Origin of the sequence: Roseovarius amoyensis, from assembly GCF_003260265.1 — a bacterium.
Classification (GTDB): domain Bacteria; phylum Pseudomonadota; class Alphaproteobacteria; order Rhodobacterales; family Rhodobacteraceae; genus Roseovarius; species Roseovarius amoyensis.
Genome location: NZ_QITQ01000002.1, coordinates 110,158 through 163,551 on the forward strand (window position 1 = coordinate 110,158; position 53,394 = coordinate 163,551).

At 61.3% G+C, this 53,394-nt stretch carries 71 protein-coding genes and 1 tRNA gene (1 of these 72 only partly in view); 35 read left to right on the plus strand and 37 right to left on the minus strand.

All coding sequences use genetic code 11. The features are described from left to right. Nucleotides 1-186: 186 nt before the first annotated feature. The 20 genes from DL899_RS02455 to DL899_RS02555 form a co-directional block, all read right to left on the minus strand. Complete coding sequence (locus DL899_RS02455; RefSeq protein WP_111732186.1) at nt 187-486, minus strand: hypothetical protein; 300 nt, start codon at nt 484-486, stop codon at nt 187-189. Continuing rightward, nucleotides 483-680, minus strand: a complete 198-nt coding sequence (locus DL899_RS02460) for a hypothetical protein (protein WP_162685467.1) — start codon at nt 678-680, stop codon at nt 483-485. Before DL899_RS02460 ends, DL899_RS02455 begins: the two co-directional genes overlap by 4 nt. 168 nt (nt 681-848) lie before the next feature. Beyond that, on the minus strand, nt 849-1,598 hold the full coding sequence (locus DL899_RS02465) for a glycoside hydrolase family 108 protein (protein ID WP_111732188.1): 750 nt from the start codon (nt 1,596-1,598) through the stop codon (nt 849-851). A gap of 298 nt (nt 1,599-1,896) precedes the next feature. Then, the gene (locus tag DL899_RS02475) at nt 1,897-4,857 is read right to left on the minus strand and encodes a hypothetical protein (protein ID WP_111732190.1); all 2,961 of its coding nucleotides are present in this window, start codon (nt 4,855-4,857) and stop codon (nt 1,897-1,899) included. Between the two features lie 39 nt (nt 4,858-4,896). Next, nucleotides 4,897-7,491, minus strand: a complete 2,595-nt coding sequence (locus DL899_RS02480) for a hypothetical protein (RefSeq protein ID WP_111732191.1) — start codon at nt 7,489-7,491, stop codon at nt 4,897-4,899. Beyond that, the gene (locus DL899_RS02485) at nt 7,488-9,437 is read right to left on the minus strand and encodes a hypothetical protein (RefSeq protein WP_111732192.1); all 1,950 of its coding nucleotides are present in this window, start codon (nt 9,435-9,437) and stop codon (nt 7,488-7,490) included. The genes DL899_RS02480 and DL899_RS02485 overlap by 4 nt, the downstream gene beginning before the upstream one ends. 1 nt (nt 9,438) lies before the next feature. Continuing rightward, nucleotides 9,439-12,669, minus strand: a complete 3,231-nt coding sequence (locus DL899_RS02490; protein WP_111732193.1) for a hypothetical protein — start codon at nt 12,667-12,669, stop codon at nt 9,439-9,441. Nucleotides 12,670-12,675: 6 nt separating this feature from the next. Next, nucleotides 12,676-13,041 carry a hypothetical protein gene (locus DL899_RS02495; RefSeq protein ID WP_111732194.1) on the minus strand — a complete coding sequence of 122 codons (366 nt, stop codon included), beginning with the start codon at nt 13,039-13,041 and terminating at the stop codon, nt 12,676-12,678. A gap of 50 nt (nt 13,042-13,091) precedes the next feature. Next, entirely contained in the window at nt 13,092-15,278 is a 2,187-nt protein-coding gene (locus tag DL899_RS02500) for a phage tail protein (protein WP_162685469.1), read from the minus strand. 34 nt (nt 15,279-15,312) lie between these two features. Beyond that, the gene (locus DL899_RS02505; protein ID WP_111732196.1) at nt 15,313-15,906 is read right to left on the minus strand and encodes a phage connector family protein; all 594 of its coding nucleotides are present in this window, start codon (nt 15,904-15,906) and stop codon (nt 15,313-15,315) included. A gap of 113 nt (nt 15,907-16,019) precedes the next feature. Further along, entirely contained in the window at nt 16,020-16,355 is a 336-nt protein-coding gene (locus DL899_RS02510; RefSeq protein WP_111732197.1) for a hypothetical protein, read from the minus strand. Next, nucleotides 16,355-16,789, minus strand: a complete 435-nt coding sequence (locus DL899_RS02515; RefSeq protein WP_162685470.1) for a hypothetical protein — start codon at nt 16,787-16,789, stop codon at nt 16,355-16,357. The genes DL899_RS02510 and DL899_RS02515 overlap by 1 nt, the downstream gene beginning before the upstream one ends. 12 nt (nt 16,790-16,801) lie before the next feature. Then, nucleotides 16,802-17,767, minus strand: a complete 966-nt coding sequence (locus DL899_RS02520; protein WP_111732199.1) for a major capsid protein — start codon at nt 17,765-17,767, stop codon at nt 16,802-16,804. Nucleotides 17,768-17,770: 3 nt separating this feature from the next. Continuing rightward, a complete protein-coding gene (locus tag DL899_RS02525; protein ID WP_162685471.1) occupies nt 17,771-18,553 on the minus strand; it encodes a hypothetical protein in 783 nt (260 codons plus the stop codon). After that, entirely contained in the window at nt 18,483-18,845 is a 363-nt protein-coding gene (locus DL899_RS02530) for a hypothetical protein (RefSeq protein WP_111732201.1), read from the minus strand. Before DL899_RS02530 ends, DL899_RS02525 begins: the two co-directional genes overlap by 71 nt. Then, on the minus strand, nt 18,814-20,322 hold the full coding sequence (locus DL899_RS02535) for a portal protein (RefSeq protein WP_111732202.1): 1,509 nt from the start codon (nt 20,320-20,322) through the stop codon (nt 18,814-18,816). The genes DL899_RS02530 and DL899_RS02535 overlap by 32 nt, the downstream gene beginning before the upstream one ends. Before the next feature lie 96 nt (nt 20,323-20,418). After that, entirely contained in the window at nt 20,419-20,880 is a 462-nt protein-coding gene (locus DL899_RS02540; RefSeq protein ID WP_111732203.1) for a hypothetical protein, read from the minus strand. Next, nucleotides 20,877-22,415, minus strand: a complete 1,539-nt coding sequence (locus tag DL899_RS02545) for a histidinol dehydrogenase (RefSeq protein WP_162685472.1) — start codon at nt 22,413-22,415, stop codon at nt 20,877-20,879. The genes DL899_RS02540 and DL899_RS02545 overlap by 4 nt, the downstream gene beginning before the upstream one ends. Continuing rightward, nucleotides 22,415-22,672: a hypothetical protein gene (locus DL899_RS02550; protein ID WP_162685473.1), complete on the minus strand. Its 258-nt coding sequence runs from the start codon at nt 22,670-22,672 to the stop codon at nt 22,415-22,417. Before DL899_RS02550 ends, DL899_RS02545 begins: the two co-directional genes overlap by 1 nt. A gap of 372 nt (nt 22,673-23,044) precedes the next feature. Continuing rightward, nucleotides 23,045-23,422 (minus strand): hypothetical protein, encoded by a 378-nt coding sequence (locus tag DL899_RS02555; protein ID WP_162685474.1) that lies wholly within the window; start codon nt 23,420-23,422, stop codon nt 23,045-23,047. 328 nt (nt 23,423-23,750) lie between these two features. Between DL899_RS02555 and DL899_RS02560 the strand changes: the two genes are divergently transcribed. The 4 genes from DL899_RS02560 to DL899_RS02575 all read left to right on the plus strand — a co-directional run bounded on the left by DL899_RS02560 (nt 23,751) and on the right by DL899_RS02575 (nt 24,947). Next, nucleotides 23,751-23,936 carry a hypothetical protein gene (locus tag DL899_RS02560; protein WP_111732207.1) on the plus strand — a complete coding sequence of 62 codons (186 nt, stop codon included), beginning with the start codon at nt 23,751-23,753 and terminating at the stop codon, nt 23,934-23,936. A 97-nt stretch (nt 23,937-24,033) separates the two neighbouring features. Next, nucleotides 24,034-24,219 (plus strand): hypothetical protein, encoded by a 186-nt coding sequence (locus DL899_RS02565; protein WP_111732208.1) that lies wholly within the window; start codon nt 24,034-24,036, stop codon nt 24,217-24,219. A 69-nt stretch (nt 24,220-24,288) separates the two neighbouring features. Further along, the gene (locus DL899_RS02570) at nt 24,289-24,474 is read left to right on the plus strand and encodes a hypothetical protein (RefSeq protein ID WP_111732209.1); all 186 of its coding nucleotides are present in this window, start codon (nt 24,289-24,291) and stop codon (nt 24,472-24,474) included. A 185-nt stretch (nt 24,475-24,659) separates the two neighbouring features. Further along, nucleotides 24,660-24,947 (plus strand): hypothetical protein, encoded by a 288-nt coding sequence (locus tag DL899_RS02575; protein ID WP_111732210.1) that lies wholly within the window; start codon nt 24,660-24,662, stop codon nt 24,945-24,947. Here DL899_RS02575 and DL899_RS02580 read toward each other — a convergent pair. Genes DL899_RS02580 through DL899_RS02625 form a run of 12 tightly spaced genes read right to left on the minus strand, consistent with a single transcriptional unit; the run spans nt 24,916 to nt 30,505 of the window. After that, nucleotides 24,916-25,371 carry a helix-turn-helix domain-containing protein gene (locus tag DL899_RS02580; protein WP_162685475.1) on the minus strand — a complete coding sequence of 152 codons (456 nt, stop codon included), beginning with the start codon at nt 25,369-25,371 and terminating at the stop codon, nt 24,916-24,918. The genes DL899_RS02575 and DL899_RS02580 overlap by 32 nt on opposite strands. Before the next feature lie 44 nt (nt 25,372-25,415). After that, a complete protein-coding gene (locus DL899_RS02585; protein ID WP_111732212.1) occupies nt 25,416-25,616 on the minus strand; it encodes a hypothetical protein in 201 nt (66 codons plus the stop codon). Next, nucleotides 25,606-25,971, minus strand: coding sequence for a hypothetical protein (locus DL899_RS02590; RefSeq protein ID WP_111732213.1), 366 nt, complete (start codon nt 25,969-25,971; stop codon nt 25,606-25,608). The genes DL899_RS02585 and DL899_RS02590 overlap by 11 nt, the downstream gene beginning before the upstream one ends. Next, on the minus strand, nt 25,964-26,122 hold the full coding sequence (locus DL899_RS19285) for a hypothetical protein (protein ID WP_162685476.1): 159 nt from the start codon (nt 26,120-26,122) through the stop codon (nt 25,964-25,966). Before DL899_RS19285 ends, DL899_RS02590 begins: the two co-directional genes overlap by 8 nt. After that, nucleotides 26,119-26,454, minus strand: a complete 336-nt coding sequence (locus tag DL899_RS02595) for a TSCPD domain-containing protein (RefSeq protein WP_162685477.1) — start codon at nt 26,452-26,454, stop codon at nt 26,119-26,121. Before DL899_RS02595 ends, DL899_RS19285 begins: the two co-directional genes overlap by 4 nt. After that, nucleotides 26,451-27,032: a DNA cytosine methyltransferase gene (locus tag DL899_RS02600; RefSeq protein ID WP_111732215.1), complete on the minus strand. Its 582-nt coding sequence runs from the start codon at nt 27,030-27,032 to the stop codon at nt 26,451-26,453. Before DL899_RS02600 ends, DL899_RS02595 begins: the two co-directional genes overlap by 4 nt. Before the next feature lie 14 nt (nt 27,033-27,046). Then, complete coding sequence (locus DL899_RS02605) at nt 27,047-28,420, minus strand: DnaB-like helicase C-terminal domain-containing protein (protein WP_111732216.1); 1,374 nt, start codon at nt 28,418-28,420, stop codon at nt 27,047-27,049. Beyond that, entirely contained in the window at nt 28,417-28,686 is a 270-nt protein-coding gene (locus tag DL899_RS02610) for a hypothetical protein (RefSeq protein ID WP_111732217.1), read from the minus strand. Before DL899_RS02610 ends, DL899_RS02605 begins: the two co-directional genes overlap by 4 nt. Further along, nucleotides 28,679-29,506 (minus strand): helix-turn-helix domain-containing protein, encoded by an 828-nt coding sequence (locus DL899_RS19290; protein ID WP_162685478.1) that lies wholly within the window; start codon nt 29,504-29,506, stop codon nt 28,679-28,681. Before DL899_RS19290 ends, DL899_RS02610 begins: the two co-directional genes overlap by 8 nt. Beyond that, a complete protein-coding gene (locus tag DL899_RS19295) occupies nt 29,503-29,676 on the minus strand; it encodes a hypothetical protein (RefSeq protein WP_162685479.1) in 174 nt (57 codons plus the stop codon). Before DL899_RS19295 ends, DL899_RS19290 begins: the two co-directional genes overlap by 4 nt. Beyond that, complete coding sequence (locus DL899_RS02620) at nt 29,673-30,194, minus strand: hypothetical protein (RefSeq protein WP_111732219.1); 522 nt, start codon at nt 30,192-30,194, stop codon at nt 29,673-29,675. The genes DL899_RS19295 and DL899_RS02620 overlap by 4 nt, the downstream gene beginning before the upstream one ends. Further along, complete coding sequence (locus tag DL899_RS02625) at nt 30,191-30,505, minus strand: hypothetical protein (protein WP_111732220.1); 315 nt, start codon at nt 30,503-30,505, stop codon at nt 30,191-30,193. The genes DL899_RS02620 and DL899_RS02625 overlap by 4 nt, the downstream gene beginning before the upstream one ends. Before the next feature lie 196 nt (nt 30,506-30,701). Between DL899_RS02625 and DL899_RS02630 the strand changes: the two genes are divergently transcribed. Beyond that, on the plus strand, nt 30,702-30,893 hold the full coding sequence (locus DL899_RS02630) for a hypothetical protein (RefSeq protein ID WP_111732221.1): 192 nt from the start codon (nt 30,702-30,704) through the stop codon (nt 30,891-30,893). An 83-nt stretch (nt 30,894-30,976) separates the two neighbouring features. Here the strand turns inward: DL899_RS02630 and DL899_RS02635 are convergent, their stop codons facing one another. Then, on the minus strand, nt 30,977-31,252 hold the full coding sequence (locus DL899_RS02635; RefSeq protein WP_111732222.1) for a phage regulatory CII family protein: 276 nt from the start codon (nt 31,250-31,252) through the stop codon (nt 30,977-30,979). A 29-nt stretch (nt 31,253-31,281) separates the two neighbouring features. Here DL899_RS02635 and DL899_RS02640 point away from each other — a divergent pair, with 29 nt between their 5' ends. The 21 genes from DL899_RS02640 (at nt 31,282) to DL899_RS02735 (ending at nt 42,208) form a co-directional block, all read left to right on the plus strand. Next, a complete protein-coding gene (locus tag DL899_RS02640) occupies nt 31,282-31,656 on the plus strand; it encodes a helix-turn-helix domain-containing protein (protein ID WP_239494573.1) in 375 nt (124 codons plus the stop codon). 277 nt (nt 31,657-31,933) lie between these two features. After that, entirely contained in the window at nt 31,934-32,254 is a 321-nt protein-coding gene (locus DL899_RS02645; protein ID WP_111732223.1) for a hypothetical protein, read from the plus strand. Between the two features lie 82 nt (nt 32,255-32,336). Further along, nucleotides 32,337-32,600, plus strand: coding sequence for a hypothetical protein (locus DL899_RS02650; RefSeq protein ID WP_162685480.1), 264 nt, complete (start codon nt 32,337-32,339; stop codon nt 32,598-32,600). Further along, nucleotides 32,600-33,733: a hypothetical protein gene (locus DL899_RS02655; RefSeq protein WP_111732225.1), complete on the plus strand. Its 1,134-nt coding sequence runs from the start codon at nt 32,600-32,602 to the stop codon at nt 33,731-33,733. Before DL899_RS02650 ends, DL899_RS02655 begins: the two co-directional genes overlap by 1 nt. 106 nt (nt 33,734-33,839) lie before the next feature. Beyond that, nucleotides 33,840-34,160, plus strand: a complete 321-nt coding sequence (locus tag DL899_RS02660) for a hypothetical protein (RefSeq protein ID WP_162685481.1) — start codon at nt 33,840-33,842, stop codon at nt 34,158-34,160. After that, nucleotides 34,160-34,345 carry a hypothetical protein gene (locus DL899_RS19300; protein ID WP_162685482.1) on the plus strand — a complete coding sequence of 62 codons (186 nt, stop codon included), beginning with the start codon at nt 34,160-34,162 and terminating at the stop codon, nt 34,343-34,345. Before DL899_RS02660 ends, DL899_RS19300 begins: the two co-directional genes overlap by 1 nt. Continuing rightward, nucleotides 34,342-34,779, plus strand: a complete 438-nt coding sequence (locus DL899_RS19305; protein WP_162685483.1) for a hypothetical protein — start codon at nt 34,342-34,344, stop codon at nt 34,777-34,779. The genes DL899_RS19300 and DL899_RS19305 overlap by 4 nt, the downstream gene beginning before the upstream one ends. 84 nt (nt 34,780-34,863) lie before the next feature. Further along, complete coding sequence (locus DL899_RS02670; protein WP_162685484.1) at nt 34,864-35,871, plus strand: PD-(D/E)XK nuclease-like domain-containing protein; 1,008 nt, start codon at nt 34,864-34,866, stop codon at nt 35,869-35,871. A 4-nt stretch (nt 35,872-35,875) separates the two neighbouring features. Next, nucleotides 35,876-36,859, plus strand: a complete 984-nt coding sequence (locus DL899_RS02675) for a ribosome modulation factor (protein WP_111732229.1) — start codon at nt 35,876-35,878, stop codon at nt 36,857-36,859. Beyond that, a complete protein-coding gene (locus DL899_RS02680) occupies nt 36,856-37,050 on the plus strand; it encodes a hypothetical protein (protein ID WP_111732230.1) in 195 nt (64 codons plus the stop codon). Before DL899_RS02675 ends, DL899_RS02680 begins: the two co-directional genes overlap by 4 nt. Continuing rightward, nucleotides 37,050-37,265 carry a hypothetical protein gene (locus tag DL899_RS02685; protein WP_111732231.1) on the plus strand — a complete coding sequence of 72 codons (216 nt, stop codon included), beginning with the start codon at nt 37,050-37,052 and terminating at the stop codon, nt 37,263-37,265. Before DL899_RS02680 ends, DL899_RS02685 begins: the two co-directional genes overlap by 1 nt. Continuing rightward, nucleotides 37,262-37,510 (plus strand): hypothetical protein, encoded by a 249-nt coding sequence (locus DL899_RS19310; protein ID WP_162685485.1) that lies wholly within the window; start codon nt 37,262-37,264, stop codon nt 37,508-37,510. Before DL899_RS02685 ends, DL899_RS19310 begins: the two co-directional genes overlap by 4 nt. Further along, entirely contained in the window at nt 37,507-37,869 is a 363-nt protein-coding gene (locus DL899_RS02690) for a nuclease domain-containing protein (RefSeq protein WP_162685486.1), read from the plus strand. The genes DL899_RS19310 and DL899_RS02690 overlap by 4 nt, the downstream gene beginning before the upstream one ends. Before the next feature lie 14 nt (nt 37,870-37,883). Then, nucleotides 37,884-38,135: a hypothetical protein gene (locus tag DL899_RS02695; RefSeq protein WP_111732233.1), complete on the plus strand. Its 252-nt coding sequence runs from the start codon at nt 37,884-37,886 to the stop codon at nt 38,133-38,135. Between the two features lie 109 nt (nt 38,136-38,244). Next, nucleotides 38,245-38,433: a hypothetical protein gene (locus tag DL899_RS02700; protein WP_111732234.1), complete on the plus strand. Its 189-nt coding sequence runs from the start codon at nt 38,245-38,247 to the stop codon at nt 38,431-38,433. Between the two features lie 453 nt (nt 38,434-38,886). Next, nucleotides 38,887-39,300, plus strand: coding sequence for a hypothetical protein (locus tag DL899_RS02710; RefSeq protein WP_111732236.1), 414 nt, complete (start codon nt 38,887-38,889; stop codon nt 39,298-39,300). After that, entirely contained in the window at nt 39,297-39,704 is a 408-nt protein-coding gene (locus tag DL899_RS02715) for a hypothetical protein (protein ID WP_111732237.1), read from the plus strand. Before DL899_RS02710 ends, DL899_RS02715 begins: the two co-directional genes overlap by 4 nt. After that, nucleotides 39,701-40,165, plus strand: a complete 465-nt coding sequence (locus DL899_RS02720; protein ID WP_111732238.1) for a hypothetical protein — start codon at nt 39,701-39,703, stop codon at nt 40,163-40,165. Before DL899_RS02715 ends, DL899_RS02720 begins: the two co-directional genes overlap by 4 nt. A gap of 166 nt (nt 40,166-40,331) precedes the next feature. Continuing rightward, the gene (locus DL899_RS02725; protein ID WP_162685487.1) at nt 40,332-40,748 is read left to right on the plus strand and encodes a hypothetical protein; all 417 of its coding nucleotides are present in this window, start codon (nt 40,332-40,334) and stop codon (nt 40,746-40,748) included. Nucleotides 40,749-40,773: 25 nt separating this feature from the next. Continuing rightward, complete coding sequence (locus DL899_RS02730; RefSeq protein ID WP_162685488.1) at nt 40,774-41,037, plus strand: hypothetical protein; 264 nt, start codon at nt 40,774-40,776, stop codon at nt 41,035-41,037. A gap of 193 nt (nt 41,038-41,230) precedes the next feature. After that, the gene (locus DL899_RS02735; protein WP_111732241.1) at nt 41,231-42,208 is read left to right on the plus strand and encodes a site-specific integrase; all 978 of its coding nucleotides are present in this window, start codon (nt 41,231-41,233) and stop codon (nt 42,206-42,208) included. A 532-nt stretch (nt 42,209-42,740) separates the two neighbouring features. Here the strand turns inward: DL899_RS02735 and DL899_RS02745 are convergent. Beyond that, nucleotides 42,741-42,816: transfer RNA gene (locus tag DL899_RS02745), tRNA-Lys, on the minus strand. 131 nt (nt 42,817-42,947) lie between these two features. Here DL899_RS02745 and dapF point away from each other — a divergent pair. The 3 genes from dapF to DL899_RS02760 all read left to right on the plus strand — a co-directional run bounded on the left by dapF (nt 42,948) and on the right by DL899_RS02760 (nt 45,999). Continuing rightward, on the plus strand, nt 42,948-43,787 hold the full coding sequence (dapF, locus tag DL899_RS02750) for a diaminopimelate epimerase (protein ID WP_111732243.1): 840 nt from the start codon (nt 42,948-42,950) through the stop codon (nt 43,785-43,787). Beyond that, a complete protein-coding gene (mtaB, locus tag DL899_RS02755; RefSeq protein ID WP_111732244.1) occupies nt 43,784-45,040 on the plus strand; it encodes a tRNA (N(6)-L-threonylcarbamoyladenosine(37)-C(2))-methylthiotransferase MtaB in 1,257 nt (418 codons plus the stop codon). Before dapF ends, mtaB begins: the two co-directional genes overlap by 4 nt. Nucleotides 45,041-45,597: 557 nt before the next feature. Then, nucleotides 45,598-45,999: a hypothetical protein gene (locus DL899_RS02760; protein WP_162685489.1), complete on the plus strand. Its 402-nt coding sequence runs from the start codon at nt 45,598-45,600 to the stop codon at nt 45,997-45,999. Nucleotides 46,000-46,027: 28 nt separating this feature from the next. Here DL899_RS02760 and DL899_RS02765 read toward each other — a convergent pair whose 3' ends face one another. Beyond that, nucleotides 46,028-46,714, minus strand: coding sequence for an outer membrane protein (locus DL899_RS02765; protein ID WP_111732246.1), 687 nt, complete (start codon nt 46,712-46,714; stop codon nt 46,028-46,030). 232 nt (nt 46,715-46,946) lie between these two features. Here DL899_RS02765 and petA point away from each other — a divergent pair, with 232 nt between their 5' ends. The 3 genes from petA to DL899_RS02780 are packed head-to-tail and all read left to right on the plus strand — an operon-like array spanning nt 46,947 to nt 49,662. Continuing rightward, nucleotides 46,947-47,522 carry a ubiquinol-cytochrome c reductase iron-sulfur subunit gene (gene petA, locus DL899_RS02770; RefSeq protein WP_111732575.1) on the plus strand — a complete coding sequence of 192 codons (576 nt, stop codon included), beginning with the start codon at nt 46,947-46,949 and terminating at the stop codon, nt 47,520-47,522. Nucleotides 47,523-47,534: 12 nt separating this feature from the next. Beyond that, nucleotides 47,535-48,857: a cytochrome b gene (petB, locus tag DL899_RS02775; RefSeq protein ID WP_111732247.1), complete on the plus strand. Its 1,323-nt coding sequence runs from the start codon at nt 47,535-47,537 to the stop codon at nt 48,855-48,857. A 16-nt stretch (nt 48,858-48,873) separates the two neighbouring features. Beyond that, entirely contained in the window at nt 48,874-49,662 is a 789-nt protein-coding gene (locus DL899_RS02780; protein WP_111732248.1) for a cytochrome c1, read from the plus strand. A 149-nt stretch (nt 49,663-49,811) separates the two neighbouring features. Here the strand turns inward: DL899_RS02780 and DL899_RS02785 are convergent, their stop codons facing one another. Together DL899_RS02785 and mutY are read right to left on the minus strand one after the other, a co-directional pair. Beyond that, a complete protein-coding gene (locus tag DL899_RS02785) occupies nt 49,812-50,951 on the minus strand; it encodes an alkane 1-monooxygenase (protein WP_111732249.1) in 1,140 nt (379 codons plus the stop codon). 3 nt (nt 50,952-50,954) lie between these two features. Beyond that, complete coding sequence (mutY, locus tag DL899_RS02790; RefSeq protein ID WP_111732250.1) at nt 50,955-52,040, minus strand: A/G-specific adenine glycosylase; 1,086 nt, start codon at nt 52,038-52,040, stop codon at nt 50,955-50,957. Nucleotides 52,041-52,123: 83 nt separating this feature from the next. On the opposite strand from mutY, the gene DL899_RS02795 reads away from it, so the two are divergent. The 3 genes in view from DL899_RS02795 to DL899_RS02805 are tightly spaced (at most 15 nt apart) and all read left to right on the plus strand, a layout consistent with a single transcriptional unit that may run on beyond the window. Then, nucleotides 52,124-52,633 carry a DUF721 domain-containing protein gene (locus DL899_RS02795; protein ID WP_111732251.1) on the plus strand — a complete coding sequence of 170 codons (510 nt, stop codon included), beginning with the start codon at nt 52,124-52,126 and terminating at the stop codon, nt 52,631-52,633. A gap of 15 nt (nt 52,634-52,648) precedes the next feature. After that, nucleotides 52,649-53,335, plus strand: a complete 687-nt coding sequence (locus DL899_RS02800) for a DsbA family protein (protein ID WP_111732252.1) — start codon at nt 52,649-52,651, stop codon at nt 53,333-53,335. After that, a protein-coding gene (locus tag DL899_RS02805) for a CaiB/BaiF CoA transferase family protein (RefSeq protein ID WP_111732253.1) crosses the window boundary here: on the plus strand, nt 53,332-53,394 show its 5' end (the start). 1,053 nt of this gene lie beyond the right edge of the window; only the first 63 of its 1,116 coding nucleotides appear in the window; it begins with the start codon at nt 53,332-53,334; the stop codon falls past the right edge of the window. Before DL899_RS02800 ends, DL899_RS02805 begins: the two co-directional genes overlap by 4 nt.

Genomic DNA, 53,394 nt, shown 5'->3' on the forward strand with positions numbered 1-53,394 from the left:
TCTCCTTTGGGTGCCAATGTGGCACGCTTCCCTTCCCCGGTGTATTCACAAGAAGGCCCCGCCGGTGGACTAGACCGACGGGGCGACAGGGATTGACGCCCGGAAGCGCCTAAATGGAGCCCTTTCTCTTGCTGTTGTAATGACGGGTATGCGACCCGCCGCGCATCCCCTTGCGGGATTTCTGCCCTACAAATTGGGCGGATTTTTGGGTGGACCGTAGGTTTGCCAGTACTGCCCGGCGGCGAGGATGCAGGCCATGCCGTCGGGCGTGATCAGCATCAGGGTCCAGGTGCCCGTTTCATCATTCACCCATACCTCGGCAACCATGTCGCTGTTGATCAGGCCGCCATGCTGCCGGGACTCGCCATAGTTATCTGCCAACACCTGCCCGGTGGTTTCCATCGGCATGAGACGGCACGGCACCATTGTCGTTTGCGCCGCCGCAGCCGTCCCGAGCATCGCCAGGAAGATCGCCAGAAGTTTCATCGTCCGCACCCCGCGTCCAGTTTCTTGAGCAGCCGCGCCCCCGTCACCACCGACTTGTCGCCGCCGTCCTCGGCCAGCGCCTCTGCATGATCCGTCCGGTCGGCTCGGGTGCCGTCACAGATCGCTTCTGCGTCCACGCTCAGACAGCCAGCGACGGGCAGCAGCAGGGTCATCGCCAAGATCATCCGCATCATCCATCCGTCTCCGTGTGTCCTGGTATCCCTTGAGCGCCTTTCCGGCCTCGACCTGCCCGCGCTTGGACCACCCCAAAAGGACGGCCCCGGCCAGCAGGGCAACAGCCGCGCCGACCATCGCCGCCCACCGCCCGATGCGTGTTCCGGCCAGCCATGCGAAGATGCCGGTCATTTCCGCCCCTTCACCAGCCACCAGACGCCCGCCAGAGCCGCGATAACCAGCACGGCGGCGATAGCGTACTGCACCGGCCCGTTGCCGCTCAGAAGCGCCCCGGAACTGCCTACAGCGCCCGAAATAGCCGCCATTGCGCGGGGGTCCGTCAGCACGTCCTTTGCCGTGGCTTTGGCGCTTTCCTTGCCCTCGGCCTTAGGCTGCGGTGCGACAGTCGTTTCCGGCACGTCAGCATCTGCCGCCCATGCCAGCGATTGCACGCGCACTTCGTTCACCCGGCGCGACCATCCCTTGCCGAACGTGCCCCACGTCTTGAGGCGCTTCATGAATGCCAGCCGCTTGTTGCAATAGGTGCCGATCACCGATAGCCAGTCAGCCCCAATAGCCGCCGCGACGGTCTCTGAGCCGATCACGCCATCCACCGGCACGCCAAGGCACTCTTGCAGCCATCGTGCCGCACGCCCCGGCCCGCTGTTCACGGCGGCATCGAACACGCAATAGGCCACACCCGGCGGCAGGTCATCGGCCCGAACGGTGTTCCAGTACTGCCCGCGATAGATGGCCTCCACCTCGGCATCGGTGATGTTGCGCACCGATTGCGTGGGCAGGCCGCGACGGCGACGGTCAGCGTCATAGGTGCGCTGCGTAATGCCCTTCATGGTCGCCCCGCCAGGATCGGCGGGATGGTTTGAGTATCCGCCCTCGTGAACCCTCAGCAGCGCGAATGCGCGGGGGAATCTATCCATTGCGATTTTCCCTTTCAAATCTGGCGCGGTCCAGTTCAAGCCTGTCACGCTCAATCCGCCTCAATTCCCGCTTGTGGTGCCAGCTAAGAACGACGCCCGCCACGGCGCAGCCCGCGCCTATCCAACCCAGCAGGGATTGCCCGGAAAGCCAGCCGAGGATTGCCCCGGATGACCCACCCCAAAGGCCGGTGTTGGCGATGAATGAGACGGCCCGCGCGGGGGCGGAAATGTGATCTACGGCGGTCATTTTTCTATATCCAGCGCGCCATCACCGGGGCGCATATCGTGGTTGCTTTTGTCACAGCGAATCTAACGGTGCCAAAGCTCCGCGATATGCGCTGTAATACTCAAGACCCTCAATTCCTGTCATCGTCAGATCGACCGCACCAGTCTTAATATCCGGGTCAATCGGGCGATAGGTCATTGGGTCGATCACGTCGGTAATTGCTCCCTGCTTGTCGATGCCGTCTGCCTCCCAGCCGGGCGGATAATACACCTGCACGTCTGTGAGAATAGCACCGGTCTGCAATTCGGAACAAAGTGTGATTTGGTTATCCATATCGCCCGCGCTGGTAGTAAGTTTTTGGAATCGCAGGGGGGGGTCTTCCTCGTATATCCACGCATTACCGTCAAATATATCCGTTGGTATGGTCGTGTCGATCCTTTTCAAGTTTACATAACTAAGATTGTTTGAAATAGGATTGGTAATTCTTATTCCGCTGTCGATAATGAGATTATTAAATACCTTATTCAATACGCCATGGCTCAATCCGGCAGGTGAGTTAAATGATGCAATATTTTTATAGAACATTGGTACATTAGTATCATCCCCACTTATCAATGTATTGTTTGTGAACGCCCAAGGAAACAGCCAATCACTCGGGCCGGAATTTGCACCATGAGTGCTGATGACTGGCCTGTGCAACCGCCCGGCCTCATTTTTTGTGACAAGATCGAACCCCGTCTCATCGGGCTCTGGAATGGGGGGCACACGTGTAGAGTTGCGGCCCCGACGATTAAGCATGACACGTGTGCTGTTAGTGTCAAAGATGCAGTGGTGAATGTTCGGGAAGTCGCTACCGTAGTCAGTCGTGCTGCCAGTCCCGACACGTGACGGACCTGCTCCCTTGCAGATAATGTGGTGGATGTGCAGACGCTGTGAGCGATGCCCGATCTGAAAAGCATCATCCCAAATATTGAGGTATTGACCAGCGTGCGCCCACATAGCATTTTCGCGCGCTTGGCCTGTCAGCCCTTCTACAAGTGTCTTGTCTACCGGCCCGCCAATCTCAATATCTGGTCGAAAAATTACATGACCGTCAAAGAAGTTGCGGATTTTGAATTTACCACAGATGCGCCCGCCCCCATCAATATCCGCAATAGGGATTGCTTGGCATCTGTTCTGCACAAGAACCTCATCGCCGTTCTTAATATCGCCCCACGCAATATTAGTACCAGTTTCGTGCAGGTTGCCGTCAATGTCGAAGTGATCACCTCCAATCGTCCAGTTATTGCCAACCGGGTAGATCCCGATGTACGGGCAGCGGTTCGATTTCAGGTCCAGAATGCGGCAGTAGTCGCCATTTAATTTGATTAGAGTATAGAACCCGTCTATCTGCGTTCCAACCCAATCAATCCAATCTCCATCAATATTAAGACATATCTGCCCTTGTCGAAACAGCGCAAGGTCCGCAGCATCCGGATCGAGAGAAACTGGATGAACAGGGTCGTCACCGTATTCATCCCCCGAAAAAAATGGGTTCTCTGTGGCAATGTATGGCGGGTCCAACCTGATGCGAACTTCGCCGGTGCTTAACGCACAAACTGCAGGGCCAGTGTAGTAGTCACCGCTATCCGCATAAATTGATGTTGTGGCTTGGAATTTTGACGTATTATCGACCCTATACGATCCTAGTGGATACCATTTACCGTCAACGCGGTAAGACCCGCCGACCCACTGGCCTGACAGCCCGGTCAGCGTATTGGTTTCATAGACATTTCTACCAGACTCGGCGATTGGATTTGTCAAGCTGGCCCATGTCAACGGATCGTCAAAGACTGCTTTTTCTCCGGGGTAGTCGGTGAATGTCACCGGATTGCCAGGTTCCCCTCCGAACGTCGCGCTGCCCACGCGAAAGCCATCCCATCGGCCACCTGCAAGGCTATGCGCAGACGGCTTGTATGTTCCCCCTCTGAGATAGACGGTGTGGCCGGGAAGGATCACACCAGAGCCGCCAGTGAAAGCATGTTCAGGGCTGAACGGATCAGAGATTGAACCGGAGCCAGCAGTCGCGCCGGTCACCGTAGGGTCAACAAACCAAGCTAGACCAAGATCGAAAGTTTCATTTACAATCGCCTGTAGCGCCGCCTCAGCACCGTCTTGCGCGGTTTCAGCCGCCTCTTGCGCCGTCTCCGCAGCTTCCGCTGCATCGGCCACGGACGCGATCATGACCTCAAATATCACACCGCCGCTGCCGGTGTAGTCGTAGTCACCGCCGGACGTGACGCGCTTCACCACCATGCCGGTGTCGGTCACTGTAACCAACTCACCAACCGCAAGGTCGGTGGGAATTATATCGGAAAGGTCTGCGAAGGTATCGACGCGCGCAGAGGCGTAAAGCTCGGCCCTATCCGCACTGACAGAAGCACTCGATGCGGACGTGGCCGCCTTGGCCGCGTGGTGCAGGGCCGAGTACTGGCCGCTCTCGACCTCAACATCTTCCGCTGCCTCTGCCCACAACGCCGCCTTGTCGCGCGCCGCCTGGGCGACGGCGGCATATCCTTGCGCCATCTCAACTTCATCAGCCGTCGGCCCGTTCTGGAATACGCCGTCCTTGAACATGGGAACGGCGCCGTCCTCGAAATCGACGGGCGGTTGCGCGGTGGTGGTGCGAAGGGAGTTTGCCGCCTTGCCGACCGTCTCAACCAGCGTTGCCCACACCCGCGCCAGTTCCGCGTTCGCCTTGTCCGTCAGACGGGGCTCCGTTGGCCCGTAGTCGGTTTCCCGCTCCGGAACCATCGACCCCTCGATCCAGAGAATATCGCCGTTGCTCAGAGATGCATCGAAAGTGATCGTGGCGGCATCGTCATGGCCGCTGTCAAGATCGGCGGTAAGGGTCCAATCCTCGCGCTTTTCGCCGTTCACATAGACGGTCAGGGCGTCGGACTCGAACAGCCGGAAGCCGACATTGAACGGGCCGGCGGTATCCGATCCGAGCGTCGAGGCGGTGAAGCGGGGTGTTGATGCGACGGTAGCCATGCCGGGAATATCGCCGAGACGATACCCGCGCCCTATGCACTACTGCCCGCCGATGATCGCCCCGAGGTTCGGCGCCCGTTCAGGCAGGGTGCTGCCAATGGGCCAGAAGGCATCGTTGCCGGTGTTTCTCTTGCGGGCGGCGGCGGCCTTGCGCAGCGTTTTCTGCGCTTCCGGGTCGATGATCTTGTGCAGTTCGTCGAAGATCAGCCGTTGCACGGCGGGACCGGCCAGAGGGGTATCGGCCAGAGGGGTATTCCGCCGTAGGATGCGGATCACGTCCTTCTGCCAGCGCGGGTCTTTGCCTTCCATCACTTCCGACAGGTTGCCGTAGGTGAGGGACCACAGATCTTGCGTGAGGTTCACGCCAGGGCCGGCAAGATAGCTGGAAAAGCCGCCGCCATAGCGCATCTCGCCCGCCTGCATGATGTCACCGATCGGGCCAAGGCCGCCGCCGCGCAGCATAGCCTTCCACCAGAAAGCCGGGTTTTCCACCGGGTTCACGTTCGACGGATCGTTGCCGCTCAGAACGTCCAGCGTCACCTGCGCCACGGCCCCGAGCGCCGTCATCCCCCCCACCAGATAGGCGCCATGCGTGGCCCGCGATTTCATGTCCGGGGCAAAATGCAACAGCCTGATCTGGTTGATCGTGAACGCACCGACGAAGCTCTTGAACATGCCGGCGGATTTCATGACCTCGTAGACGAAGGTGCCCGGCACCATGCCGTAGGCGGTCGGATCGAAGATCGCTCGCGCCTGCAAGCGGTTCGTCGGCACGGCCCGTTCCTGCCATTCCTCCACGAAGCCCTGGAACTTCATGAAGATGTCCATCGCCTCTCGGCGGGGCAGATCGGTATTGGCAAGCCAGTGATGCGGGTTCAGGAAATCGGCCGCCGGGACCGCCTCGCCGTTGACCGGCGACCATACTTCCAGATCGCCCGTCTCAAGCCCCTGTGCCTCCAACGGATCGGCTATCTTGCGATAGAGCGGATCGTTGCGGTCGAGTTTACGGCCCTGCGCCCCGGCGGTGTATTTCGGCCCGTTCCTGAATTTCTCCCAATCCTCGGCCCGGATGCCGTAGTCGTCGAGCGCCCGGCGGAAATCCGGGTCGATGCTGTCGAAGCCGTTCTTCGCTTCCCGCGCGAATTTCCCCCAAAATTCGAGGTTCAGAGCGAACCGAAGGTTGTCGGTGTGCTGGGATAGCCCCTGCACCTTCATCGCCATAGACGACAGTGTTTCCGCCCATTCCGCGCCGGGAACGTCATGGTGGAACCGGGCGACCGCGCCGCCGGCATCCGACAGCGTGGACATGGCCCAGCGGTGCTGCATCGCCATTTCCGTTGTCATCCGGCCCTCGGCAATCATCGCTTTCAGGTTCTGCGCGTAGGCCGAGAAGATGTTGCCCTTGTTAAGCCCGGCGGCATTGGCCGTCAGAAACGCCGAACTGAAATCCGAGATCGACGGGACAATGGCCCGGTCCAGCATCCCCGCCGTCATCACATGGCGCACCGTGGACATGAGCGAGGCAATCACTTCCCGGTCCTGCGGCGCCATGCCCGGCCCTCGGAACACCTTCGCCATGCCCTTGGCCCATCCGTCCCATACCGTGTTCACCAGTTCGGAACGGCCCTCGGCTTTCGCTCTCTCGCGCGCAACGTCAATCTCGAACTGGATGCCCTTTTCCATGTCGGCACCGAAGGTTCGCAGCGCCGCAATGTCGTCGGCCATCGCGTTCAGGTGGCCCATCAGCGTCTTGAAGAAATCACCGTCACCGAAATCCTTGTTATATTCCATCCACTTATCGGCGCTGGCGAATTTCAGGACACGCGCCTCGGCCCGCCGTGAGACAAGCGATCGGCGACCCTGACCCGCCTTGCCGAACACGATGTTGTCCCAAATCTCACCCAGGAACCGTTCAAGCGTTTCCCGCGGCGGCTTGGTTTCTCCGACCTGAAACGGGCGGCCCGTGGCGTAGTTCTCAACGCCGGTCCAGTCGATCATGCCGTCATCAAGAAGCCGGTTCACCCATGCCTTCTTGCCTGCCCGGCGCAGAGCCGACGGATTGTGCCGGTGCGGCACGTCGTAGTTTTCCAGCTTGCGGATGACGCCGCCGGCCTCGTTGAAGAACAACCGCAGTTCCTCGACCACGCTGCGAATGGAATCGGCCATCGCGTTCGCCGCCGCGTCGTCTACCTTCTCACCGGACAGGGCCCGCACGATGTTTATCTGTTCGGCGGGCTTCGTCATCTTGTTCAGAAGGTTCTGATGGTGGTCGCGCAGATAGTTTGTGAGGCGGTTGCGGGCGTATTGCAGCAGGCCGCGGCTTTCCATTTCCATCCGCTCGACGCTGGTTGCCGCCGACTTGTGCGGCTTGGCATGATCCGCCACCCGCTTTTGGATCGACTGCCGCACCTGCGCCTCGGCCAGCGCCCGGTGCAGATCGTCGCCCGACTTGCGCTTGAAGTACTCCTTCACGTCGGCGCCGGCCATTTCCTCGGCCGACCGGCGGGAATAGCCCTGGCGTTCATAGGCGGCGGCCTGTTCCTCCCAAATCCGCTGCGCCTCCTTGCCGTGGGCCTTGGACGCGGAAACCTCGGGATCGTCCATCGCGTCCTGAATGCAGTCCTTGAAACTCATGCCCGCCTCCCGCAAAGCTGAATGATCTCGGCAAATTCAACGCCGTCCTCGGCATAGCGCAGAAGGTCAGAGGCCGTGCGAACGTGGGTGCCGTCCTCCATCACCATGTCGATCTCGAAATCGCCGTCGCGCTCGATCTGCGCCCGCATGTCGTCAAGCGCCGCCAAGTTCGCATCAACCGCCTCTCGGGCGGCCGGGTCGGAAAACCGTTCTACGCTTGGGGCCGCTTCGACCGTGCGGCTTTCAGGGCTTCGGCCGTCGCCTTCACCTTCTGCGCGGTCTCGCGCTGCCGGTCTGTCAGGTTCTCGCCCAGGCGCCGGTCGAGGTGCTGGATCAGGGCGTCCAGCCTCGTCGTCGAAGATCGGGATGTTGTCAAATTCCGGTTCATCGGCCAACCTCGGGGAAACGTCGTTCTCGACAGCCTGTATCAGTGCCCTTTCTACCGCAGAATCCGCATCACCGCCACTATCTCGCAGAATGCGCGCGGCGGCTGTGCGGATTTCGTCATCCAGCTTCATGCCGGCCTCACGCTCGAAGCGGTTGATTCCGCTGCGAACAAAGGCGTCTGGATCGGTGCTTGCATCAATGGCGGCCTTGCTGGCGACGAAGTTCCCGTCCTCCATGAAGCCGTCGATGTTGCGCGTCGAAGCAAGCCCTTCGAGTTCACCCATGCGGGCGGCAACCTCTGGTGATACCGGGGTTTTGCCGCGCCCCGACAGTTCGTCGACCATCGCGCTCAGCAGGGCGTCGGGCTCGAAATAGCCGCTGCTTTGATCGACGGGCAGGACGAATTGCAGATCGCCGTACTCGGATGCCACCAGGTTGTCGAAGTCGGACAGGCCATTCTTGTTGTCGAACAGGAACGGGTGCGTGCGCGGCGTGATGCCGGCGTTTGCCAATTCCTGCGCGGCGGGCGTGCGGACCCGTTCGCCGTTCCGCATCATCGTGCTTTTGATCTTCGGCATCGACTGCACCAGCGGGTACTTGCGCCGCATCTCTGGGAAGTCGCGCTCGATCTCGGCCATCCGCTGATCGACTTCCGCCTCTACCGTGCGGGCAAGGGCATCTTCGGCATCTTCGAACGGCACGGCATCCCGGACTTCTTCCGGTGCTTCCCTACGGGCATCCTCGATCGCCTTGCGGAAGAAATCCGTGTCGCCTTGGACCAGCGCATCTTCTGCCGCATCGACGGCGGCCTGCGCCTCGATAGGGCCGGGCACAAGGTTCCGATCCTTGTACGCCTTCACCCCCCGGCCAAGCGCCCTGATGCCGCGAAAGCCAAGTTCCAGACCGCCGCCAAGCACGCCGCCGAACACCGCCGCCCCGGCCAGTTCCGCCAAGAGGTTCGGCTCCGGCTTTTCCAGACGCTCCGCCATGTCCAGCCGGTCAGGGACGTTCACAATTTCGGCCCCAAGGTTCAGGGCGGCCTCGCGCATCATCACCCTGCCGATGGACCCGCCGAAGCCGCCGAACACCAGAAATGGGGCGTTTTTTATGTCGGCAGTGGCGCCTGCCATGCTGGCGAGGAAATCGACAACCGCATTCCCTTCCGGCGACATGGCAAGGATGCCTTGAAGATCTGCATCTTCGGCTTTCAGGCTTTCGTTCAGGCGTTCCTCTATGGCTTCGTCGGACAGGTCCACATCTGCCCAGGCGTCCGGGCTTTCCTCTGCCATCGACCGGGCGATGTCGAGGATTTCGCCCTCCGTGAAGGCGGCGTTCGGGCCTTCGCCAAGTTGTTCCCTTGGTATGCGGGGCAGAACCTGATTTGCCAGATCCCGCTTGATCTCTGCCCGGCGGCGCTGGCGGGTGAAGTTGGCGTTCTGTTCAAGCCCGGTCGAACGGAACAGCGCGGAAAGACGGTCGCCAGTGTCAGCCGCCTGATTGCCCTGCGCCGGGGCCGTGGCGATACGCTTCTGCGGCCACGCGGGAAACAGGTCGGACATGTCAGCCCCCTGCCAGTTTGCGAATGTCGAACTCGAAGATGCTCACGCCGTCGTCGTTCATCACGTCAACGAAGCCCATGCCGGTCTGGTACTGGATGCGGTAGAAGCCGCCGCCCGTGGCAACGAAGCGCATCCGGTCAGGGTCGGAAAATGCCTTTTCATCCAACGGCGTGCCCCGGAAGGTCGGCAGGCTTTCATCGCGCGATGCGGCTTTCCAGCGGTCGGCGTCGAACTCGACACCTGTACCCGTCGAAAACCCGATCATCGGCCCGGCCTTTCCGACCCCGACTACTGGCCCAAAGCCGGAAACCTCGCCCACGCCAAAAACTGCCTGATTGAACTCCTTCACGGTCATTCCGGTGGGCAGAAGGGTCTCGAACCCATTCACGTCCTGCACGCCGCCAGCCACGCCTTTTGGCAGGGTTTCTTGCCCCAGAGCGCGATTTACGGCCTCGGCCATCAGTTCCTTGCGGTCCTCGTCGGTCTGAACGCCGCCGGCCTGTGTCGCATAGAGCGCCTGGGCGAACTTCATCACCCGCTTCTGCATGTTGCCGGCGTCAGGAAGCCCCGCCATAGCTTCGGCAACCGCCGGCGCGACAACACCCATCTTGCTTGCGCCTTGGGGGAACTGCACCTGACCGGCGGCGACCAGTTCCTGCCCACGGATCGCTTCTTCCAGAAGGCCGACATTGCCGGTGACGGCGGCAAGACCGCCACCATGAACCAGCACATCATCCGCGCCGGCCTGTTGCAGCATCGCCGGAAGGGCTTCGGGGGCCGTCTGCGCGATCATGCCGACCAGCATTGCGCGACCGGCGGGGTCTTGATCTGGCTTGAGTGCCGCCGAAAGCATCTTCGCCTCGTCCTTCGACAGCGGAACCAGCCCTTCGACATACCCGGCGGCCTGAAACCGCTCTGCCCATTGCGACCGGGCACGCAGCGATTTGGCGAACCCCGTGGGATCAGTGGCAACGGCCGCGAAGTCGATCTGCGGCGGCGGGCCGATCTCGGTGTCGTTTTGCAGGTTCTCCGCGGCGAATTTCACCGGGTCATCGCCAAGCGCCGCCAATGTCGTCTTGTGAAGGTCTTGCAGCGCCGAGAGGAAATCCATCTCGTATTTCGCGCCGACGGGCCGGGCCTTTTCCTCGGCCATCACCGCCTGTTGCTGCGCCGGGGGAAGGGCCATGAAATCGGGATAGACATCTGCGGCGGCGATCCGCGCGGCCAGTTCCTGCGCCTTGTCCGGGTGCATCTGCCAGACGGCGGGATCGTCGATGATGTCCTCGCCTTCCGCTACACGCCCGCCCTTGCGCGCGGTGATCGCCAGATCAAGCCGGTCTCCGATTTCGTCCGACCGTTCCTTGTCCCGCCGGGCGCGAAGGCGATCCGCGTCATCAAGGGCGGCAAGGATGGTGTTCTCGCTCTGCGCGCGGGTCCATGCAACGCCGGGCAGGCTTTCGCGGGCCAGAAGGGCATCTTCCAGCCGGGCGCGGGCGGCGGCGGCTTCTTCCGTCCGTCCAGCGGCTTGGGACTCGGCATATTCCATCCTGTAGCGATCAATGAGCGCCTTGGAACTGTTCGAGGCCCGCGTCCTGATTTCCTTATGCCGTTCATCGACCATGCCGAGATAGCGGCGCTGCACTTCCTCGGTCAGCTCGTTGCGCAGATCGCCCTTGAACATGTCCGGGGCGCGCTCGACCAGGCTTTCGACATAGGCTTCGGCCGCTTCCATGAAGCCGTCGGGGTTGCCTTCGTTCTCGAACGACAGCGCCATCATGTCCGTGGCGGCCGCCAGCTTCGTATCCGCAAGGAACGCCACCCCGGCGGCGGCGTTGTGCGCTTGCAGGATTTCGCCAGACAGCGGCGAATACAGGCGCGGCTCGATCTTGCCTTCCCGCGTCCGAACCGTGGTGGCGGGCTCAACCGTGCCACGTGACGACACGCGCGGCTCGCCATTGTCCTGCGGCGTGACGACGATTTCCTCCAACGGAATGTCGTCGTGCGCAAAGAACTCCTTGCCGTGAACGACCGGCGCACCGTCCGGCACACCCGCCTCTTGGCGGCGGCTATCGACGGCGGCGGTGTATTCCTCGGACGTGCCTTCGCCGCCTTCCTTGCCGAAGTCGCCGCTGGTGGGCATCGTGATCTGTTCGGCGTTGTCGTAGAGGGCCTTCACTTCGTCGCGGGTCGGAACCACGCCGCCGCGCTCCTGGGCGAGTTGCTGCGCCTCTGCCGCCGATACAGACAGGTAGTTGCCGTTCTCGTCACGGGCATAGTCCGGGGCGGCATAAACGGTCCTGCCGTTGCGCTCGCCAACCGGAACCCATGTATCATCCGGCGGGTCGAACCGATACTCACGGTAAAGCTGGCTGTAATCCCGATAGGACGGATCGTGCGCCGTGCCGTCGCCGTCGAAGGATTGCCAAACCTCTCCGTTACCCTTGACGCCGCCGATCATGCCAACGGCGCCGGGGGTCGGTTGGACCTCCACGTTCACCCCGAGTTCCGACATGGCATCGGCCGCGATCTTGTCCGGGCTATCGAAGCCGCCGCCGGTCAGGGTGCCGTCGTCGCTTGCAGAAATCGCGCTGTTGTAGCGCCCTGTGACCTTGGCAACGTATTCGGGAACCGTGTTGTATCCGTCCGATGCCGAGCCAGCGGCGCTCAAGGGGCGACCGGAAAACCAAACCGACGCCGCATCCGCAAGCGATCCGTGCTGCTCATATGCCGCTCCGAACTTCGCGTCGAACACCGCATCCTGTGCTTCCGGGTCGCTCAGAAACTCCTGCGGTGTCATCCGCCGGCCAAGGACTTCCTCTGTCCACGGGCCGACGTTGAAATCCATGACCTGATAACGGCCATAGGCGCGGCCTCCATTCGAGGTTTCAGGTCCAACGGCATCGTATCGGTTGCCGCTTTCGACGAAGCCGACGGCATCCCGAAAGGTTCCGTCACCTATGCCGACGCCCACACCGACGGTTGAAAGCCCTTCCCGGCCCGGCGTCTCGATCTCCGGCAGTGGCATCCGGTTGTCGCCCATCACCCGGCGCGACCATTCGTGACCCGCCTCAAGACCGGTCTGGCGCATCTTCTCTTTCGCGCCCTTGGCAAAAAAATCGTATGCCTCGTTCGCAATCTCGGCCAGCGCGGCAAAGCCAGTCCCGGCCTGCGGTGTCACCCGCTGGAAATTCGAGATCGGTGTGCTGCGACGGATTTTCGGAAGTTGCGCCATGAAGCCCTACCTAAGCAATTCGTACAGATCAAAGAGGGGCTGACCGGCCTTCGCCAAGCCGACTGGAAGTGCCATCTTCGCCATCTGCCCGGAATTGCGCGCCTTGGTTCGGAAGTCCGCCGCCTCCATCATGCGGTTGCCGAAGTCGATGCTGCGTTCGCGGTCGCGTGTCTTGCGGAAGTCCTGGAACAACTCGAACGTGCCGGCATTCATCGGCTGACCGTTGGCCCCCAGCGCCGCCCGCATCGACCCGAGTTCCGATTCCAGCCCCTGACGGGCGCCAATGTCTGTCTGGATTGCCCGCGTCCGGGCGATGAAGGCGTTGCGGTTGTCGGCGTCCTGCTGCGCCTTGGCCTGCTGCCGCGCGCCCATAGCCCCCATAATTGGGCCTGCTGCCTGCGATACGAGTGCGACGGTCTCCATTATCCTTGGACCTCCTGTGCCAAATACAGAACCCGCAATTTGGCGGGTTTTTCCTTCACAACGGCCAATTCCGGGTAGGTGCGCCGCCCGAACACTGGGATGCGGTACTCTTTCGTCCTGAGCGGCGGCGCTTCTCCGAGAATATCGCCGAAGTCGTAGCCCCCAAGCGGGCGGCTATCGTTGTTGGCCCGCACGGTGAACTCGCCCGAGTTCTGCACCGCAACGATGAACGTGATGCACCGCTCGTCGAACGTGCCGGCGCGGGCGCTGTCCAGCATCTCCACCGGCCACGGCCGCACTTCCGCCTGGAAGTTCAGCCCGATCTGCCGGGTGCCGATGATGTCTGGCAGATCGGTGATCGTGCCGTCGCTGTTGACCGTGAACGGCCCCTGTATCCGTGACCCCTCGACGATATAGACATCCTCGCCAGCAAGCCGGATCGCGTGCGGCACGCCGACATAGAGGGGATTGCCGTTGACCTCGAAATCGGATCCGTTCGTTTCAAGCTGGTCGTAGGAGTTGCCCAGCGTCTCGACCTCCATTCCGCAGTCCACCAGAAACCCGTCCTCGAAGGTTTCGAGATAGCGCACGGGGTTGCCGTCGATGGTCCGATCCACCAGCGCCCAATACTTGCCGAACACCGGGGCCACATCGACGAACTCGCCCAGGGTGTCCCACGGCGCCGCGCCGATCACCTGTTCATCAAGGGACTCGTTGTAGCTGAGCGCGGCCAGCGTGCCGTCGCTGTTGACGATGATCAGGTATTTCTCTGGGGTTGCCGACTCCACGGCGGGGCCGCACAGGTTGATCGGGCTGTTGATCAGGTGGTTGCTGGCCGCCGTCAGGGACCGCACCTGCCACCGCAACTGCACGTTGCCGCTCAGAATGGCGACGGAAACCTGCTCGTTGTTCGATTCCACGAACACCACGCCATCATTTACCCGCACGGGCTTCACATCGGACGCGCCCCTGTCGTCAAACAGGATCGGGCTGAAATTCGACGGCGTGATGGCAACCTGCTCGCGCAGAAAGACGACGTAGCTGCCCTTGTCGGAAAAGATCAGAAGATCGCCGGAGTTGACCACATGCTTGAGCCGCGGCTTGCCGTCGCCGATCTCGCGCACAATGGCGTCGTCATCCTCAAGCCCAATGCCGAAATCGTCGAACCCGCGCGCCGATGACACCGCGATTGCAGAGGGCACTTTCGGGAAATCGGTGAAGAACAGGCGCTGACCGGCTACGGTTGCGGCCTGTGGCCACCCATGCACCGCCGACATCATCTGTTCGTCCCACACGTCCGTCGGCTGTGGTGCGATCTCGGTCTTGCCGCCGGCGATCAGTTTGCTGCTGTTGTTCGGGCTGGACAGTTCTTCTGCGATGGTCGCGGCAGTTTCCGGCCCCTCAAACCGATGAAGGGTCACAACTTCGAGCGTATCCTTGGCAAATAGACCGCCGGAAGCCTTGTAAACCGCCGTCACGCGCCCCTGCCAGTTGGAGTCGTTGCCAATCACGGCATCGCCCACGCGAAAGCCGCTGCTGTCATTGATGCTCAGCCGATAGGACGGCGGCAATGCGTTGATCACCGTGCCCCTGAGAGTGTTTGCGGCGATGTACTCGGTGATGGCGATCTCACGGTTGAGATACCGAATGCGGGTGCCGACATGCGAGGCGGTGAACACGTCCTCTGTCGCCGTGATCGTGATCGTGCCGGTCTTGCCCGACGGCTGGATCTTCACCTTGGGATTGAACGCCCAGTAGGGTTGCGCGATCTCGCCGCCTGTGCCGTCGGCAAACGACCATGTTCCACCTTCCCATTCGCCATCATCATACCGGATATAGTAGATGCCGAACGAACCGCCGATCAGAAGCGTCGGCCCGATGGGCGTCACATAGACACCTTCCGCCGATGACCACGGAACCGCGGCGAACGTCTTGATCGCGGCGCCGGAGTGATCGAACACCACCAATGAACTGTCGGTCACGTATATGCCGAAGGTGGTGTCCTCATCAGGCTTGTATTCCACCAGCTTGTTCGATGTCAGAGGGGTGTTCGCACGAAACGCGGTGCCGGGCCGGGCCTCGATCGCGCCCGTCGCCAGGGACCGCATGTTCCGCGCCCCCTTGAGCGCCAGTTTCAGCATGTCGGAATCGGTGCGGCCGAGGAAATCCTCACGGACCTCCATCAATCGCATGTCCCGCTGGGATATGACCCGCTTCCGCCTAGCCACGCCCGAACCTCGCATCCGCCAGACGGCTGCGGCGGAAGGGTTCCTGCGCTTTCCGGGCCTTGCTGGAATTGGTGCGGGCGCGCTGGAACTGTGCCTCTGCCATCTGTTCCATGTTCGACGCTTCGCCGGTTTCCTCCTTCACCGCGCGCAGAAGGGCCGCTTCCAGCTTCATCTGCACGCCGCGGGCGAAGTTCGCCGTCCAGAAGGTCGGCTCTGTCACCTTGACGTACTCGACGATCACGCCGTCGGTGCTGTCGAGATAGACATAGCGATCATCCTGCACCCATTCCGGTTCCCACCGGCTGCCCGATGATGCCTCAAGACGGGCCTTGCGGACATGAAGGGCGTCACCGGGCAGAAGATAGGCGTCGTCGAACCCGAATTTCCCGTCCGTTCGGGTGTTCAGCGTCGTCTCGACCTTGGTGAAGTGATAGGCGCCGTCCTCAAGTTCCGCCTCGACAATGAGCGGCCAGTTGCGGGACAGAACCCGGTGTTCGGGCAGGGAAACGCTCTCGTTGATTTCTTCGAGCCCCTGAGAAATCAGGGCCGCGTTCATGATGCCGGTCATGGAAAATTCGGTAGCCATGCCGCGAATATCCGTGCGGGGCCGTTGTTCGGCTATGCACATGAAAACGGCGGCCGGGCTCCGCGCGTCCCGGCCGCCGCAAGAGGGGCCACCATTTAGTGAGGAGTCGGCCCCTATTCGTCGAGAACTTCGACCTTTTCAAGCCGGGTGCGGATCAGGCGGATGATGTCGGTTTTCTTCATCACCTTTTCCGTCTTGATGCCGAGAGACAGCATCATCACCTTGAGATCGGCAATGTCGATCGATTCCAGATCAGGAAGCTGCGGCTTGGCCGGGCCATTTTCTGCCTCGATCTTGTACATGCCGCCGGAGCGCCGCACGTTCTCAAGTCCGGTCTGGTAGCTGACCGCAACGGGGCCTTTCTTCTTGGCGGCCTCGTACTGCGCGCGGTCAGCGTCATCCTTGGGCTTGTACGCCGGATCGGGCTTGCAGATCACCATTTTCGGCATCACAGAATCTCCTTCGTGATGTAGGCGCCGAAGGTGATCGACGGGGCGGCGCCGGTCACGTCAAGGTGCAGGTCGATGTAGCGGAAGGTGGTTTCGTTCCGCTCCGTCCGCGCCCGCATGATGAACTGATCGCCCGCCACCGTGTCGACGGTTTCGATTGTCAGCGTGCCGGCATCGCCGAGTTCCAGCGTGTCGAGAATCTGACCATCGGAGCGGTCGGAGACGTTCGATCCGACCAGGCGGAAAACGTAGGTTTCATCGCCGCCAGAAACAGTGCAGGCTTCCACGTTGATGACGCAGGCGATGTCGGTTGCTGCCGCACCGCCCTGGTCGTGTTGGGTGCCGATGTAGGCATCGGCTGTGACGGCGGCCAGACCGAGTTCCCGTTTGATCAGGCCGGTTGCCGCGTCCATTGCGTAGGTTTTCATGGGCATGGTCGGTATCCCTTACTTGGTGATTGCAGCGTTGGTGATCGACGAAAGCCGGATCGCCGCGAACGGGTCGAGAACCGCCATGCCAACGTCATGCTCGACGTTGACGCGGTGGTAGACACCATCTTCGAGAAGGCCGAAGTCCTGGACCTCCATCGGCTTCACTTCGAGGCCGCACACGCCGTCCTCGGAGAAACGCGCGATGTAGATCGAACTGGTCACGGCAGAACCGCCGCCAGCCGCGACTTCATCGAACGGCAGGAACTCGCCGAACTTGGTCACGCCGTAGCCGGTGTAGATCGGCAGATCGCCGTACCGGGTGACGCGCCGGCCCATTTCGTCCTTGTCGAACGTGATGTAGCCGCCGATGGACGTGTCGCGCTGCGCCGCGCCGAAGCGATCCTTGAGCGCCTTCGGCATGATGATGGCGTTCGGCTCTTCGACAAGGCCGATGGCCCGGTCGAGCTGTGCCAGCGAAAGGGCCGCGCCGCCGCTGCCGGAAGCGTTCGCCAGGATGCGCGACAGGTAGTTGGAGCCGTTCGTCGAGCCGCCGACCGCCTTGAGCCGGGCTTTCAGGCCGGTGAACTCGCGCGGCGCCGACTGGTTGTCGCCGTCGATGAAGGTGTCGGCCCAAACCTTCGCCTTCTTCTTGATCGACATGCGTTCGTCGATCGACTTGCGGTCGGGGCCGTGGCGGCGCAGCAGGGCGCGGTCAACGTCGATGTTGCCGGCGATGGGGAACGTCTGTTCCACCTTGTCGTTCAGAAGGCCGTGGCCTTCATCCGGCGTTTCGTTGATCGCCCGGAAGCCCATGTTGTCGGGCAGTTCCGCTTCCTCAAGGTAGCGATACACGCCGCCGGGCGCCGTGTGGTAGGGCAGAAGCCCCATGAAATCCACGGATTCCGGGAACAGTTCGATGATCGCCCGTTCCTTGGAATCCGCCGGATAGCTTTTCGCGTATTCGATCAGAGTCTGAACCATGATCTATCCTTTCGCCTGATTGGCATTGATGTGTTTCAGCCGCTCGAAGGGAGGCAATTTTTCGAGATCGGCCGTGGCTTGTGCGCGGGGAACGTCGGACCCAGGCCCGCGCGGGGCGAAAAGGGTCTCAAGGGCTCGAACGCCTTCGTAGCTGGTCGCGGCGGCGGCCAGGGCGTTCACCTGTTCTGTGGGAAGGCGGGTCTGCATCGCCCGCAGCACGCGGTTCAGCCGGGCTTCGCGCTGTGCGTCGTTGGCGCCGAGTTTCTCGGCCTCGGCTTTCGCTGCCTGATGCAGCTTCGCGGTTTCCGCCGCCTTGTACTTGGCGAGAAGGCCCATGACCTTCTGCGAGGCTTCCGCCGGGGCACCAAGGTCTTTCAGGAACTCGCCGAGTTCGCCGAACAGAGGTTTGAAATCCTCGTCATCGGTCGCCAGTTCGACGGCGAAACCTTCGGGCAGGTCCAGTTCGCCGAAGTCGATGTCCTCGGGAGCGGAAAAGTCATATTCGCCGTTCTCGGGAACCAGCCCGTCCGCTTCCGCGCGGCGGGCCTGTTCGGCCAGAAGTTCCTGGTAGTGGTTCTTGAAGCCGTCCAGATCGGGGTTTCCATCATCCGTGCGGTAATCGTCAGGGATGAAGGACAGGTCCGGGCCAGTATCCGGTTCGATGGCCACGGGCGGATCAGCGGGCGGGTCCGCAGGCGGGTCGGCGGGAGTCGGATCACCCCCGCCGCCCGCGCCGGGCTCCGCTGTGTCCCTCGGAATGTCTGTCCAGTTCAGTCCGTATTTCATCGCTCGCAATCCTCCTCAGATCGAGGGCGATGAAACGCTGAGAGTTGAGCGCGTCCAATGCACAGGCATCGGCATCCGGCGGAAGGAAAAATTCTTGGGTCGATTTTTCCAGCAATTCCAACAGCATAGCGCCGTGTTCCGTTGCCGCGACGGCTTGAACCGCCGCAACCGCCTGATCGGCTTTCTCCTTCAATCCCTTGCCGGGGCTGATGCGGTCGGCCTGGTAGAGATGCAGGATGTAGTCGATGACGGGGCCGGGCTTACTCAGCCGGCGGGGCAGCCTGTTGGGCAACGTCCTGTTCCTCCTTGCGCAGCACGACGAGTTCATCGCCGGATGCGTCGATGATGTTGGTGAAGGTCTGGATCGGGTCGATGAAGCCGAACACCTGATCCTGGAACACGCTGAATGCGAGATCGAGGTTGGAGCGCGCGACCAGCACCTTGTCGTTGTTCTGTGCCCGTTGCAGGGGCGAGACCGGCGTCACCTTGATGTCGGTGCCGTTGTGGCTCAGGGCCTCGGGGATGCGGCCCATCGTGACGCCGAGATATTCGACGCGCTGGATGAAGGGGATAAACAGTTCGGTCCAGAGGGGAGCGGATGGTTTGCCGATCCGCTGTTGCACGCGGCGCCGTTCGTCCACCCACTGCGTTGCCGACGGCGGGGTGTCGCCACGCTGGCGCGGGCCGTCCTGGTAGAAGGCGGCGCGAAGCCGTTCCTCGATCTTGCCTTCCTGGAAATAGCCGGCATCGGGCGCCGGCGACTGCGGAAACTCGTAGATGCGATCACGGGTGAAGCCACGCGATGCGGGATAGGCCCGGCCGCGTTCAAGCCCGTCGGACATGTCGATGAAGCCGTCATCGGGATAGATGATCGTGTCCTTGAGGGTGTCCTCCATCGCCGTCAGGACATATTCCTCGACGCGATCGAGCGTGCGCATGTCTGGCAGGGCCTTCCACCCGGCGCCGCGCCCCCACGGGCGGCCGTGCTGCGGATTGAAGCGACCGGCCAAGAGCGGGCAGACGCCGCCCGACAGGTCGCCAAGAACCTCTGTGCCCGTGACGGGGTGCCCATCGACGGTGATTTCCATCATCCACATGGGCCGCACCGGATCGGACCAGTCCACCCAGAAGCCCCATACCACGCTGACCTCTGCATCCTCCTTGTTCATGGCCGCCTGGATTTTCCGGTCGGACAGGTCAACGTCGATGTCTGGCATCGCAAGAAGGGCGTTCAGGTCGCGGGCCATCACCTTCGACTCGCGGAAACGGTCGAGAATGCCGCGGTGCCCGCAAACGAGATAGAGTTCATTTGGGGGAACGATCTCGACGTGCATCTGGTTGCCGATGGACGATTGAGTGACCCACATGCCGGGGGTGCCGTGGGTTGCGGCCTCGAAGCCCCATTGCGGCGCCACGTCGTTGTAGTTGGACGTGCTGATCAGGTCGAACAGGTCGTTCTCGCGGCGCTGCACGATCTCGCGCACTTCGTTTGCGTCCGCCTCGTCTACCTCGGAAATCACGGCATATTCGGCCCATTGGGCTTCCGGCGGCGTGTAGTAGGACACCAGGTCGGCGGCGAGATCGGACGCCAAATCCTCTGGCAGAGAATGGAAGTTCTGCGGCTCGTAGGTGGACATCGACTTGGTGAAGTCGAACTCGCGGCCGGGCGCGCAGAACTTGAATATTTCCTCGATGGTCGGGCGCACGACGTTGCGCCACTTCTTCGCCGCCGCAAAGCGGGTCTTGAAGGCTTTCGACGGCTCTTTCATCAGCGGGACACGGTGCTGAACAGGCTCGGGCGGCTGTAGACTGCCGACAGGTCTTTGGTCAGGCTGGCGGCGTTTTTCTGCGCCACGTCACGCCGATCAGCTTCGGCTCGCTTGCGCTGCCGTTCCCGTTCCGCCTTCGCTGCTGGATCTTCCTTCGGACCTTCCATGGACTATCTCCGCTCCATTTTCGAGCAACATGCGTCGAAAGCCGCGCAGGGTGTATGCACGCCACCCCAAGAGGGCCGCGCATTGGGTTCCGCAGTGCAGGTGCGGGCGGATCATGGGATAGGTGATGCGGTCGGTGCGGTGGCCGATCTTGAGGATTTCGCGGCACCGCATGAAGCGTTCCTGGGCGAAATCCGTGACTTCCTCGTAGAGATGCGTGATCTCGATGATCGTGTGCCGGCCGCGCGGATCGAAAAAAAGCCATGTCCCGTCAATGGTGTATCCCCATGCCTCGACGTGGCCGAACATGGTGGTGACGCTTTCCCGGCCGCGGGCGATGTCGATCAGCGAGCCCCGATCATGGAAGCCGAAGTACCATTCGTGGATGTTCACGCGCGCCTCCTGACGGATGATCTGCGCACGGGCGATGGTGCCGCGCGCTTCGTGGTGGCGCGGCTGACAATGGCCTCACCTTCGCCGCCGCCCATGAGGCCGTTTTCCAACGCCTCGACGATATGGGAATAGCGGTTCTTGACGGGCCGCGGGGAGTAGAGGCCGGCGGTGCCCTGGATTTTCTTGTAGTGGTAGCCGCCTGCCATGCCGGTTCGCAGCGTGAGGCACTTGGGGTTGATGCGCATGCCGTTGCGGCGGGCGAGAACACCGTCGACGGTGGATCGCCGCATCTCGGGGTTGTTGTCCGTGGTGGCGGGAAAGACCGTGACGCCTTCGCGCTCGAAGATGTCGTAGGCGGTGGTTTCGTCGCTTTGGGTCCGGTCGGCGCCGCGCGGGTCGCCCCATGCCTCGAAGTCCATGCCGGGGAACCGTGTTGCCAGAATGCGCTTCACGCGCGGCGCGAACAGGGTGGCGCTTTCGTTATCGCCGATCAGTTCTTCGAGGATATTCCACTGGCCGTTGACGCATTGCATGAACGCGGCCGCCGGGTCGCGCCCGAAGTCCAGGCCGATGATGACGGGGAAGCCATCGACCGGCTCGACATCGTAGCTGTGGACGTGATCCTGCTGCGAAAACGTGGGATATACCGCCTTGCCGCCGACGTAGAGGCCGACGCGGTTCATCACCCGTTGGTCGATCCAGTCCTTTTTCTTCGCCCGTATTTGCTGCATGTACGACTTCTTGAGATGCCGTTGGTTTTCGGCGTCCGGGTTCGGCTGGTAGGCAAGGTTGCCGTCGGCATCGCGCGTCTCGATCAGGCCCGGCGGCTGGACAAGGAACCGCCATAGCGGCTTGCCGTCCTCGTCGCGCGGGATCTCCATCATCGCCTTTTCTTCGTCCGTCCATTCCGGCGGAAACGGAATGTCGCCGCGCATGTATGGTATCCAGTGCCCCTCAGACGGCGCGTTCAGGTCGATCATGCCGCCGTACCATGTCGCGCCGGGACCGCCCTTCGTCGATGGATACCGGCCGCACCGCGAAAGAAGTTCGTCAACAACCTCCTTCTCGACGAACTGACCCTCGTTGATCCAGAACCCGGTGATCTCGAACGACGCCGCTTCCTGTTCCGCCGTCTCCGGCCCGTCGATCGCTATGAACACGACTTCGCACTCGACCTTAGTTCCATCCCCGGACGGATGCCCGCGCCGCAGGACATGCGACATCGGCTCCGACCGGATCATGTCGCCCCACTCGTGTTCAGGAAACCAATCCAGCCAGGTCTTGATCGTCGTTTTCTTCAACTGACGGTACGAACTCCGCACCACAAGCCATCGCGTCCGTCGCACGCCGTCGAAATCAGGTTCCTGCTCAAGCGCCAGCTTCCATATCCGGTGGCACGAACACGTCGATGACCCCGAGCCTATAGGCCCTTGCAGAACCACCAACTCGCTCTTGTCGTGAAGATACTGCTCAAGAACACGCCCGTCGGGCTCATAGACCAAATTCCCCCGCGGTGTCCGCGCCAAACCCGCCATCAGTCCGCGCCCCGTACAGTATCCAGCAACTCGGCGTGAGCCGCCGTCAAAGCACCCAACATCGTGAAACCACCGCACAACCCAGCAAGACGGAAACTCGACGAACCGTCAAAATGCTCGAACGCAAACACACCACCAACAATCTCGCCAGACCTCGCTGCCTCCAAAGCTTCCTCCAAAGCCGCCACCAACGTCGCATTCGGCTCCAAAACACCCACAGGTCCACCGCAAAGGCTCACAACTTTCCCGTCAGACACCCCTAAATCCTCCCAAAATGTTCGGTTTGTGAAAGAAAACACCCCAAAACACCCATACCCACCCCGGAACATGTGTTGAATTTGTGAAAGAAACCGCCTTTCCAGCACCACAAAACCCACAAAACCCCAGCAAAATAAGGGGAAAATACAAAAAAATTTGGGGCAATGGCGCGCGAGGGGGTGGTATACGCACTTTTGCCGCGCGCGATTTTAGACCCCCCCCACCCCCGACGATGGGCCGCCCCCCAGCTGGGGCAGATCGAGGGCGAGATGGGGCTGGTGCGGGCTGTTGTATCGTCGATCATGTCACAACTCTGGCCGAAAACCCCTTGTTTCATTGGCTCTGGCATGGCTGGTACCACTGACTGCACATCAGTTGCCCGCATCATCCGACCCCTGATCCGTCACATCCTCGGCCGATCCCTCGATCTCGACCACGCGCTGCCCAGGTCGGGCATACTCGTAACCCCCTGAATTTACTGTGTTATTTATCGTGATCGACGCCGCCGGAGACGCCTCGCGCCGAAAGAACTCGACCATACGCGCCTTTACCGCCTCGCTTTCTGCGTTCTCCAACAGGTCCGCCGCGATCTCTAGAGCTCTTGCTTTATGCCGCTCTGCCATTGTCTCAACCTGTTGAATGTATTCAGTTTTCATCTTTTCTAGCAGGGCTTGCACGTGAGGCTTTGCCATTGCCTTGTGCCATGCGCTGTATTTGATGCCTGCTCTCCTGCACGCTTCCTGGATCATGAGGCCGTCTTGCACCCTGTATCGGATGGCGTTGCGCAGTTTTGCGGATATACGCGGGGCTCCGCCCGGCGTTACTCTCCCTGAAGGTGTCTTAGAGGTGCATATCTCGACGGGCCCGGCGGCCGTCTGGACTGTGGTAGATGCGCGGATAGTCTTTGCCATGCTGCGGATCATGCTGCGGCTGGGCCGATCTGATCTATGCACGCGGTCATTGCCTGCCGTGTCCGATCATTTTTTTCGCTTTTGGTCTTGACTGCCGGTTTTTCTGTTCCTATATCTCGGTCATGGGCGCCGGAAACGCCCGACGACACAGAGAGAGGAAACGACCATGCCCCATACCGAAACCTACGACTACGCCACCGGATTCAAGAGCGAAGATGCCGCGTGGCTGGCCTTGGAAGATTTCTACGCCACCGGAGAGGTGAACGCCGGCGAGCGCCCAGGCATCCGCAGCTACAAAGCGCCCAACGGCAAGCGGAGATGGGCTGTGACCGTTACCTATCGCTACGACTAGTCCGACCTATCTACGGCAGCCGTTCACGGCTGTCGCTACATGGGCCAGACCATGACCCGGACGGAAACCGGGGAAACACAGAGAGAGAGGAAGCGAGATGTTCAAACTTGAGTTTGCGACGAGCAACGCAGCATTCACCGACGATGCGCCAACAGAGGTGGCGCGCATCCTGCGCGATTTGGCTGACCGGATCGAGGGCCCGGCGGGCCGCTTCTATGATGCTCCGGTGCGTGACCTGAACGGCAATCGCATCGGCCGGGTTGAATTTGATGCGGAGGCCTGACGCATCGCCGGCGGCCCCGTGCGGGCCGTCGCACCATGCGCCAGAGCATGACAACCAGAGGAGATAGATATGGGACGCAAATACAAACACACCGCCGGAGGCCGAAATTTCGTGATCTTCAAGGATTACTTCGGCAACTGGTCGATCCGTTCAGCCGACGAGAACTTTGAAACGGTTGTGGGGGCACCGCCGTTTTCAGTCGGCCACCGCACGAAGCGGGATGCTATCTCGTTTCTTGACGGGCTCGCAGAATGACCCCCGCTGAAATCCCCACCAGCACACCCTACGCCCCCGGCCCATCAAACAGGCCGGGCAAAATCCTGCACGCCATTTTGCGGGGTTTCCTGTTGCCCCGGCCCCATCCGGCAAGACCGGATCGGAAAAGGGGCCGGGGCGGTTCCACAGAGAGCGGAACGGCCGCACCATAAAGGACGGATACCATGCTGACCAGAGATCAGATTGACCAACTTGCGCCGGCGGAACGCACCGCCCTGTTGCGCGACTTGCTGCAAGCCGTGTTCGGCGATGCCAGCCAGCCGAAAATCTGCCACGCCCTCGACATCACACCCGTGACGCTGCGGCGCTGGCTGCGGCAAGACGCCGTGCCCGCATGGCCGTTGATGCTCCTGGACGAGTGGCGGCAGTCGCACCGGACCGCCGAAATCCTTGATCAACTTGGCGAACTGGAATCGCAGATCAGCGCCTTGCGCGCCGCCGCTTCTGCCTGAGAAGTTCCGCGCGCCTCTTGCGGGACTCGTAGCGGTCCCGCGTTTCCTCAATGAGACGGCAGGTAATCGGCGGCAGGGTCGACGGCCGCAAGACCACTTCGTACCCAAGGGTTTGCGCCCAAATCAGATAGGTGACGATGTTCGGCAACCGCGTCGGTTCGTCCCGCTCGAATTTCAGCATCTGATCCGTGGCAATCCCCGCCGCCGTCTCGACTTCCTCGATCGACAGCCCCAACTGTTCACGGCGCCGCCGCAGCACCTGGCGCGCGTCGTCAAAGCTTTCGATCACTTCATCAAGGCTTAACCGTTGATCAACTTCGCGCTTCGGTATCACGCCGCCCGGCTTGATCCGCAGCCGCATCGAGCATCCCGGCTCCTTGCAACGGGCGATGCACGACGAGTCCTTGTCGGCCGCCTCGATCATCCAGCCGCGGGCCTCTATCGCGCGAAAGAACTTCGCATCCGACATCACAATTCCCCTCGCACGATCCTGATCTGGTACGCCTTGAGATTGGCGATATGAATAGCCTGCACCCTGTCCGCTTCGGCGATCTCTTTCACGCGGGCCCGTTCCTCATTGGCGACGGCGGCAATCTCTGCCTCCGTTTTGCAGTCGATCAGGCGGTTCTTGATCCGCCTGACCTCGGTAAAGATTTCGTCATCGGTCATCTACCAGCGTCCAGACGGTCGGCTTGCCGTTCATCTCTGCCACCCGCTCGCTGGTGACGTAGCCATTTTGCCGCAGCGCACAGAGGCGCGTGCTGGTTGTGTCGATCCGTTCATCCAGGGCGACGGCGATCTGCCGGGTGGTCGACGGCCCGTGAACGCGCAGAAACCGCAAGACCGGGCGATAGTTCGGCCGCTCGTGCATCAGGTCAGACGTGCGGTTTTCCGGCAACTTCCCCCTGGTTCCGATCTTGCGCCGCATGAACTCGGCAAACCGTTCCTCTCCGATCATCGACACAAACGCATCCATCGGATCGGCCACAGGCCGGCGGCTCGAAATGATCACATGGTCACGCATCCTTTTCCTCCATTGCCTTCACGACGGCACCGGCCGCCCATCCCGCCGCGATCAATCCCGCGCGGATCATCCGATCATCGGCGCCACCGGCCCGCATCCGCTCGACCAACGGCTTGATCTCTCCAACCTGTCGCTTCTGTTCCGGTGTCATTCCTCCATCTCCTTCAACTTCGCCACGATCACGCCGACAATGGTTGCCGGGTGGACCTCGCCGAACAGCCGCACCACGGACAGGTTGCGCCCGATTTCCTCCAAGGTCGCCCCGTGCTGCAAAAGCAGCGAAATGAGGATGCAGGCGTCTTGTACGGTGTCGCGCAGGTTCGACCCCGTGCGCTGGCCGTCCGCATAAAAAACCTCCCTAATTGCGCCGGTTTCTGGCTCAAAACCCGCAGTCACATGAAAGGGATGCTCTGCCATCTCGGATTTCCACACCGCGCGCACCGTCATCGACGGCCGCCGGTTCGGTAGGTGTTGCCGGGTCATGCTCTCTCCATCATTGAAATCAGGTCTCCACCCCACTGCGCCGCCATCGCGCCAGCAATGCCCGGGTAGGTTCTTGACCGCTCCTTCCACCTGTCAGGGCCGGGCGGCATCTTGTGGATACGGTCGTCACGGCCATCGACAACGTTGGTTGGTTGCAGCGGCGACAGCCCTTTCAGCCAGAGGCATGTCGCCTTGGTTTCGCCGTGCCCGAATTGCCAGGGGTGGATGATCTGGTCAGGTTTCCGCCAGACGCTCGACAGGATCGACACCGGGTTTTCTATGGCGATGCGCGGAATATCGGCTTTGGCCAGCATCATCACGAACGACACAGACGCCTGTTGCAGGCCCCGCTGGCGTTTGTCCTCGAAATGCCGCGCCCCACTGACTGCCAGGTGCGTGCATGGCGGATGCGCGACCATCAAATCCCACGGGTAATCCAGAACATCGCGCACGTCGCCCTCGTAGTGTGGCCCCGGCTGCTCTGTCGGCAGCAGGTCGCACGACATGGCGTCGTGACCGCGCGCGATGAATGCATCCCTGACGCGACCGGAATATTCGCAGGCGACCAGAACTCTCATTCCGCGCTGACCAGTCAAAACGCTTCCTCCAAATCCCAAAACCTGTTCGTCGCCAGGTCGCAGCCGACCGTGACGGTTCCGATGTCGCCCATGCGGGCCTTTTCGATGATGATTTCGGCGCGGTTCTTCCACCGCTCGCAATCCGCTTCCCAATCGGCGCGTTCGTCGATCTTCTGCGGCGGCGTCTGCCGTTTCAGGTAGTACTCGGGCCGGTGAATGAACATCACGTTGTCAGGCGCGTTTTCCAGATCGCCCGATCCGCGCAGATGCGCCAGCCGGGGCCGCGCCATCTCGAAACTGTCCGACGCGCTGATCTTGCGGTCCACCTGGGCCAGCGCCAACACATGCACGTCGAGGATTTTGGCAACCTGCTTGAGATCGTTCGCTACCTGCGACAGCCGCACGAAGGCGCTTTCACCCTTGCCACGGACCAACTGGATGTAGTCGATCACCAAAAGCTGAAAGCCGCGGAACTTGTCATTCGCCGGCATTCGGTGTTTGAGCCGCTTCGCTTCCGACAGGATAGCCGGCACGTCCCGCACCTTTTGCGAAAATATCTCGATCGGCAGCGAGTCCATCGCCTTCGCCGCCTCGATCACCTGACGGAAAACCGCGTCACTGGTAGCCCGGTCCATCGCCTTGTACGGGATCTGCGACTCGATGGATTTCACCCGCTTGGCAATATCTTCCTCGCCCATCTCCAACGTGAGATAGCCGACGCCATGCCCGGCCTTCGCCGCCGCGTACATCAGCCAGATCGCAAGCGCGGTCTTGCCCATCGACGTGCTGCCGCCGAGAACCGTGTACCGCTTCGGCGAAAACGAGATCATGTTGTCCAGCGACGGCAGGCCCGTGGGAATGCCGATCTCTCGCCCCTCGCGCACCGCCTGCATTTGCTCGACGGATTGCCGTAGCGCCTTGAGGAACGACATCGACCGCGGCGCCGCGCTGTCGTCCTCGCGCTGCATCAGCATGATTTCCAGCTTGCTCACAGCATCGGCCAGATCACCGCCGCCCGTCAGATCGACCTCTATCCCGCGAACTTCTTCCAGAACCGCCCGCTTGCCGTGGAAATCCCGGACCATCGCCGCATAGTGCCGAACCGAACTTGGATCGGCCGCCGCCGCCAGCCGCACCAGGTAGCCCGGCCCGCCGAGTTGATCGAGCCCTTCATCCCCTTCAAGAGCGGCCTTTGCCGTGATCGGCGATGCAAGCTGATCGGCCTCGACCCTCGATGCCGCGTGATGCCAAATTCGGGCGTGAACGGGCTCGTAGAAATGTTCCGGCCGCAGCCGCTCAATGGCATGATAGGCGTCGTTGTTCACCAGAACCGCGCCAATTACCTGCTGTTCCGCCTCGATCGAGTGCGGCTCGATCTGTTCCGTCATGCCTCGATCCCGCGATAGATTTTCAGCCAGTGACGCGCGGCCCGGTTCGGCTGCCCGTTCACCATCATCGACGGCGGAACCAGCCCGTCCCGAAGAAACGACTTCTGGTGAACCGTCAGATCGGCCTCGGAACAGCCGCGGTTCAAAATCGCAAGGATCGCGCCAGGCGTCGGGCGCACACGGGGCTCCGTCGAAAGGTACTGGCGGCAAGCGCCCTGAATTTCAGACTGCGAGAACGGTTCAAGCAGGTCGATCCAGTCATCCATTGCCGCTTCTTCCTGGTCCCGCGGCATGTTCGGCTGGAAGTAGTGGGAGAGAAGCACTTTCACCCGGCCCGCTATCCATTCGTCGTGCTGCACGGCGTTCGGCGATGCGACGTGCGAAGTCGGCGGTGCTTTCATCGGCTGATTGTGCATTTCTCGGCCCTCCTACTTTTTCGGGGAAAACGCCCTGCCAACCGTTTTCGATGCTCAGATCAAAAACCGCGTCAGGGTTGAGATGATTTTGGAGTTTCTTCACAAGGCGGCGCGCGGCCTCGGCGGTCAGCGGCCGCTTCATCGCTTTCCGGTGATTTGCAAAATCGACCGCCGTTTCATCACTGACGATCTGTTTCAGAATCTCGACCGGAGAATCTTTCTTCGCCGGCTTCTTCGTTTCCGCCTGACAGTCATTTTCTGAGAAAAGGTCAGCCCCCTTTAGGGGGTTGGGGGTCTTATAATTGTTCTTCTTATAGGTTGTTCTTCTTAAGATACCTTGTTTCCCGCCGGGCGGTTCAGCCGGTTGCCGGTTTTTCAGGCTTCCGGTGACATCGTGAAGAACGTAATCGTATCCGTCGAGTTTCCCTCCATCGACTTGCTTCGGAACGACCTCCAAATAGCCGGCGTCTTTCAATTCTCGAACCATGCGCTGATACTTGTCACGGCCCACTCCGCACCGCTTCATCAGGTCGCCGCCGCGATAGACCCAACTCGATCCCATGCCCATCATCAGGGCCAGCAGCCCTCGCGCTTCGATGGATATGCTTTCATCACGCATGGCGGCGTTTGGAACCGCCGTGAAATGCGAGTTTCGCCTTACTCTGGTCATCCCGCTCTCCTAAAAATATCCGCAAGGCACCCTTCGGCCCGCAGGATTGAAACCTCGCGCCGCACGTCCTCGACGTTGCAGTTCAGTTCGATCGCTATGTCCTCGACCCCCAGCCCGCTGGTCAGAAGTTCGCGGACCCGCACCTGCCATGCGCTGTTCTTGCAGATCACCGGAACAACTCCCCCAACGGCATCGACTGGTATTTCGGCGCGTAGGTTGCTTGAGCCCAATCCCAGATCGCATAGGCGTCGGCTTCGTCATCCGTCTCCGGCTTCCACCCGAGAAGCTGGCACCGGGCGATGACTTCTTGCTTGATCGCCTTCTTTGCGGCCGCCGGTTTCAGGTGCGGAAAATGCTTTACGGACAGGCTCTTGCCGAGAAAGTGCTTCCGCACCGTTGCCAGATGCGCCGTCTCGCACTTCACGCCGTGGCGCCATGCAACACCGCGCACACAGGCTACGAGCCCGATCAGGTAAGCGGATGCCTTCGGCCCGCCGACGGGGGCCTCTGCCACGATCAGGTCGGGCCGGTGCTTGTCGATGATGGTTTCCGCCAGCGTGGCGACATTGGAAAACCGCCGGTCATCCGGTGGCTTGCCAAGATCGCACGTCCATGCGCGGGGGTCCGCACCGGACGCGCCGATGCAGACCCCCGTTTTGCTCGCTATGTCGAGCGCACAGATCTTCACTGCACGACTTCCAGCGGTGCCGGTTCGTCAAACTCCATCTCCGACTGGCCGGCAATGTGCGCCTTGACCATCGGCAGGCCGAGTTCCAGCGATCGGATCACGTCCATTGCCTTGTCCGTCGACTTGTCGCCGACCTTCATGATCTGCCGCAGGACCGAGTACGCCTTCTTGTTGAATCCGGTCTCGTCGATGAACTGGCCGATGTCGGCACGGGTTTCCGCTGCCGACGAGACCCGGTCCGCATCTTCGCGGTTGTGCTGCGCGGCCCGGTTGATCAGCGTGTCGTGGTCGATGTCGAGTTCTTCGTCCATGTCCAATCCTTTCCGTTGCTGCCCGATCTCGCTCGGGCGTGCGCCTGGTGACGACATTTGCGGTTAATGCGGGTAATCAGCCCCGGCGGCCCGCGGCATGTCGTCGTTGAGCCCTCAGCGCGCGGGCTTGAGGTTGCCGCCGTGTTGGAATTTCGTGTGAAAACGTGCTTTCCTGCCCAGCACAGGAGGAACCGAAATGCTGGACAGACTGATTGAGGTGCTTGCCTGGTACGGCGGGATCATGGTTGCCGTGCAGATTTTCGCCTACGCCAACCGGAACAACTACGACCCCGCCGCCTTCATTGTGATGCAGGGCATCGGCTGGGGCGCGCTTACCTTCATTGTCGGCATCTTCCACGTCCTTGCCGGGCCGAACGTCTGGTACTGACAGACCGCCGGAAACAGTGAGTTTCCATTCCCACGGGTGTAATTCAGGCCGTGAATACCCACGTATTTCAGCGGGTTGGGGCATCACTGGCCCCCGTTTGTCGGGGAGGATGCGGAGCGTTCGGCCTCATGTGTGGAATCTGCGACTGGCGCCCGGAAATTGAACAGGTCGAGAGGGCAGTCGATGCCGATCTCGCCGCACATGTCAGCGAGAACCCCGTACCAACCGGCAGAAAAGATGTTGTCAGAACAAGCGTTGCTGATTGCGGCCTTCGAAACCCCAAGCCGCGCGGCCATAGCTTTACGCCCGAGGGCATCGCACATTTCGGAAACAGTCATCATGCCCAGATCGTAGTACATAATTTATGTACCAGCAAGACCACAGATTTATGTTCGTTCACATTTTCTGTACCTGCGGCGATAATCGCGAGATGACTTATGAGGAAAAGGCCGCCCTGGCCCGCACTGGAGATTACAGCAAAGAGGCCGTCGCGGTTCGATTGCGCGCGGCTCGTAATGCGGCTGGCTTGAGTCAGGCCGAGTTGGGTAAGGCCGCGCGTAATAGCAAGGCGGCAATCAGCAACGCAGAGCAGGCATTATCGTACCCCGGCAGGCCCGTATTGATCTACCTGTACCGAGAGCACAGGATTGATCTGAACTTCATAGTTTGTGGCGATTTCGTCCAGCTTCCCGGTGATGTGCAGGACCGCCTTTTTGCCGCCCTTTCAGGCGCCATCCGTGGATCGGATCGATCACAAGGTTAAGGTCTACCCCGAGTCGCCTCAGTATTGGTCCGATCCTAAAAATAAGATAACGCACTACACTCCCTCCCAAAACTTACATCCTCAATTATGGTTCTCGCGTTGCGCGATCATCGTCAAGGCGATGCGCGTCATAGTGGCTTTGTTCGCCCCTAGATTCGCACATCTTACGTAAGCCGTACAGATTTTCTGTACTTTCTATGTTGACGGTACATTTTTAGTGTACCATACTCTCCCCCATCCCCGCCGATACTACCAGGCGGATAGATGGGAGGCCGGAATGTACGTCCGCATATCAACACAGATTGACGAGACCTATGACGAGGCTGGCGAACTGCCCGTCGTCATCACCTACGACATCGAAGGCGATGAATGCACCGCCGAACCCTATAGCTGGGGCGGATCGCGCGGGACGGACCTGCGCCTTGATGCCGAGGTCTACAACGTCAAGATCGGCAACCTCAACCTGAGCCGCGATCAAGCCGTCCTGCTTTTCAGCGACGAACAGCGCGACGGCGAACAGTTCCTCAAACAGCTTGAAGAATACGCCGCAGAACGTGCCGCCGCCCGCTACCGGGAAGGCGAACTCTGCGCCGCCTGAACTTCTCCCAAGCCGCCGCCTGCGGCCACCTTCCCGGCGGGGTTACGCGCCTCGCCGGGCTTTTTACAGAAGGGAACACGACATGAAAGTAACGCTCCACAACCTGAAATCGGTCAGGGCTGATTGCAGCCCGGCGACAGCACCAGATGGGTGGCTGACCATGTTCGATCGCGACGGCAACGAGATCACCATCTTCATGGAATACCGGCTGGCAGAGGCAATCGTTGATGCTTGGTACAGCGAAGACGACGAACCGGAACCGCCGACCTACGACGATGCCCTTGCCACCAAATGCGATGTCCTGGCCCGTGAGCGGGAAGCGATGAAACTCAAGGGGATGGTGTGATGATCTTATTCAAGAACCCCGGCCAGATCGATCTGCGTGGCCTGAAAACATTTGGCCTGTCCAGCAAGGGACAAGACCAGATCGGGCGCTTCGGAACCGGCCTGAAATACGCAACTGCTGTTATCGTGCGCAATGGCGGGGCTGTCTCGATCTGGGCAGATGGCCGCTGGAACGAGATCACTACCCGAACAGACAGCTTTCGCGGCGCCGACATTCAGCACGTCACCATGAACGGCGACGATCTGCCTTTCACGACCGATCTTGGCCGTGATTGGGAAATCTGGATGGCATTCAGAGAATTGTATGCAAACGCTCTCGATGAAGGCGGCGACGTTGACCGCTCTGACGAGCGCCCGGTGCCGAGCGATGACGAGACGATCGTTGCTGTCACCCTCGACGCTTTCGAGGCGATCTTTTTTTCGATGGAGGAACACTTCATCGGAGGCGACGAAGCTCCAATCTGGTCCAGCGACGACATGGACGTATATCGCGGCCGATCCCCGTTCGTGTTTTATCGCGGTATCGCAGTTCAGAAGCTGAAAACTCCGGCTGCCTATCGGTACAACCTGAAAGGCTATGTTGATCTGACCGAGGATCGAACAGCCAAGTATTCTTGGCAGGTACAGAACCGCATCGCAGCGGCATTGCTCAAGTGCGACGACCCGTCGATCACCGATGCCGCCTGCGATCAGCGGAACGAGTTCGAGGCCAAGATAGATTTCACGGACGTTTCTGAAGCGCCTTCCGAGGTGTTCCTTGGCAGCGCGGTCAAGGCTGGTGCAAACTGCAACCCGACAGCCACGGCAATTGTACGGTCTCAACTGCCCCCGGACGGTAGTGAGGCGACCGTACTTCAAAAGGGTGCGCCTGGCGCTGAATGCCTTAGCAACGCGCTTCATACGCTGCGCGCCATTGGGGCTGACCTCTCCAAAGCGAAGTTTGTTCTGGCAGAGGGCATACCGATCTACCGCGACTATGACGTGCGCGGCGATGCGGTGTTCCTGTCTGAAAGCATCTTCGAGAACGAAGCCCGCATGACGATTGCCGTGATCGAAGGATATGCGGGCGTCGTTGGCGGCGGGTGGATGGCGAAACGGTTGATCGAACTGTCCTCCGCTGGGGCAGACCAATGACCACCCTCTGCATCCTCATAACCAGCATAGCCGTGCTGATAGCCGCTGTGTGGCTGCTGGCCAAGCTGCTGGTGTGGATCGCTGATGACGACGATTGGAGTGAGTGATGACTGATACGGTAGAGCTTCATCCCGGACAATCAGGCATGGTCGAACTCGGACCGGAATTGTCTGGAAGTTCGGTAATAGTCGAGGGGCGCTTGATCCCCCGCCTGACCGCCAGAGATAGAGGCGGCGACGAAATCACGATTGTTCTGGATGGCCGGTTCAGCATCGACATTCCGCGCGAGCGTTCAGGGCAGATTTGCTGGATGGTCGCCAACGCAATGGCAATAGGTGCTGGCTATCCGTCTCTTTCCGCCGATGGTGCAGACAGGCCATTCGCGCCGCGCATCGTTGGCATCTCTGACGACGATTGGAGCGAGTGATGATCGACACATACGGCCCTGACGACACAACAGCCCGTTGCTCGAATTGCGGGAAATTCATGCCGTGGCATCACAGCTGTCTTGTCGAAAAGAGCGACGGGATGCCGCTCCCATCACCAATTCTGGTGGAGATGGGAATCTGCTCGAAATGTGAGGCTGAAAAGATGCTGGAGCAGCCACAATGACCCTGACAGACGACATTCGCCGGGACTTGTCACGCCCGCAAGTAGCCAAGAAATCATCCGGGAAATGGCACGTCGTTAGTGACGACCCAGCGCCGGGTTGGGTTGGAGTTGCGGGGCCGTCGTTTGGTGTCAGGACGCCCACTACGGCAACCGATCTTAACGGTGAAGATTATATCGCGCGCCACGCAGACGCCCGCCGCATTGCCCGCGTCCCCGAAATGGAGGCCCGCATCCTTGCTGATGCAGAAGCCCTGAAAGCGGCGGATGAACACTTGGTCAAGCGGCTGAAAGCGTTGCAGACGTATTTCAACTTGGACGAGGAAGAACTGGCATCGCTGACGAAAGACGAGCGGGCTGACACTATACGCCAACATCGCCTGATTTCCGAGGCCCTCACCGCCTACCGCAAAGCACGGGAGGGGCAGGATGACTGACCGTCGCCGCACCCCTTCCGGCTGGTGGCTATGCCCCGTGGCGGCCCTCGGCCTGCTGTGCTGGGCCGTAGCTGGCATCATCATATGGAGCGCAATCTGATGGCATTGGAAATACAGGAAATCCCTGACGGTCATGTGATCGAGGAACCGGGCGCGTACCGCTGTTCGATGGCGGCCTATCACAGCCAGGACATTTGCCCCGGCCCGTCTGTTTCTTCGACGGGCTTGCGGAAACTGGCGCTGCAATCGCCGTGGGCGTTCTGGAAAACTTGGGACGGCAACCCGGATCGGTATCCCGAGAAAGAGCCGTCACCGAGTTTGATCCTTGGACGGGCCGCACATGCGCTGATCCTTGGCGACGAGGTTTTCGACGAGCATTTCATCTACGTGCCCGACGACGCGCCGCCCCGGCCCACGGCAACACAGGTCGCCGCCTTTGAACGGACGGGCAAATGGTCTGACAGCGCCGCGCCCCGTGCCGAGTTTTGGGATGCCTTCGATGCTCGGGCCGAAGGCCGGCACCTGCTGACGGCGGATCAATCCGAGAAGATCGTCTACATGGCGGAAAGCCTTGCCGCGAACCCGCAGTGTGTGGAGTTGCTGCGCTCCGACCTGATCGAGATCAGCATGATCTGGCAGGATGCGCCGACGGGGATCTGGGTCAAGAGCCGCCCGGACTGCCTGCCGACGAACGGCGCCGATGTTTCCGACCTCAAGACGATCGCGCCGAAGGGGGCCGACTTTCGCTTGGCCGTGCAGCGCGCGACCACCGACCACGGCTATTACATTCAGATGGCGCTGGCCCTGATGGGGGCGGAAGAAGTCTTGGGCGCCACGGCTGCCGATTGCGCCTTGGTGTTCCTGCAAACGACGGAGCCCTACGAGTGCGCGCCGCTGTTTATCGACCAGGACACGCTTTATCTCGGCCGCGTTCTTATCCGGCACGCATTGGACACGATGGCGCGGTGCCTTGAGACGGGCGACTGGCCGGGCATCGGCGTTGATCCCGTCACCTACGCATTGCCGCCGAGCATGTCGGGACGGCTCTACGAACTGCAAGCCGCCGGCGAACTTCCCAAACTAGAGGACTGACAGAATGAACAACCCCATCTTCCAGTTTCGCAAGGACATCAAGGCGGCACTTCCCACATTCGGATTGCGCAACGAGCGCGAACAGGAGCGCATGAGTTCCGTTCTGATGGTGGCGGTCGAGAAAGACCCGCAGCTTGTGACCGCAGATCGGCAGAGCCTTATTGCCTCTGTCCGTCAGTGTGCAAACCACGGGTTGGTTCCAGACGGGAACGAGGCCACGCTTCAAGTCTACAACACCAAGGTCAAGATCGACGGCGCGGAGAAGTGGATCAAGAAGGTCCAATACCAGCCGATGGTTCGTGGCATCATCAACCGCGTTCAGAAATCCGGCAAGATCAGAACCTTCTGGGCCGATGTCGTCTACAAAGGCGAGACCTTCACTATCGACGCATCGGACGGCGAACGGCGCCCTGTTCACATAAAGCAGAGTGAGTTCAACCGCGGAACGGATGACGAGATTATCGGCGCCTATTCTGTTGCCAAGTTCAAGGATGGCACTGTCGATTGCGAGCCGATGGATCGGTCGGAAATCGAAAAGGTCCGAAAGGTCGCCAAGACCCAGAAGGTTTGGGAAGGGTGGTTCACCGAGAAGGCCAAGGTTGCCGTGCTGCGGCGTCATTCAAAGCGCCTGCCGCTGTCATCCGAAGATCTGGACATGATCCTCAACCGTGGCGGCGACGAGCATGATCTTGAACGGGATATGCGCGACGTGACCCCGGAGCGCGAAAAGCCCGCCCGTACCCTCGCCCAACGGCTGCAAGAGCCGGAAGAACCGATGGACGGCGAGGTCATGCCGGATCAGGACGGCCCGCACTGGACGGAGGAAATCGACACGTCCGAGGCATTCCCTGGCGACGATGTATTCACGGAGGGGGCCGAGGCATTCCAATCCGGCGCTGACCGTACAACCTGCCCATATAGCGACCCCTCTGTTGCGTGCCACTGGCTTGGGGGGTGGGATCAAGCGAAGGCGGCGGCGGAGAAATGACCCGCGATTTTGCCGCCATTCCCGCCGTCAGGAACCAGCTTGCACAGGCCGAGGTAAAGGCCCGTGAGGCTGCGAAGATCGCGCGGGATGCCGGCCTGACGGATACCGCCGAGGAAATCATGATCATCTTTCGGCGGATGCGGGTTCTGACTGGCAAGGATGGCTGGCTCGACTGGATGGAGAGGGGCTGATGTGGACCGACGCGGAGATGCTGACGGCGCTGCACCTTCGAGACCGAGAAGGACTGAGCGCATCGCAGATTGCAGACCGCATGGGCGTAAGCCGGTCAAGTGTTCTCGGCGTGTTCTTTCGGGTCAACCGCGAGACAGACAAACACGACCTGTCACCGCACCTGAACGGGACGATGAAGGCCGATTGGTGGAAGGAAGGACTGCGGAACCGATGAAGTACCTGGAACCATCGCCGTATGCGGCTGACGGAGAAAACCTGATCGGCAAATTGCCGTCGCAAATCTCGAAAGACGATCTTCGTGACCTTGGGCACCCGTCGAGCCCGATCAAGGCAATCCGGCGTAATTGCGTGGAATGCGCGGGCGGAAGCGAGGCCGAGGCCCGCAAGTGTACGGCGACCACGTGCCCGCTCTGGCCGTTCCGCATGGGCCGCAACCCTTTCCACGGGAGGGCGAAATGAACCCGGCGCTTCTTCCCAAGGTGCGATCCGACGATCTGCGGAAATCGGCAACGCAAATGCCTTGCACACTGCGGATCGGAACGTTCATCGGCCTTCCGTGCGCCGGTCAGGATACCAATGTTCATTGCCACCTTCCCGTTCACGGAAAAGGCGTATCGACCAAGGTTTCCGACCTGCACATGGCCTGCGGATGCGCCGTCTGCCACGACCTGCTGGATGACCGGGACGCCCGCGGCCAACTGATCCGCGAGAGATACCCCCGTGCCTTCTATGAGCGGCTGTTCCTGGCGAACGCCGAAACCCTTAGCTGGTGGGTCGAGATGGGCCTGCTGCACGGGACCGATTGGGACGTGATCTGAGGAAAGGAAACGTGATGATTGACCCCCGCCTGCAAGGCATCCCCGGCTGCGAAATCCACCCGGTCGATGCCGAGCGCGACCGCCAGTCTGCCGCCGTGCTGATGGCACTCGACGCCCTGTCCGCACTGCCGCCGCGCGTCGTCTGCAACGTGATCGGCGCGCACATGACCGACCGCGACGACATCCCCCACGGCGACCTGCAACGGCTCGCCACGGCGCTCGATCGCAAAGCCTGGGCGACGATGCCGGTGGAAGGGGGCGTGTGATGGCTACCTATGTCGCGAACAACGCCACAAGGGACACTGTCACGCTGGTGCTGTCGAAGAGTCATGACAATCCCGTGATTATTGAAGCCTATCGGAAAGGAACTGACCAATGAAAATCAAAGCGGAAATGGGCGCGTATTCCAGCGTCGTCGGAAACAGCGTTCATCTAATCGCAGAAGATGGCCGCATGATTGGTCAGGTGGCCATTCTATGCCACACCGATGACCTGCGCGACAAGGATACTCAGGAAACGCTGTGCGAAATCATCTGCAGTGCAATCAATGAGGACGACCAATGACTGAATGCCAATGGCCTAACGGCACGTGCGCTTGCTACACCGCAAACTCCACGAAGGCGGACCAGTACGGGCGTGTCTGGATGCACTGTGAGGAGGGACTATCGTTAAGCAAAGCGAGCATGACTCGCTTTGTCATGTACTGCCTGACAAACCACATCGAGATTGGGCAAATCCAACCATTCAACTATCGCTACCGCAACAGCCAGGTTTCGGCAACCGTCCGACTGAAGCCGGATCAATTCGCGGAGTTTGAGACAGCGACCAAGGGCAGACTGCGCCGCCCACCCACTATATCTGTAAACTCAAGCGATGCTGGCCAGCTAAAGGAGGCCGACCAATGACCGAGACAGACACAAGCCGAGAGGCGGTGGAGCGGTTTGTTAAGTTCCTGCGCGGCGACCTGCGAACCGGCATGTCACTGTATGAGGCGATGAAGCTCAAGGGGATGGTGTGATGGGCGCGCCTAAAGACACAATATATCCTGACAAGCTTAAAATCCGCGACACGGGAATACATGAGGACAGCGGGCGGCGCATTCACACAACGGCAGGATCTGGCTACCCGAAAAAAGAATACATCCGCTCCGATCTGTTCACCGCCTTACAGGCCGAGAACAAGCGGTTGAGAGAAGAAAAAGAAGATGCCGTGAGTCTTCTCGACGCATGGTTCGACCGCCGCAAACTCGCGCACGAACAGATTGATGCGGCGGTCCTAGACGCGGCACGGGGATACCTCAGAACGTCGCGGTCAGGTGGCATGGAAGCAAGAGACAGCGACATGATCGAAGGGGTCGTATCCGACATGGCCCGCCTGTCTCTTTTTGCCGATCTGTTCGCCCGCGCCGCCCTGAAAGGTACTGACCAATGACCACTGACACAGAAGCCGACGATCCGGTGGAGCGGGCGCTGGTGGCGATCCGAGAGCACATCAAGTCCGTGGAGGCCGAGCGGGATCGACTTAGCAACATCGCCGCAACAATTCGCGTGAACGCCATGCGGCGCGGGGCAACAGACGAGCAGATCGACGACTTTCTCAACGGCAGACAGTCGTTCATCGAATGGATGGTGGGGACGCTGGAGGCCGAGCGCGACACCGCATGGAACGACGCGATAGAGGCGGCGGCAGCCGTACTTGAGCGTGAGGCGCAAGACGAAATGTCGAGTATGTCATGCGGAGATTGCAACGACATGCGGCGAAGCATTCGTGCCCGCGCAGACGTACTCAAGGCCGCAGCAGGCACCGTCCGCACCATCCGCGCCCTCCGCAAATGAACACCCGGCCCGGAGATATTCCGCATGACAAACCGCGATGGTGGCTCACAAAAGATGGGGACCGGACACTTCTCGCGCTGTATGAGCGACACTATTCGGCCTACCAGTATCAAGACGGGCGCGTGCGCCGCCTGTTCGCGGGGCCTGGCGAAAAAATCGTCCTCCGCACCAGAACCGGTGACGCCGGATTTGTTTGGAGGAACTTCATCAGCGACGACGACCAGTGCGGCATCAACTGCGCGTTTTTCCGAAACGAAGGCCCGCACCTGTCATCCGAGCTTATCCGACAGGCTGACCGTATCGCTGATAAAATCTGGTCTTGTCGCAGGCATTACACCTACGTGGACGCGCAGAAGGTGCGGAGCGCCAATCCCGGATACTGCTTCATCATGGCCGGTTGGCGGCGATGCGGCGAAACAAAAAGCGGCAAATTGATATTTGAAAGATGCACCCGCAAATGAACACCCGGCCCATATCAATGCCCCGGCAGTCAGCGCACAGGGCCATGCGTGTAGCTGCCGTAACAACGACACAGGTGCTGAATGTCGGAGAATGGCACGGTGGGGATGGGCACCCGCCGCGCCGCCATCCCACCGAAAGCGGGGCGTTTCAGCCGGAGGAATGAGGATGAACAAATGCCGTCACCTTATACGCGAGGGCATGAGCCTTAAGTGTGCGGCCGGCCGCGATATCAAGGCGTGGGTTGCCCGCTGCGGGAGGCCAAGCGGCTGGGGGCTGATGCTGCCGTGCATCAATAACGCCCCGGAAAAACCGCTGTTCGACTGTCCGGAAGTGGATCGCAAGACGGACGCAGAGGTTGAAGCCGAACGCAAGGAAATGGATGACCATGTTAACCGCTTTGTGAGCGGCATGGCCGGATTGCAAAAGATAAAGGACGGGATGGTTTCCGACGGCACGTCCAGCATGACTACAACATGCCCGTGGTGCGACGGCGAAAACACTCTGAGCGTTTCAATCGCCCTTGGATACAACAACCATATCCGCGCACGGTGTTCGTCCTGCGAAATGGGCTGTCTTGAATAACGCAATTAGCGCCGGAGGAATGAGGATGACCGCCAAGCCAGATCGTACCTTTGCCGCCGAAAGCCTGTACGGCTCGAACGAGTGGGTGTCGCTCCGCTTGGGGATGGCGAAGGACACCTGGTTTCGGAAGCGGGATTGCCTGTACGAACGCGGCTTTCCGAAGCCCGACAAGGACACTGGTCTCTACCTGAAAGCCGACGTTGACGCATGGATTGCACGGCAAAGCCGCTTTGGTGACGGGCATGGTATGGTGTCGGGACCAAGGGGAGTACGAATCGATGCAATATAAACCCGCGCTATTTGACGGCTCTGATCCCGGCTATGCTCCGGGGCTGAACTGGTCCGGGCGATACGCCTACTGGAAACCTACCCGCAAATATGTGGACTTGGGGCACCCGACGGCCCCAATACGCCTGCCGGGCACCAAGGGCGACGGCCGGGACGCAGAGAGAGCCGCAGAGGCCCGCCGACTGACGCGGGCGATGATCGAGAATTACCAGCCAGACGACGGCCCGACGCCCGGCACATGGTCGTGGGTGATCCGCCGGTGGAAGGAAGATGCCTACAGCCGTTACAACACCTGCGGCGCCAACACCCGCGCGGATTATGACTACCGCACGAAGAAATGGGACGCGATTATCGGGCACATGCAGATCGACGCGCTGACCTACGACCAGATCAACATCATCCGCCGGGCGATGGACGAGAAGGAATATTCCGACAGCCTCAAGCAGAAGCTGTTCGGGATGCTGCGGCACCTGGCGCGGTACGCCCTCGGGCCGCTGCAACAGAAGCAGACGCGCGATCTGGTGGACGTTCTCGGGGAAATGCGGTTCCGGTCACCGTCGAAGAAGGACTCGGCGCCGACGCGGGAACAGGTCCGTGCGGTGATCGACGAAGCCGATGCCCGCGGCATGTTCGCCTTTGCAACCGGCATCCTGTTCCAGTGGACCTATGCGCTGCGGGCCGTCGATGTGCGAGGCCAGTGGCTTCCCGCCGACGGAGAGGGCGGCATCGTGCGCGACGGCAAGCGGTGGCAGGACGGGCTGACGTGGGACATGTTCGACAAGGATTTGACGGAGTGGGGCAAGGTGATCTCCAAGACGCAGACAGCCGTCGAGGGCGTGCGCCTGACGCCGGAACTGCGCTGCCGCCTGCGGCTTCTGCGGAACGTGTGCGGCACCGGCCCGGTGATCGTGTCGGAGCGGCTTGATGCGCCGTACACCAAGCACGGGTGGTCAAGGGCATTCCGCCGTATCCGCGATGATCTCGGCATTCCCGACACCATGAAGATGATGGACACCCGCGCCGGGGCCCTGACGGAAGCGAAGAACCTGGGCGTTGATCCGTTCGCCCTGCGCGATCTCGGCACGCACGCACATGTCAGCACGACGGACGGCTATGCGAGGGGCCGCAGCGAGAACATCAACAAGGTTGTCGAACTGAGGGGAAGGACATGACTCTAACGTTTTCACACGACACAGAGACAGGAAACTGGACCGCCACCATAGACGGCTACTATCACAGTACGGGCTGGTGCAAAGACCTAGCTGTTGCGCGCTTGTTCCGGTTTCTAAAGGCCGAATATCCAGAAATTCTCCATCATCGTATGGATGCCTTTCGAGACTACTTTGCACCCAATGAAATTATTGATGATCTTCCGATGAAGGTCTCAAATGAGACAACCTACACATATCGTCAGAACTGAGGGGGCGGAAGTGAAAATGGTCGAAAGAATAGTCGTATCCAAGGGGAAACTCTGCGGCCTGTACTCGTTGAGTAGCGAATGCGCGCCTAGATACGTCGGCGTGGATGTTTCGACAAATTCAGACTGGACGTGCGAATGCGAGTTCGAGATCACGGAAGATGGTGTTCGCATTCTTGATGGCCGGCAATACAAGGACGAGAACGAGTCGGAAACGCTTTGATACAACTCCGATACAACTGCCCGTTTTCGTCACAACTATTTTCCGGCTAAGTCTTTGAAAACAGTGGTGAGCCGTGCAGGATTCGAACCTGCGACCCACTGATTAAAAGTCAGTTGCTCTACCAACTGAGCTAACGGCCCACGTAGCGGGCTATCTAGACGGCCCACGTAGCGGGCTATCTAGAAAGAGGCGCGAGGGGGGTCAACCCATATTTTCCGGTCAGCGCCCGCATCTGCTGGATTCGGGCGCGTGCGGGGGCTATATGCGCCCCATGGATGCGCCTTTAGATACTGGACTGCCCTTCAGAAAGATGCACGGGCTGGGCAACGACTTTGTCGTGCTCGACGGGCGTGTGAAGGTGGTGACGGTCAGCGCGGCGCTGGCGCGGGCGCTGGGTGACCGGCGACAGGGGATCGGATTCGACCAGCTGGCGCTGATCGGGCCGGGGCAGGGCGACGCGGATGCGCATCTGAGCTTTTGGAATGCTGACGGTTCGACCTCGGCCGCGTGCGGCAACGCTACCCGCTGCATCGCGCGGCTCTTGATGGACGAGGGCGGCAAGAGCCGTCTGCGCCTGACCACCGCGCGCGGCACGCTGCTGGCCGAGGATGCCGGCGGCGGGTTGACCCGGGTCAACATGGGTCAGCCCCAGACCGAATGGCAGGATATCCCGCTGGCCGAGGCGATGGATACGCTGGAACTGCCTATAGAGGGTGCGCCGACGGCCACCGGCATGGGCAACCCGCATTGCACGTTCTTCGTGACCGACGCCGAGGCCGTGGAGCTGGAACAGTTCGGTCCCCGCCATGAACATCACCCGCTGTTCCCCGAGCGCACCAATGTTCAGGTGGCCAGCGTGACCGGGCCGGACCGGCTGCGGGTCAGGGTGTGGGAACGTGGTGCGGGGCTGACGCTGGCATCGGGGTCGTCGTCCTGCGCGGTCGCCGTGGCGGCGGCGCGGCGCGGGCTGACCGGGCGGGCGGTGACGGTCGATCTGGACGGCGGTACGCTGTTGATCGACTGGCGCGAGGATGGTGTCTGGATGACCGGCCCCACGGCGCATGTCTGCGACGGCGTGATCGTGCCAGCCTTTCTGGCGAGCGTAGAATGAGCGCGCCGGTCTTTTCCACGCTGGGCTGCCGTCTGAACGCTTATGAAAGCGAGGCGATGAAGGCGATGGCCGAAGAGGCTGGGCTGGATGACGCCGTGATCGTCAACACCTGTGCCGTGACGGCAGAGGCCGTGCGCAAGGCGCGCCAGGAAATCCGGCGTCTGAGGCGCGAGAACCCGCAGGCCCGGCTGATCGTCACCGGCTGCGCGGCGCAGACCGAACCCGAAACTTTTGCCGTCATGGCAGAGGTTGACGCGGTGATCGGCAATGCCGAAAAGATGCGCCCCGGTACCTGGGCCGGGCTGGCCAACGGCCTGATCGGCGAGACAGAGCCGGTGCAGGTCGACGACATCATGAGCGTGACCGAAACGGCCGGCCACCTGATCGACGGGTTCGGCACGCGCAGCCGCGCCTATGTGCAGGTGCAAAACGGATGCGATCATCGCTGCACCTTCTGCATCATCCCTTATGGCCGGGGTAATTCGCGCTCGGTTCCCGCCGGTGTCGTGGTCGAACAGATCAAGCGGCTGGTGGGCAAGGGGTACAACGAGGTGGTGCTGACCGGTGTCGACCTGACCAGTTGGGGCAGCGACCTGCCGGCGCAGCCGCGGCTGGGCGACCTGGTGATGCGTATCCTCCGGCTGGTGCCTGACCTGCCGCGTTTGCGGATATCGTCGATCGACTCGATAGAGGTCGATCCGCGGCTGATGGAGGCAATTGCCACCGAGCCCCGATTGATGCCGCATCTGCATCTGAGCCTGCAACACGGTGACAACCTGATCCTCAAGCGGATGAAACGGCGGCATCTGCGCGACGATGCGATCCGTTTCGCGCAAGAGGCCCTGCGCCTGCGCCCTGACATGACGTTCGGCGCCGACATCATCGCCGGTTTCCCGACCGAGACCGAAGAACACTTTGAGAATTCGCTGAAGCTGCTCGAGGAATGTCACCTGACCTGGCTGCATGTCTTTCCCTACAGCCCGCGCCGCGGCACCCCGGCTGCGCGCATGCCGCAGGTGGGTGGCCGCACGATCCGCGAACGCGCCGCACGTCTGCGCGCGGTTGGCGAGGTGCGTGTCGCCCGCCACCTGGACGCCCAGCAGGGCCGTTCGCACCGGGTTCTGATGGAAAGCCCGCGCATGGGCCGGACCGAACAGTTCGCCGAGGTCGATTTTGACAGCGACCGGCAGGAGGGCGCGATCGTTCCGGCCACCATTGTCGGACGGCGCGGCAACCGGTTGGTGGCCGCCTAGGCCCGGCCGGGCACGATTTCCTTTCGATTGACGCGTTCTCGTCACGGCGCCACCGCATTTCTGTAACAGTCTGTTAGTGGATGCGCCGATCTGGCGCGCAAGCGGAGGTCTGTTAACAACGTGCTTGATGTCTTGCTGATAGCAGTCCTGTGCTGCCTTGTTCTGTACGCGCCGTTTTCGCGCGCGCTCAGAAAGGGGCCGCATGGCCGTGCACTGGCCCGCATGTGGTCGTGCTTGCGCGACAATGGTGCGAGTCACGACTGAACCAGATGCTGCTGCGTTGCAGCATTGTCACGATTCTAAGTCACGATTCTAAAGTGGTTTCAGATTATTCTTGACGAGTGACGCTCTCCTTATACGATAAACGAGAGCAGTTATTTATCGAATATCGGGTGCGGCGCACCAAACAAGAATAATCGCGCCTTTGCCCTTGTTAGTACAGGTTAATCAATATTCTCCCCCAGGACGGGGTATTTCTCCGCCCAAGCGGGGTAACGGCGCGATGCGCTGATATGGAATGATTATGTTTCCCGCCGGATTTGAAAGGAGGGCATGCCTTGCTATACAGTCTCGCAGCGACCCTGAGTTTGTTTGCGGGTCTCACGCTATTTGGCGTTGGTTTTTTGGGGATCGCGGGGGTTCCTGCAGAGGAAATGCACCCGATCACTGTCCTGCTGTATCCCTCCGGGCTGGGTGCGGCCCCGGATCTGATTTATCACAGTGTCCTGATCTTTCTGGGGGCTTGGCTAAGCCTGTGCATCTACATAAGGGTGCCGGCCACCATCGCGCTGGTGATGGTTCTGTCCAAGGTCACCTTTCTGGGTGATGGCTCGGAAATGGGGGTGCTGCCGGCGCTGGCCGTTTACCTGACCCTGTCCGCGCTGTTCTTGCGCATGCTCACGACAACCAGCTGGTTGAAGCGCGACAAGAGCGAAGACATCTCCGAATCCATCTGGTGAAAACCCGCGCCGGGGGCGCGGCAGTTCCTCAGAAACTGTAGCTGATCCCGAAATTCACCGCGTGGGTCACGATCTCGGTCGACAACTTACCCGGCAACTGCCCCGGCACCGTCGGGTCGGGGTCGAGCGTGGCGTCATTGTCCGACCACGTGACCTGATATTCCCCGAAAATCGCCCAGTGGTCGCTGATGGCATATTTCATCCCGGCAATGCCGCGCAGGGCCAGGCCGGTCGTCTCGAAACCATAGGTGCGGTTGGCGGCGCCGATCACCTGTGCATCGACATGCGGAACAGCGATACCAATGCCGCCGCCCAGGTAGGGCGCAAGGCCGATGTCCTCGAACGCATTGGGCCAGCGCCGAATGGCATTGACGGTAAAGATGTTGTGCCCGTTGGAGAACTCCAGCCGGCTGAGGCCAAGCGCTGCCATGTCGGCGGCCGAGGCATAGACCTTGGCATGGGTGCCCTCGACACCGAAGCCCCAATCGCTCGGCGTCCACCAGGTCGCGCGGCCACCATAATAGATCGGCCCTTCAAACGGCTTGCCATCCCAGTTGAACTTGCGGCTGAAGGCCGCACCGCCGGGCAGGGTGCCGCTGCCGGTGCTGTCGGACACGCCCTGCCAGCCCAGATACAGGCTCAATTCCATCTCGGCTGATGCAGGGGCCGCAGTCAGCAAGAGCGCGGCAAGCGCGGATTTCAGGTGACGGATCATGATGTCGGTGCCTCGGCTTATAGATGAGTCTGCCCCTGATTATATCTTGTGGCACAAACCCACAAGCGCGACACTTCCACGCCTTTGCACAATTGCGTTGAATGTGTACTGGACGCACCGCGCCTGCCCCGCTAAACAGCGGATCGGAAACGTATCGGGCGCCGCAACCGATGTAGCGGTGTCTCGCAAGTGAGAACCGAGCCGGTTGCGGCTTGAGAACGGAGAAAACCTCGTGTCCCACGCAGAAGATCACGAAGGCACCCGTAGGGATTTCCTCTACTACGCCACCGCCGGTGTCGGTGCCGTCACCACAGGCGCGGCGGTCTGGCCGCTCGTTAACCAGATGAACCCTTCGGCGGACGTTCAGGCGCTCAGCTCGATCCGGGTCGACGTCTCGGACGTCGAGCCGGGGACGCAGCTGACAGTCAAGTGGCTGGGCAAGCCGGTGTTCATCCGCCGCCGCACCGAGGAAGAGATCGAGGACGCCCGTTCCATCGACCTTTCCGAGCTGGTCGACACGAACGCGCAAAACCGCAACGACATGTCGCTTGACGCATCCGACCAGAACCGCACCCTCGACGAGGCGGGCGAATGGCTGGTCATGATCGGTGTCTGCACCCACCTGGGCTGCGTGCCGATCGGAAATGCCGGCGACTATTCCCTCGAAGGCGGCGTCGGCGGCTGGTTCTGCCCCTGCCACGGTTCGCACTACGACACGGCGGGCCGTATCCGCAAAGGCCCCGCGCCGGAAAACCTGTGGGTGCCGGTGTCCGAATTCGTCGACGATACGACGATCAAACTGGGATAAGGGGGCGCGCACATGTCTGGAATTCCGCACGATCATTACGAACCCAAGACCGGCGCAGAAAAGTGGCTGCACCGCCGTCTTCCCATCGTCGGCCTGCTTTATGACACGCTGATGATTCCGACCCCCAAGAACCTCAACTGGTGGTGGATCTGGGGCATTGTCCTGGCCTTCTGCCTGGTGCTGCAGATCGTCACGGGGATCGTCCTGGCGATGCATTATACGCCGCATGTCGACCTGGCCTTTGCCTCGGTCGAACACATCATGCGCGATGTCAATGCCGGTCATATGCTGCGCTATCTGCACGGCAATGGCGCGTCGCTCTTCTTCTTCGCTGTCTACATCCACATCTTCCGCGGCCTTTACTACGGTTCCTACAAGGCCCCGCGCGAGATCACCTGGATTGTCGGCATGCTGATCTACCTGTGCATGATGGGCACCGCGTTCATGGGCTACGTGCTGCCCTGGGGGCAGATGTCGTTCTGGGGCGCTACGGTGATCACCGGGCTCTTCGGCGCCATCCCGTTCATCGGCGACGCGCTGCAGACATGGCTGTTGGGCGGGCCGGCGGTGGATAATGCCACGCTCAACCGCTTCTTCTCGCTGCACTACCTGCTGCCCTTTGTCATCGCGGCGCTGGTGGTGGTGCATATCTGGGCCTTCCACACCACCGGCAACAACAACCCCACCGGGGTCGAGGTTCGCCGCACGTCCAAGGCCGACGCGGAAAAGGACACGCTGCCGTTCTGGCCCTACTTCGTGATCAAGGACGTGTTCGCTCTGGCGGTCATCCTGGTGGTGTTCTTCGCCATTGTCGGCTTCATGCCCAACTACCTGGGGCATCCCGACAACTATATCGAGGCCAACCCGCTGGTCACGCCGGCGCATATCGTGCCTGAATGGTACTTCCTGCCGTTCTACGCGATCCTGCGCGCATTCACCTCGGATGTCTGGGTGGTGATGTTCGCCAGCTGGATCACCGGCGGCATCATCAACGCCAAGTTCTTTGGTGTGCTGGCGATGTTCGGCTCGATCATCGTCATGGCGCTGGTGCCGTGGCTCGACACCTCGTCGGTGCGCTCGGGCCGGTTCCGGCCGATGTTCAAATGGTGGTTCTGGCTGATGGCCATCGACTTCGTCGTGCTGATGTGGTGCGGTGCCCAGCCGGCGGAACCGCCCTATTCGACCATCTCGCTGATCGGTTCAGCCTATTGGTTCGCCTACTTCCTCGTCATCCTGCCGCTGCTCGGCATCATCGAAAAGCCCGAGCCGCAGCCCGAGACGATCGAGGAAGACTTCAAGGCGCATTACGGCAAAGCCGAAACGCCGGCCGAATAAGAAAGGAAACGGGATCATGTTGAAGAAACTTGCGATCACCGCAATTGCCGCCCTGACCCTTTCCGGCACGGCAGCGCTGGCAGCCGGGGGCGAGGGCCATATCGAAGATGTCGCCTTCTCCTTCGAAGGGCCGTTCGGCACCTACGACCAGAACCAGCTCCAGCGCGGGCTGCAGGTCTATACCGAGGTCTGCTCGGCCTGCCACGGGCTGAGATACGTACCGCTGCGCACGCTGGGCGACGAGGGTGGGCCACACCTGCCAGAGGATCAGGTCCGCGCCTATGCCGAGAACTACGAGGTCTTTGACCCCGAGCTCGACGACTACCGCGCCGCCCTGGCGACGGATCATTTCCCTGTCTCGGGCGATCCCAACGCCCCCGACCTCAGCCTGATGGCCAAGGCGCGGGCAGGTTTCCACGGGCCATACGGAACTGGCATCAACCAGCTCTTCAAGGGCATCGGCGGGCCGGAATACATCGTTTCGATCCTGACCGGCTATACCGAGGAAACCAAGGAAGAGGCCGGCACGCTCTTTTACGAGAACAAGGCCTTTCCCGGCGGCTGGATCGCCATGGCGCCGCCCCTCTATGGCGAGGACGTGGAATATGCCGATGGTACCGAGGCCACCCTCCACCAGGAAGCAGAAGACATTGCCGCTTTCCTGATGTGGGCCGCCGAGCCCAAGATGATGGACCGCAAGCAGGCCGGCCTGACCGGTGTCATCCTGCTGACCGTACTGTCGGTGCTGCTCTACCTGACCAACAAGCGCCTCTGGGCCCCGGTCAAGGGCAGAAAGACCAGCTGACGCCAATCGCGCCAGTCACACGGAATACGGACCCCCGCCCCGAAAAGGCGGGGGTTTTTCGTGGCCGTGTCGTTGGTGCGAAACCCCTGCTTCTTTTTGGTTGCAAATACCCAGATCCAGACAGGCAGGCCGGGTGTCACGCCGCCGGGTCAGCGCGGCATCGGGTTTTGCGCCTTGTTGTAGGGGCGCCAGTCGTTGATCTCGGGGTAGTACATCTGCCGCCACAGCCGCACGCGCGGGTTCATCACCCGTCGCCACAGGGGCGGGATCATCGCGGCAACGCTCATCAGCGGATAGCCATAGGGCAGTTGCGGGGCCTCGTCCGCCTCGTAGTTCTGCAACAGTGGAAAGCGGCGGTCGGGCCGGTAGTGGTGATCGGAATGGCGCTGCAGGTTGATCAGCAGCCAGTTCGACGCCTTGTGCGCCGCGTTCCAGCTATGGCGCGGCCTGACGGGTTCGTACCGCCCGTCGCCCAGATGTTTGCGGGTCAGCCCGTAATGTTCGACATAGTTGACCAGCTCCAACTGCCAGATCGCCACGATCGCTTGCCACAGGAACAAAAACAGCCCCGCCCAGCCGCCGATCAGCGCCGCCAGCAACAGCAAGTAGCCCTGCATCGCCCAATAGCGGAAAAACGGGTTGGAGGGGTCAGTCCAACCCAGCCCCTTGCGCGCCAGCTTTTCGGCCTCGGCCCCGAACGACGATACCAGCGATTGCCGCAGAACCCGTGGAAAGAAGCGGTGAAAGCCCTCGTTCATGCGCGCCGTGACCGGGTCGCGCGGGGTGCCGACATGGCGGTGATGCACCAACAGGTGCTCGGACCGGAAATGGGAATAAAGCACCATTGCCAACAGCACATCGGCCAGGAACCGTTCGCCCCGGTCCTGCCTGTGCATCAATTCGTGGCTGTAGTTGATGCCGATGGTGCCGGTGATGACCCCGACGCCGAAAAACAGCACGACCGTTTCTAGCACCGACAGATGCGCGTCGCCCGGCCCGGTGACATACCAGATCAGGCCGAAGAGCAGGCAGAACTGCACCGGCGGCCAGATCAGGGTGATCGCCTTGTACCAGCTCAGTTGCGCGTCATCGGTGTCGGGGTCGGCGTTTTCGGTATTCAGCCCGAACACCGCGTCGAGCCCGGCAAAGACGTACCAGGTGGCGACCGGCAGCAGCAGCACCGTCCATCCCCCGTGTGCCGCGCCGATGATCGCCAGCGGCACCAGCAGCAGCGATACCCAAAAGGGCAGCGCGCTTTGCAGTCGGGACAGCCGCTGTGCAGGGATCATTCGTTATTCTCCGTTTTCATGCGGGCCGGATGCGTCGGCATTGTCGAAATTTCCGCGCGCCAAGTCAAAAACCTTCCGCATCACGGTGGGCAGGTCGCCGGGGCGAAATTCTGCCGTGGGCATGAAATGCCCCCGGTATGGGGCGGCAGATACGGGCAGATCGGCCACCTCGACGGCAAGGTGCAGGTGAAAATGGGTGAACGTGTGGCGCGCCTCGGCATCCAGCCTCAGCCAGCGCGCCGCGACAGGCGGGGCCGGTTCGGGCGCGTCGTTCCAGTCGCTGCCGGGCCAGCCCAGCATCCCGCCCAGCAGGCCCTTGTCGGGACGACGTTCAACCAGCCAGGCACCATCGGCGCGCCGGCCGACATAGGCGATGCCGTGGCGGGTGGGCTTGGGGGGGGTGGCTGTGCGCCGGGGCAGGTCGCCTGCGATGCCTTGCGCATGCGCGGCGCAGCCTCTCACCCAGGGGCACAGCCCGCAGGCGGGCTGACGCGGGGTGCAGATGGTCGCGCCAAGATCCATCACCGCCTGGGCATAGTCGCCCGCGCGTTCCCGTGGTGTCAGCTGTGCGGCCGCCGCGCGTAATTCCGGCTTGGCGGCGGGCAGCGGGGTCTGAATTGCGAAAAGCCGTGCCATCACCCGCTCGACATTGCCATCGACGACGGTTTCGGGCGTGTCATAGGCAATGGCCGCAATCGCCGCTGCCGTGTAGGGGCCGATGCCCGGCAGGGCCTGCAGCCCTTCGCGGGTTTCGGGAAAGCGTCCGCCAAGCTCTTGCGCAACCACGCGGGCACATTTCAGCAGGTTGCGTGCGCGGGCGTAATAGCCAAGCCCGGCCCATTCGCCCATCACCTCGCCATCCTGGGCCGCGGCCAGCGCGTGCACGTCGGGCCAGCGGGTGGTGAAGCGTTCGAAATAGCTGCGCACGGCTGCCACGGTTGTCTGTTGCAGCATCACCTCGGACAGCCAGACGGCATAGGGGTCGGGCCGCATGCCGCGCGTGCGGTCAGCGGGACCCACCCGCCAGGGCATCTGGCGGGCGTGGCGGTCGTACCAGTTCAGGATCGCCTGTGGATCGGCGTCACGCATCCGTTATCGCCTCTTTCTCAGGCCGGTACTGGCCTCGCCCGTGGTTTGCGCTTAGATATGACAGAAAGACAAGGAGGTCATCCATGTCGGCCCACAAGGGCACAACACGGGGATTTAGGCATAGTGCGGCCCTGCTGGCGCCGCAGATGCGCAAGGTGTCCGAATCGCGCGGTTTCGCCGTCGGCCGCGTACTGACCCATTGGGCAGAGATCGCCGGAGAAGAAATCGCCGCCATCGCCCACCCGGTCGAGGTCAGCTATGGCCGCAAGGGGTTTGGCGCGACGCTGACCGTGCTGACCACCGGCGCCCAAGCGCCGATGCTGGAAATGCAAAAAGAGGTCCTGCGCGAGCGTGTGAACGCGGTCTATGGCTATAACGCCATCGCCCGTATCCGCATCACCCAGACCGCGCCCACCGGCTTTGCCGAGGGGCAGGCGGTTTTTGCCCCCGCCCCGGCGCAAAAACAAACGGCGGCCCCCGATCCGACCGCCATCAAGGCCGCGGCCGAGATTGCCGCGCCTGTCGCTGATGACGGCCTCAGACAGGCCCTTGAAGCCCTGGGCCGGAACGTTCTATCCAAAACCAAATCCTGACCGAAGGACACCCCGATGAACCGCATCATCTTTCCGGGCGCGATCGCCCTTGCCATCGTCGCCGGCCTTGTCTGGTGGCAGACCGCACGCCCCGGGCCGGGGCTGATCACGCCCGCCCCGGCGTTTGCCAGCGAAACCGAGGCCGAAACCCCGGCGGAGGAAATCGACACCTCCTCGATTGTCGAGATGACGCTGGGCGATGCCGACGCGCCGGTGACGGTGGTCGAATACGCCTCGTTCACCTGCCCGCACTGCGCCAATTTCCACAATGACCAGTTCAAGCGGCTCAAAGCCGACTATATCGACACCGGCAAGGTGCGGTTCGTGTTCCGCGATGTCTATTTCGACCGGCTGGGGTTGTGGGCGGCGATGGTTGCCCGCTGCGGTGGGTCGGATCGGTTTTTCGGTATCTCAGAAATGCTGTTCAACCAACAGCGCGACTGGATCGGCGACGGCAAGGACCCGGTCGCGATCACCGACAGGCTGCGTCGGATTGGCAAGGTCGCCGGGCTTGAGGAAGAGACGCTCGACGCCTGCCTTGCCGACAACGACAAGGCCAGAACACTGGTCGCCTGGTACCAGCAGCACGCCGAGGCAGACGACGTCGATTCCACCCCGACGCTGGTGATCGACGGGCAGACGCATTCCAACATGGCCTATGACGACCTGAAGGACCTGATCGATGAGGCGCTTGCGCAATGACTACGGCGCCGCTTGCCGGATTGAAGGTCGTTGAGCTCGCGCGTATCCTGGCCGGCCCC

Bases quoted from the DNA above. Each gene is read 5' to 3' on its own strand.
- DL899_RS02490 (WP_111732193.1), bottom strand. From the start codon at position 12,669: ATGGCGCAACTTCCGAAAATCCGTCGCAGCACACCGATCTCGAATTTC.
- DL899_RS02580 (WP_162685475.1), bottom strand. From the start codon at position 25,371: ATGATCGAGGCGGCCGACAAGGACTCGTCGTGCATCGCCCGTTGCAAG.
- dapF (WP_111732243.1), top strand. From the start codon at position 42,948: ATGGATGCGCCTTTAGATACTGGACTGCCCTTCAGAAAGATGCACGGG.
- DL899_RS02485 (WP_111732192.1), bottom strand. From the start codon at position 9,437: ATGTCCGACCTGTTTCCCGCGTGGCCGCAGAAGCGTATCGCCACGGCC.
- DL899_RS02645 (WP_111732223.1), top strand. From the start codon at position 31,934: ATGTACGTCCGCATATCAACACAGATTGACGAGACCTATGACGAGGCT.
- DL899_RS02560 (WP_111732207.1), top strand. From the start codon at position 23,751: ATGCCCCATACCGAAACCTACGACTACGCCACCGGATTCAAGAGCGAA.
- DL899_RS02720 (WP_111732238.1), top strand. From the start codon at position 39,701: ATGAACACCCGGCCCGGAGATATTCCGCATGACAAACCGCGATGGTGG.
- DL899_RS02650 (WP_162685480.1), top strand. From the start codon at position 32,337: ATGAAAGTAACGCTCCACAACCTGAAATCGGTCAGGGCTGATTGCAGC.
- DL899_RS02690 (WP_162685486.1), top strand. From the start codon at position 37,507: ATGAACCCGGCGCTTCTTCCCAAGGTGCGATCCGACGATCTGCGGAAA.
- DL899_RS02735 (WP_111732241.1), top strand. From the start codon at position 41,231: ATGATCGAGAATTACCAGCCAGACGACGGCCCGACGCCCGGCACATGG.
- DL899_RS02625 (WP_111732220.1), bottom strand. From the start codon at position 30,505: ATGGACGAAGAACTCGACATCGACCACGACACGCTGATCAACCGGGCC.
- DL899_RS02675 (WP_111732229.1), top strand. From the start codon at position 35,876: ATGAACAACCCCATCTTCCAGTTTCGCAAGGACATCAAGGCGGCACTT.
- DL899_RS02765 (WP_111732246.1), bottom strand. From the start codon at position 46,714: ATGATCCGTCACCTGAAATCCGCGCTTGCCGCGCTCTTGCTGACTGCG.
- DL899_RS02680 (WP_111732230.1), top strand. From the start codon at position 36,856: ATGACCCGCGATTTTGCCGCCATTCCCGCCGTCAGGAACCAGCTTGCA.
- DL899_RS19290 (WP_162685478.1), bottom strand. From the start codon at position 29,506: ATGACCAGAGTAAGGCGAAACTCGCATTTCACGGCGGTTCCAAACGCC.
- DL899_RS19310 (WP_162685485.1), top strand. From the start codon at position 37,262: ATGAAGTACCTGGAACCATCGCCGTATGCGGCTGACGGAGAAAACCTG.
- DL899_RS02660 (WP_162685481.1), top strand. From the start codon at position 33,840: ATGACTGATACGGTAGAGCTTCATCCCGGACAATCAGGCATGGTCGAA.
- DL899_RS02555 (WP_162685474.1), bottom strand. From the start codon at position 23,422: ATGATCCAGGAAGCGTGCAGGAGAGCAGGCATCAAATACAGCGCATGG.
- DL899_RS02495 (WP_111732194.1), bottom strand. From the start codon at position 13,041: ATGGGCGCGCGGCAGCAGGCCAAGGCGCAGCAGGACGCCGACAACCGC.
- DL899_RS02605 (WP_111732216.1), bottom strand. From the start codon at position 28,420: ATGACGGAACAGATCGAGCCGCACTCGATCGAGGCGGAACAGCAGGTA.
- DL899_RS02510 (WP_111732197.1), bottom strand. From the start codon at position 16,355: ATGCCGAAAATGGTGATCTGCAAGCCCGATCCGGCGTACAAGCCCAAG.
- petB (WP_111732247.1), top strand. From the start codon at position 47,535: ATGTCTGGAATTCCGCACGATCATTACGAACCCAAGACCGGCGCAGAA.
- DL899_RS02610 (WP_111732217.1), bottom strand. From the start codon at position 28,686: ATGGATGACTGGATCGACCTGCTTGAACCGTTCTCGCAGTCTGAAATT.
- DL899_RS02590 (WP_111732213.1), bottom strand. From the start codon at position 25,971: ATGCGTGACCATGTGATCATTTCGAGCCGCCGGCCTGTGGCCGATCCG.
- DL899_RS02460 (WP_162685467.1), bottom strand. From the start codon at position 680: ATGATGCGGATGATCTTGGCGATGACCCTGCTGCTGCCCGTCGCTGGC.
- DL899_RS02725 (WP_162685487.1), top strand. From the start codon at position 40,332: ATGAACAAATGCCGTCACCTTATACGCGAGGGCATGAGCCTTAAGTGT.
- DL899_RS02700 (WP_111732234.1), top strand. From the start codon at position 38,245: ATGAAAATCAAAGCGGAAATGGGCGCGTATTCCAGCGTCGTCGGAAAC.
- DL899_RS02465 (WP_111732188.1), bottom strand. From the start codon at position 1,598: ATGGATAGATTCCCCCGCGCATTCGCGCTGCTGAGGGTTCACGAGGGC.
- DL899_RS02710 (WP_111732236.1), top strand. From the start codon at position 38,887: ATGGGCGCGCCTAAAGACACAATATATCCTGACAAGCTTAAAATCCGC.
- DL899_RS02785 (WP_111732249.1), bottom strand. From the start codon at position 50,951: ATGATCCCTGCACAGCGGCTGTCCCGACTGCAAAGCGCGCTGCCCTTT.
- DL899_RS02565 (WP_111732208.1), top strand. From the start codon at position 24,034: ATGTTCAAACTTGAGTTTGCGACGAGCAACGCAGCATTCACCGACGAT.
- DL899_RS02515 (WP_162685470.1), bottom strand. From the start codon at position 16,789: ATGCCCATGAAAACCTACGCAATGGACGCGGCAACCGGCCTGATCAAA.
- mutY (WP_111732250.1), bottom strand. From the start codon at position 52,040: ATGCGTGACGCCGATCCACAGGCGATCCTGAACTGGTACGACCGCCAC.
- DL899_RS02600 (WP_111732215.1), bottom strand. From the start codon at position 27,032: ATGAGAGTTCTGGTCGCCTGCGAATATTCCGGTCGCGTCAGGGATGCA.
- DL899_RS02475 (WP_111732190.1), bottom strand. From the start codon at position 4,857: ATGGCTACCGTCGCATCAACACCCCGCTTCACCGCCTCGACGCTCGGA.
- DL899_RS02505 (WP_111732196.1), bottom strand. From the start codon at position 15,906: ATGGCTACCGAATTTTCCATGACCGGCATCATGAACGCGGCCCTGATT.
- DL899_RS02630 (WP_111732221.1), top strand. From the start codon at position 30,702: ATGCTGGACAGACTGATTGAGGTGCTTGCCTGGTACGGCGGGATCATG.
- mtaB (WP_111732244.1), top strand. From the start codon at position 43,784: ATGAGCGCGCCGGTCTTTTCCACGCTGGGCTGCCGTCTGAACGCTTAT.
- DL899_RS02715 (WP_111732237.1), top strand. From the start codon at position 39,297: ATGACCACTGACACAGAAGCCGACGATCCGGTGGAGCGGGCGCTGGTG.
- DL899_RS02635 (WP_111732222.1), bottom strand. From the start codon at position 31,252: ATGTACTACGATCTGGGCATGATGACTGTTTCCGAAATGTGCGATGCC.
- DL899_RS19285 (WP_162685476.1), bottom strand. From the start codon at position 26,122: ATGACACCGGAACAGAAGCGACAGGTTGGAGAGATCAAGCCGTTGGTC.
- DL899_RS02480 (WP_111732191.1), bottom strand. From the start codon at position 7,491: ATGAGTTTCAAGGACTGCATTCAGGACGCGATGGACGATCCCGAGGTT.
- DL899_RS02695 (WP_111732233.1), top strand. From the start codon at position 37,884: ATGATTGACCCCCGCCTGCAAGGCATCCCCGGCTGCGAAATCCACCCG.
- DL899_RS02585 (WP_111732212.1), bottom strand. From the start codon at position 25,616: ATGACCGATGACGAAATCTTTACCGAGGTCAGGCGGATCAAGAACCGC.
- DL899_RS19305 (WP_162685483.1), top strand. From the start codon at position 34,342: ATGACCCTGACAGACGACATTCGCCGGGACTTGTCACGCCCGCAAGTA.
- DL899_RS02795 (WP_111732251.1), top strand. From the start codon at position 52,124: ATGTCGGCCCACAAGGGCACAACACGGGGATTTAGGCATAGTGCGGCC.
- DL899_RS02535 (WP_111732202.1), bottom strand. From the start codon at position 20,322: ATGAAAGAGCCGTCGAAAGCCTTCAAGACCCGCTTTGCGGCGGCGAAG.
- DL899_RS02685 (WP_111732231.1), top strand. From the start codon at position 37,050: ATGTGGACCGACGCGGAGATGCTGACGGCGCTGCACCTTCGAGACCGA.
- DL899_RS02520 (WP_111732199.1), bottom strand. From the start codon at position 17,767: ATGGTTCAGACTCTGATCGAATACGCGAAAAGCTATCCGGCGGATTCC.
- DL899_RS02595 (WP_162685477.1), bottom strand. From the start codon at position 26,454: ATGACCCGGCAACACCTACCGAACCGGCGGCCGTCGATGACGGTGCGC.
- DL899_RS02780 (WP_111732248.1), top strand. From the start codon at position 48,874: ATGTTGAAGAAACTTGCGATCACCGCAATTGCCGCCCTGACCCTTTCC.
- DL899_RS02640 (WP_239494573.1), top strand. From the start codon at position 31,282: ATGTTCGTTCACATTTTCTGTACCTGCGGCGATAATCGCGAGATGACT.
- DL899_RS02570 (WP_111732209.1), top strand. From the start codon at position 24,289: ATGGGACGCAAATACAAACACACCGCCGGAGGCCGAAATTTCGTGATC.
- DL899_RS19300 (WP_162685482.1), top strand. From the start codon at position 34,160: ATGATCGACACATACGGCCCTGACGACACAACAGCCCGTTGCTCGAAT.
- DL899_RS02525 (WP_162685471.1), bottom strand. From the start codon at position 18,553: ATGAAATACGGACTGAACTGGACAGACATTCCGAGGGACACAGCGGAG.
- DL899_RS02670 (WP_162685484.1), top strand. From the start codon at position 34,864: ATGGAGCGCAATCTGATGGCATTGGAAATACAGGAAATCCCTGACGGT.
- DL899_RS02455 (WP_111732186.1), bottom strand. From the start codon at position 486: ATGAAACTTCTGGCGATCTTCCTGGCGATGCTCGGGACGGCTGCGGCG.
- DL899_RS02575 (WP_111732210.1), top strand. From the start codon at position 24,660: ATGCTGACCAGAGATCAGATTGACCAACTTGCGCCGGCGGAACGCACC.
- DL899_RS02655 (WP_111732225.1), top strand. From the start codon at position 32,600: ATGATCTTATTCAAGAACCCCGGCCAGATCGATCTGCGTGGCCTGAAA.
- DL899_RS02730 (WP_162685488.1), top strand. From the start codon at position 40,774: ATGACCGCCAAGCCAGATCGTACCTTTGCCGCCGAAAGCCTGTACGGC.
- DL899_RS02545 (WP_162685472.1), bottom strand. From the start codon at position 22,415: ATGGCGGGTTTGGCGCGGACACCGCGGGGGAATTTGGTCTATGAGCCC.
- DL899_RS02800 (WP_111732252.1), top strand. From the start codon at position 52,649: ATGAACCGCATCATCTTTCCGGGCGCGATCGCCCTTGCCATCGTCGCC.